Raw genomic sequence first — 57671 nt, forward strand, 5'->3', positions numbered from 1 at the left:
TGTTCAACATCGAGGTCCAAGGTGAAGTTGCCCAGGTTCGTGCGCTCGAACGCAGTCCGGTCGCCATCTGCCGAGATCGTGACCTCGTTCGCGGCATCTTCGGCCAGGTGGACCATTTGCGTGTCGTAGCCTTCGCCCCCGTCCACGGTGTCCGATCCATCGCCATTGCGCCAGACCGCGCGGTCATTGCCTGCGCCGAGGTCGATGACATCGTCGCCGGTGTTGCCCGCAACGACATCGTTGCCCTCACCACCGAGAATTGTGTCGTCTCCCTCGCCGCCAGTGATGGTGTCGCGACCGGCGCCGCCTTCCAAGGTGTCGTTCCCAGCACGGCCATTCAGCCGGTCATTGCCGTCGCGGCCGCGCAGGCGGTTGTCCTGCGCATCACCGACGATGTCGTCGTCGAAGTTGGAGCCGGACACGTTTTCAATGTTGAGCAGCACGTCGCCTTGCGCGTCACCGCCTTCCTGAACCGCGCGTTCCATATCTACATCGACCGCAGCCGACCCCGAAAAGTCCACCGCTTCGATGCCTGCTCCACCGTCAATAGTGTCGGCACCTGTGCCTCCTCGAAAGACAATATCCCCGCTGTCGCCAATGAAATTATCGTCGAAGTTCGAACCGTCGATCAACTCGATGCCAGCAAAGCTGTCACTATCGGCATCACCCGCACCGGCGCCCGGTGCATTCATGTTCAATGTAATGGCTGCTAAGGAAGTGCCGTATGTGACGATGTCAAAGCCTTCGCCGCCGATGTGGACATCGGCGCCGTCGCCGCCCAGGAAGCGGTCATCGCCGATGCCGCCAAACATAACGTCGTTGTTTGCGCCGCCCACGAGCACATCGTCTCCGCTCCCGCCATCGAGTGTGTCGTTGCCGTTTTGGCCGAAAAAAGTGTCAATGCCATCGCCACCCGTTAGGAAGTCCTGATCGTTGCCGGCTCTCACGCTGTCGTTGCCCTCACCGCCACGGATTGTCTAGCCCCATGTTGCTGGGCCACGGTCACCCCGAAGTTATGGAGGCCGTGCTGGAACAACTCCCCAAGGGCATGACGTTTTTTGCAAACAATGCAAAAGGTGTCGAACTGGCTGAAGCGATCGTCGAAGCCGTGCCCTGTTGCGAAAAGGTGCGGTTCGTCGCGTCGGGCGGCGATGCTGACATGTACGTCATTCGCCTCGCGCGCGCATATACGGGCAAAGACAAAATCCTGAAATTTGAGGGCGGTTATCACGGCATGAGTGCCGAGGCACAGATGAGCCTTGCGCCTGACAAGCGCGTCAATTTCCCCCAAGCCGTGCCAGACAGCGCAGGTATCCCACAAGGCGTTGCCGATCAGATGCTGATCGCGCCTTTCAACGATCTTGCGGCGGTTGAGGTTTTGTTGAGCGAACATGACGACATTGCGGCCATCATTGCAGAACCGCTGCAACGGATTATCACCGCAGCACACGGGTTCCTGCAGGGTCTGCGCGATCTGTGTGACAAGCATAGCATTTTGCTGATCTTTGACGAGATCGTCACGGGCTTCAGGCTGGCCTATGGCGGGGCGCAGGAACAGTACGGGATTACACCAGACATATGTACACTGGGCAAGATCATTGGTGGTGGGTTCCCGCTGGCTGCTCTCGGGGCCAGTGCCGAGATCATGCAGCACTTCGATGAATCCATCGTTGGGCGCGACAAATGGCTGATGCAACTTGGCACGCTATCGGGCAATCCGATTGCGGCAGCGGCCGGTCTCAAGACGATAGAGGTATTGAAACGTGAAGGCAGTTACGACCGTCTCCGCGATATCGGCCGCCGGTTACAGCACGTGCAAAGCAGTGCCCTCGACGCAGCAGGGGTTCCGCATCAAATCTGCGGGGACGAGACCCTGTTTGACATCTTCTTCACGGCCGGCCAATGCCGTGACTACCGCACCGCCAAACATGATGATCCGGCGCAAAATGTGATCTACAATGCAACGCTGCGCCGGCACGGGATTTTCAAGTCACCGGGCAAGCTTTACCCGTCACTTGCGATTACTGCGGAGGATCTGGAAAAGACGAAATTCGCAGTTGAACAGGCGGTCTCGTTTATTTCTCTGACCTAAGAACTATGTACTTCCCAAAGATCAAAACATCTGTCGACTTGCTCAGCTGTGCCGAGGCACGGGTTCGGCATAGGCTACTGCCGCCTAAAGCACCAACAACTGACCAAAATGGCGAGCGACAGCGCAGCTCGCTAGGTGTCGATATGGTCTGTAATACTCAGTTCGTGAGCATAGACAGAGGTGTTCGTCCAAGAACGGGCTTCCAATGTGCATCAACCGCGTTAACCAACGCCGTGATTTGACCGGCATCCTGTTCTGACGCGTGCCGTAGTTTGAAAGTCGATTTTCTGATGCTGCCATGAGTGGTTTGATGCCGACCCCTACAAACCCTTGATCTGCATCGAGACCACTTTGCCCGTGTCATATGTCCGCGTCCCAAGGGGGACAAAACCTGATTTCTCATGAAATGCCAGGGATTTCTCATTCGGCGGATCCACGTCCATCTCTGCGCACATGACCAGACACCCTTGGGCGCGGGCAGCCTCAGCAACGGCTTCATAGAGTTTCACGCCGAGGCCCTGTCGTTGACCTGCGGCTCCGATTACGATGCGGTCGATGTAGACGAAATTGTTCAGACGTGCGGCAAACCAGTTGAAATTATCATTCTCGTATCCCGCGCCTATCTGCATGGCGAGGACAAAGCCGATCACCTCGGCGTCTTTCTCTGCGACGATGCAGGGGTTGCTGAGGCCAAGAAGATGCTTGAACCGGCTGGTATCCATGGGCGAGGTCACATCGACAACCGCATCATTCAGCGCGCAGATCGCTTCTGCATCGTGTTCAGTTGCATCTTGGAACGTGATCATTGCACCTGGACCCCTTCATTGATCATTATGTCTGGCTCTTAAACCGCATTTTGAAAGTGCGATAAAATGTATATTTTGACTTCGCAGCGTCAGAAAATGTAAAAGCGGTTATGAGGCTAACTTACAAACAAGTTCAGTATCTTAGGGAGGTTGCACGCCAAGACAGTATCGCGGCTGCGTGCAAGGTTTTGGCGATTTCGCAGTCTTCTGTTCTAGCCGCGATTGACGTCGCAGAAGAAGTAACCGGCACACAGTTATTCACAAGGCGCAAGGGTCACGGGATTGCCCTCACACCCGCAGGCCGGGTGTTTTTGATCTCTGCCAACCGCTTTCTGGCTTCAGGCGAAGAGCTCACGCGATCCTTGGAGCAATTCTCGGGTACGGCTGGCACCTCGCTCCGGATCGGGTGTTTTCTGCCGTTTGGTGCATTGCTGATCCCACCAGTATTGCGCCGCTTCCGCGACAGCTATGGCGACTGCGAGATCACCCTTTTGGAGGGGGACTAAACCCAGCTTCGCGCATGGTTGTCCGCAGGCGAAGTGGATCTGGTCGTTACTTATGACATCGGTCAGGAGTTCGGGAGCAACACGATCCCGATCTGCAAGTTTCCGACCCACGCCTTGGTCCATCGCGACAGCGCGCTTGCCAAGCTAAACGTGGTGTCTTTGAAGTCTCTGGTTGACCATCCGCTGATCCTGCTCGACCTGCCGGAAACGCGGGTCTACCTTTTGGGCCTATTCGATAACGTTTCCCGCCGTCCCAGGATTGGGTTGCGGACCCATTTCTATGAGACGGTCCGATCGGCAGTCTCAAATGGGCTTGGCGTATCGATCCTAAATATCCGGCCAACGCCTGAGACCATTCCTGACAACCCCAACCTTCTGCGTCTGCCGCTGAAGGAGAAGTTGCGCCAGCCGACCTTGTTCGCGGCTGACCCTTACGGTGCTCAAAAGCCTGCAGCGGTGACCGCCTTTATTAAAGAGTTGCACAGCTATTTCGTTGAGCTTGGACCGAGCGTGTTTGCCGTGACGCAAGACACGGATACGGATGACCTCCTGTACCCTGTGCCCAAGCTATAGAACTCCGTTCGCACGCAACTCCTCGCCGAGCCGCGTGACAACAGAGGCATGGAAGGCGTCGGCGTATTCATCCGGTTGCTGGCCTGTGATACGCGCTTTCAAGGGGTCTTCGGCGGGGATGTCTGAGCCGGACATTTCTTCCAGCATCGCGTGACCGCAGAACGGAACATAAAGCTCGGAATACCCGCCCTCATGCGCGGCGACCAAACGACCGTCAGTGATGTCCATCACCATCCGTGTCATCAGGCGATAGGTTTCGGGTGAGCACATCATGCGTGACAGCGGGTCAAAGCCCGAGGCGTCAAAACCGCAAGCGATGACAACCAGATCAGCATCGAAGTCGCGCAGTTTCGGGAGTACAAGCCGCTCCATCACGTCGAGGTAGGCTTTGTGCCCGCAGCCTGGCGGCAATGGGATGTTCATATTGAAGCCCGCACCTCTACCTGTCCCAACGACGTCCGTGGTGCCGGTGTCATGGGGGTAGCAGCGGTCTTGATGGATCGAGATGGTCAGCACGTCATCGCGGTCGAGGAAGATCGCCTCGGTCCCGTTCCCGTGATGCACGTCCCAGTCTAAAACAGCAAACCTTTTGCCCAAGCCGTTGGCGCGGGCCGCCTCAATCGCAATGGCGATATTTGCCAGCAAGCAAAACCCGTTTGGCCATTCCGGCAGGCAATGATGCCCCGGTGGACGTGACAGGGCATAGGCATTCCGCGCTTTGCCCGTTTGCACGAACTCAATTGCTTTGGTCACCAGACCAGCCGAGAGCGCAGCAATTTCAAAAGCACCCGGGCCAAACGGCGTGCGCAGCCCAAGTTCACCGCCATCATTGTCTGACATCTCTTTGAATCGTGTCAGATAGCTTTCAGGATGAACGCGCTTTAGGTCCTCCAGCGTGGCCGCCTTAGCACCCATCAACGCAAGTTCCGCAGACAGGCCGCTCACATCCATCAGATTTTTCAAGCGGCGCTTGGTTTCCGGGGCCTCGGGCAACCCGCCGGACACGAGCGGCTGGACCAGCCCTCCAACGGGCGAAAGCAACGCGTAGTTGCCGCCAAAGTGCCAAAAGCACTTTTCATCCCAAACAAACGCGGTCTTCTCGCTCATCCTGTGTCCTTTGAGTTATGGGGCGGCATGCGCGGCGAGAACCTGCGCAGCAGCTGAAAGGGCGCCAGGTCCGTGCGGAATGCTCTGCGCATGAAGTGCCGTCTCAATGGTTCCCAAGACACCCATCACCATGTGAACATTAAAGTGCCCCATATGGCCGATGCGAAAATGATCATGGATTTCACTGTCTGGGAACCCAAGTGAGTTCCCGAGTGTGACGCCCGCCTCAGCCTCGCACCAGGTTCGGATCTTGTGCGCGACACCGGGCGCGGTTTTGACCGTCGTCACACCGTTCGAGCGATACGCCGGGTCCGCGATGTTCAGTTGCATGTGCCCCTCAGCCCCCCAAACTTCGACAGCCGCCGCGACCGCCTTCGCAATGGTCGCATGGCGCGCCCAAACCGCAGGCAAGTCTTCTTCAAACAGCATGTCGAGAGACGCGCGGAGTGCAAACATATGACGCGCGGGCGGGCTGCCGGCCCAACGGGGGTAAAAGGATTTCGACTTTGCCCGCTCAGACCAGTCCATGTAGTGGCCCGGTTGTGTGTGCGCCCGTGCAGCGTCCGCCTTTTCATTGAAGAAAACAAAGGAAAGACCCACGGGACACATCATGCCCTTTTGGCTCGCCGACACCATCACATCCACGCCAAGCGAGTCCATCTCGAACGGGTCGCAGCCGAGCGACGCAATGCAATCGACCATGAACAATGCGTCATGCCCCGCAGCGGTTCGCAGCGCGCCGATGTCATTGCGTACAGATGACGATGTTTCCGTCTGAATTGCCAGGACAGCTTTGATGAGGCCAGTTTTGTCGGCCGATAGTTTTTTTGCAGCTTCTGCGCTTCCGCGTGATCTGCCATGCCATAGTTGAGATACTCGACCTCCAAACCGATACTTTCTGCCACCATGCCCCACCGGCTTGAGAAAAAGCCGTTTGACAGCACCAACATGCGCCCGCCGAGTTTGACGGTATTGCGAAGTGTCGCTTCCCAAGCGCCATGTCCGTTTGCCTGATAGATCGCGACGTATCCGTTCGTACCGGCGACTTTCTTGAGGTCACTTAGAAGCCCATCGGTCATCTCAAACAATTCACCATCACAGATGCTTCCGGATTGCCGATGCATTGCCGAAAGCACACGATCCGGCAGGACCGTTGGCCCGGGGATAGCCAAGATGGAGCGACCTTGGTTGAGTGACATCTGTTGAAGGCTCCTGCTTTTTCTTCGAGCGACAGCTCGATTTGGCAGGAGATTAATCACGGAAAGAGAAGCATATAAAATAAAAGTTATACGTCGACACATACATCAGATGTCGCACCTCAATCACATTCAGTGTATTTATCTAACAAATGAAACCATTTTATAGTCTGTGCGGAATGTGTTTTGCTTTCGTCAAATAAGGCGGAGGACACCATGCGCGAAGCACATAAACTGTATATCAGCGGTGCCTGAGCCAATCCTCTGACAGTCGTTGACCAAAATGTCATTTGCCCTTGGACAAACGAACCTTGTGCAGACTCTTTGCGGCGACCAAGGGGCTGACTCATAGCTTTGACGGACAACCAGATCAACGAACTTGCCGCCGCCTATGACGAGGCGTAACAAACGCGCGTACTGACACGCGCCCCGTGTTGCATCTATCCGGAGTTTTTGATGGAGGATGCCTATCGCGTCCAGTCGGCTTGGGGCGATCTCCACCGCGCGAAAGGTGAGAAGGTCGTTAGCCATAAGACCGGACTGACCAGTCGTGCAATGCAGATGGCGGTTGGCATTGCTACGCCCGACTACGGTGTGCTGACGGACGCGATGCTCATCGATGATGGCGGCATGATCGCATCTGACCGCTTCATCACGCCCCGTTTCGAAGTTGAACTAGGCTTCAAGCTGAACGCCCCACTTGCCAGGCCGGATGTCACCATCTTCGATGCGCTCAATGCGACAGACTAGATGATCCCAGCAATTGAAGTGATCGATTGCCGATAATGCCGCGATTGCGGGCATCATCTGGGGTGGCAAGCCTGTGCGGCCCGACACCATCGATCTGAGAATGGTACCGGGGATCATTTACCGAATGGCAAGATCGAAGAGACCGGCGTATCGGCCGGTGTTCTTGGCCACCCCGCAAACGGTTTAGTCTGGCTCACCCGGCAACAGGCCGAGTCGAGCGAAGGCTTGAAAGCAGGTGAATTCGTTCTGGGCGGCAGCTCTACGCGACCTGTTGCGGGGGCTCCGGGCAACACGATCCAATGCGACTTTGGTGCGCTTGGGTCAGTAACCTGCTCGATCGCCTCTGAAACTTGAGAGAACCCAAACATGCCCGCGCCAAAGAACGCCTTCAAACAAGCTCTAAAACAGAAGAAGCCGCAGATCGGCTGTTGGCTGGGCTTGGCGAATGCTTACACCGCAGAGATCGCAGGAACCGCCGGATTTGACTAGCTGCTGATCGACGGGGAACATGCGCCCAATGACCTACGCTCCATCTCAGAGCAGATCGCGGTTCTGCAAGCCAGCGATAATCACGCGGTCGTACGCCTTTCCAATGGGGATCCCTGCCTGATCAAGCAGATGCTGGATGTAGGCGCGCAAAACTTGTTGATCCCGATGGTTGAAAGCGCAGGCGAAGCCCGCGCGCTGGTCCGCGCCGTGCGCTATCCGCCAAAAGGCATACGCGGCGTTGGCTACGCACTTGGGCACGCGTCGCAATTCGCAGCAATACCCGACTATCTGACGAGCGAAGATCAGGAAATCTGCCTGCTGATCTAAGTCGAAAGCCAGGCAGGTCTTGAGGCCCTTAATGAGATTTTGGAGATCGAAGGGATAGACGGCATATTCATTGGCCCTGCGGATTTGTCAGTCGATCTTGGCTATCCGCCGACTGCTGATGTGCCAGAGATCCAAAAGATCGTGCTGGACGCCATCGACCGGATTGTGGCCCGCGGAAAAGCGGCAGGCATCCTCACACTGGATAGGGGCTTCATCACTGTGTGCCTCAAACACCGTGCGACGTTTGTTGCGACCGGAATTGATGTCCTGACCTTGGCGTTCGGGCTGCGGCAACTGGCCAATACCGGAAGGGACGCCGCCAATGCCGTTTGATGCCAATCAAGTTTATCTGCGCGTAGAGGGCCGTGGGTCCAGAAGGCGCAGATCGAAAACCTCAAACTGCTGACGAGTTGACTATGACGCTCTTCAAACCGGCCCAACCAACGCCCGCGGATTAGGCAAACTTGGACGGCACAATGCCGCCGTCGGCGCGCGTTTGGCGATACTGGGCCGCAACCCGTTGAGGCTGTCATTCGCCATGACCCGGACGTCACCGCAATAGTCGCCTCTCGAATGTCTCTTGGTTTGTCACCAGGCTTTGGGCGCGGCCGAAGCGTCTCTCACCGCTATGAGCAATTTCCGCCTAGAACGCCGAACATCCTGGCGATCCGTATGCATTGCTCGGAAGGAATGATAAGTGGTCGATTAGTCATCAAAATTTTGTCTGATCAAAGGGAGGCAGCGAATGCCCCAGCCAGCCATTTGCCACAAACATGCTCCGAGGCGCTTGGTACGACCGCAATGCAGGACAGAGCGGTCGTTGGCACATTGCTTTCCAAAATCAGCTTTGGTCAGGCAAACCCGTTGGGGGTAGCGGAAGCGGTGCCGGGACCAGTGTCATGCTCCCAATCCAAAGCGCCAAGGTCGAATTCAGGCTTTTGTTGAATATGCTAATCTCGGAACTCGCGTTGCCAATCAAAATCGGCAGAGGCCTCCACCGATGCTGGCCAGTGTTTGAAATGGGCAGGCACACCTGCGTCTATCACAAGATCTGACGCCGGGAAGTAGGGTTTCAGGTCTAGAATTGGCGTGCTGGGCAGCATGTCGAAGTAGTGCGACACGGCCATTCCTTCTTCTAGATCGACAGACTCCAAGGAAAACACAGATAACCCGATGGGATTGGGCCGCGCCTCGGAGCGCGTTGCAAAGACCCCGAAATCGGCTGACGTGGCGGTATAGGGCGATGGGATTATCCGACGCGCGCGCAGATCTGGAATGTCTGCCTCGTGGGCCCACCATAGCGCAATCGCGTGGCTGAACTCTGCCAGACCGGTCAGCGCTTCGCGATAGGCGGGGAGAACCCGCACCATAAAGCGGCCGTTTGTCGTTTCTGTGTGCCCAATTTGGGAGAGGGTGAAAGTGTCAGTCATGGTGAGGCTCCGTATGTGCATCTTTCAAGGGAAGGCAGAGCGTGATGTCGAACCCAGACATGTCAGTGTTCGTCCGGTAAACTTCGTAAGCGGGGCGGTCCGCCGGTTCGATGCTGAGCTGGGGGAGCCAATGGCCAAGGAACACATCCCATAGCTCTGAAATCCGATGCGTTTCAGAAGCGGCGAGCGAAGCACACAGGCAAGCTGTGCGTCCGCCCTCAAGGTAGCGCATGACAACCCGGTCCGACCCTTTGGTGCCAGCAGGAACCGCATAGCACGCATCCAGGCGCAAGGTGTCCTCGACCGCCAAACTCGGATCCGACCACGTGATGCTGACGGTCTCGTCCGGCAATGGTCGGCGCAGACTGGATTGATACCATTGGCCAAGCTCAGCGTAGAGGTCGGTAATGCCCTCATGGGTATAGGGACCAAGAAGGCGGAGGCTGGCCAAGGTCCGCTCCGGCATCGTCTGGATATCGACATTTACGTTCATGTCGTCTGGATAGTCCGGCGCTTTGGTTATGGCTTTGCCAATCCTGCGGATTCTGAACCCGTTTGGATGATCCTTGCGAAACTGTGTGGGCGAACAGCCATGTGCTTTGCGAAATGCCTTCGATAGATGCGCACTGTCAGAGAACCCGCACTCCAGCGCGATCTGCGTCAAAGGCGTCTTCTGCTGATAGACTAGAGCGCTTGCGGCGGCCTCCAGTCGAAGTCGAATGATGCATTGCGCGACACTCTCGCCTGCGATGGCCTTGAAGACACGATGAAAGTGAAATTCTGAGAAACCCGCATGCGCTGCTAGGTCTTTGACTGTGAATGGTTGCGCTGGGTTCACAAGAATAACATCTACCACACGCTCGACACGTCGGTGGTAGTCAATGAAAGTCCGGGGCTTCGCCGGATATGCGCTGGCGTGCTGCTTCAACGGGTCGTGCCTATTATCTCATTGATGCCAAAGTCCTCCACGTAAGTATTGTCGAGACGGGTTACAGGAGAAACGGCTGGATCGTCAGGGAGACAAATGTTCAGCCAGGATCGAGCAAATCAGATCCACAAGAGGTTGGCCTGCGGTCTGATCCTGCAGCGACCTGTTTTGCGCGTGAATGCCCATGACCGCTGGGACCAATGATGCGGCCAGAGTAGGCGGCGTGAATGTCACCTGACCGCCTTGCCCCCTTTTTTCATTCTCTAGGGCATTTAGGAAGTGATCTTCTAGTGCAGCCCAATAGGCGTTCACGACAGCTTCCAAGCGAGGGCTTTGAATGCGCGCATTTTCAATTCCGGTATTGACGATCAAGCACCCCCAATCACTGGAAGTCGCAGACCCTGGCGTGACCAATCCCTGAAAGAAATCGATGATTTCGGGGATCCCACCTGTCTTCATCGGCGCCATCTCCGATGTGATCGCCGCGTCGCAGTAGAAGGTCAATGTCTCAAGGTAGAGACCTTCCTTGCCGCCAAACTCCGAACGTATGGCAAACTGGTTGATGCCGGTCAGTTGTTCAAGCTCGCGTACGCCGAGGTTCTGAAAACCATGCTCCCAGAACGCTTCGCCCGCCTTTGCGATAGCATCCTGGCGATCGTAAGACTTCGGGCGTGGCATCTTTTGTTCCAATTGACTGTTTCTTTACACTCGCATAGAAATAGATTCTATACAACTGTATAGAATTGGAGTTGATGATGCGGGATGTAATTTTTCCAAGCGACAAGCAGGCGACCTACGAAGCCTACGGATACTCAGCCGCCGTGCGCAGCGGCGGCTTTCTGTTCGTGTCAGGGCAGGTGGGGGTCGATGCGGCGGGCGGCGCAATCAAGGATCCCGCATCGCAATTCCAGATGGCCTTTGCCAACCTGCATGATGTGTTAGGGGCAGCGGGGTGCGGATTTGATGACATCGTCGATATCACCAGTTTTCACGTAAACATGCACGAACACTTCGACACGTTTGCAGTTTCGAAACAGAGTGTCTTTCCCAACCCACCCTTTCCAAACTGGACCGCCATTGGGGTCGTCAGTTTGGCTGACCCTGATCTTTTGGTAGAGATCAAGGCAGTTGCGAAAGTGGAATAAGCACCCCGGCGGTGCAGTTTGCAGTCGTTCAGCACATCCGCAGCATTGGTCATCATGAGACTCTTGTCACCTTCGCTGCGGTCTTCATAGCGGCCACTCCGCCTGCATGTTCAAATCTCAATCGACGCTGAGTCCCGCGTAAAGACAGCGGACAGCGAGCCCATAGTTGACAGCCGATCCGCTTCTTTGATGCTGCAACTGAAGCCAGCAATCCGGATATTCGCTGCCTTTGCGAAACTGACCAAGTATGCATTAAGTGATTGCGGACAGGGCAACCCCGTGCAGACGCGCAACTTAAAGACACTGCATCCATTTACTCTGGCGACACGTTTACCGCTGCGTTGCGACCAAATCGTCAAAGGGGTCGTTGATGACCGTTCATTGGAGCGAAGCTCGAAACCTATGGATCGCCTTAGTTCGCTTTACGGATGCAGCAATCAACCTCATTCCAGAACATCGCCTGCCGTGTTTGTAGGAAATGTGACTGGCGGTTGTGTCCTAGCGGCTTCGCCTGCGGCGCCAGCAATCCGGGCTTTATCGTTTTCACTGATTTCGTCTGACCCATGAAGACTTGGAATTGCGACACGCACTTCGCGGCGGGCAAACTCGATGCCATGCTCCTCAAAAGCGGCCTTCACCCGGTTATAGACTTCTTTCCTGATCATAAATTGCCCGCCCGGCTTGGCCATGAATTTGCCGCGAATGACGATCCCCACGTCATCAAACGCGAAGACGCCCTGAGACTTGAACGGCTGGATAAAGTCTTTTCCTAATTCGGGATGTTCCAGAAGTTCCTGACCGATCTGCTTGAATAATTTGCGCACTTTTTCCGTGTCTGTGCCGTGAGGGACGGTGAACTTCAGTTTCATGATCACCCAATCCCGCGAATAGTTCGTAATTTTAGGCACTTCGCTATAGGGGATCGTGTGCAAAAGCCCGCGATGGTGACGAAGGCGCAAGGACCGGATTGATATTTTCTCGACCGTTCCCATGGTCCCGCCAATGTCCAAGTATTCTCCGACCCGGAAGGCGTCGTCGAGCAAGAAGAAAACGCCCGAGACGACGTCGGTCACCAATTTCTGCGAACCGAAGCCGATCGCAAGACCCAGGATGCTGGCACCAGCCAAGAGTGGCGTGATGTTAACCCCCAGTTCGCTCAGGATCAGCAAGCCAAAGAGAATCAGGATCGTGGCGCGGGCGCATTTGAGCAGCAGTGGCAAGATTGTGGTCAGGCGTGTACCGCCGGTGCCGCCACCGTCGCCCAAGTCGTCCTCCTCTGAGTTCCAGCCGGAAAGGGTCATCTCCTCTGCCAGTTTGCGGTAGATCAGCAAAGACACGACCTCCCACGTCAGATAGCCCAGAACCAGGGTAAAGCTGACTGTAAAGAAACCTTGGAGCAGCAGGCCGATAGCCCCAGAGCTGGTAAAAGTCTCGGGGCTGATGTCCCAGATATCGGCGAGTTGCAGCAGAATTGCCCCGAAGACGAGGATTCGCCCGATCCGTTTATAGGCACGGCCCGTTTCGTGATAGGCGTTCTCGGCGATTGGTCCCTCGCCGGTCATGGGTGGCATCAAGTGGCTGACCAAGGCTCGGATCAATGTGTCGAAGGCCGGCGCAGCCACGAGCAGGCCCACGGTCGTGATGTCCGGCCGCTCTGCAAGAAGGGCGAGCGCGTCGTAGCTCGCGATGATGTTGATCAGCCACCAGGTACTGAAGACGCTGACAATCGCGAATACCGGAAAGATGCGGGAGATGCGGTCTTCCCAAGCGCCAACCTCTTCATTGGTGCCCCGCAACATCAGAACCAAGCCGGTCCAGCAGCGAATTACAATCCAGACGAAATATGCGCGCAGCGCAAGATCGAACCAGAACACGGTAAGGGCCGCTTGCTCTGGCGCCGAGTTCAGAGCGTTGAACTGGGACAAGAGTTGCATCGCCCCGATCAGGACGGCCATGCCCACGGAATGCCGGGTGAGAAATTTCGCGGTGGTATTGTCGGCAAAGATCAGGCGATGCTGGGGTACGTTTGGCGTCAGCATAAAACGCAGGACCGTGTAAGCGACGCGCGGCGCAAGCAGTAGGGTCAGAAGCGCTGCAAACCCGTATTCTTCGAGCCCATTTGGCATCAGCGCGTCAACAATAACCGCCGATACCGCGACAAAGATGGCAACCCCGCCGGTTTCTCGGGCCAAGCGTTGGGTCAGAAACACCAACGACGCTTTGATGCTGGTCGATTTCTGCGCGGTTGGCTGAGGAAACCAGCTTAGAACCAGAAAATAAAAGAGCTTTTCAAGCCCGTAGCCGATTGCAGCCGCTAGGCTGAGAATAGACAGCAAGAGCATCCAGCCGTCATCACCGAAACGCGTTGTGAAGCTCGCAACTGATTGCGTCTGAGCCGTGATCATCGCGCCAAACTCATGCGCGGGGCGGACTGCGGCACGGGCTGCGCCGAGCGTCATGTGATAAGTGAGGGTTTCCGTTTGCGCGCCCGGATCTAATGCACCCGGTGGCGAGGATACCTTGGCGTTCAACTCGTCACGCAGCAGCAAGCGCACTTGCGTGTCGCTCATCTGAGACATGAACTGCGCGATGGCCTCTTCGGTCAACGGGATAGGCAGCTGCAAAACGTCGGTCACCGACGTTGCGCTGGCTGGCTCCGGGATCATTCCGACATGTTCCTGAGCACCTGCCTGCGCCAGCGTCAGGCACAGAAGAAAAGCGGCCAGGACAAAGCGAAGCATGACGCATCCCGACTTTCTGGTGAAGCATCGCATAACGTTCGCTCAGGCGACGCCGTACGGTCGGGTCGGGCCGCCTGAAAACGACGTACGATCAGTTCAAGAGTTTCGAGATTGCGGCGATGCCCGCTTCGCCGCAAATGTCATCATACTCTTTGCCGGTCTCATCCTCACCCGGTGATCCAGCGATCCCGATGCCGCCAATCACCTCACCTTCGTACAGAATGGGGATGCCGCCCGACAATGTGATCAAACCAATCTCGTTGAAAACGGCACCAAGCGTCGGCTCGTGTGCGTTTTCAGCCTCTATCACGGATGTTGCTTCGCGGCGCGACGCGGCCGTGATGGCCTTGCGACTGCTGGTTTCAATCGTATGCGGGAACGCGCCTTCTTTCATGAGCGTCACACGGGGTTGCGCGCGTTGATCAACGACGGTGACTGTTACAGCAAAACCCAGTTCGGTGCACTTCGCCTCAGCTGCGGTGGCTGCGGCAAGGGCCCAGTCCAGCGGAATGCTCCGTTCCACATGGGGGGCCTTGTGTGCGGTACCGGTCCCAGCGCCGGCTTCGAGTGCGCCCTCCGCATCTTCATCCGTGCCGGTCGGATCGTCACTTGGGTCATCATCCGTCCATTGGTCCAGTATTTCGCCTGTTGCGATATCGATCTTGAATTCGACATCTTCCCCGACATCATTCACAATCTCGATGTCGACTACGGGCCGTCCATCAAACTGGTCAAGCTCAGCCTCCGACACCGTTCCAGGTTGCGCTTCAAGCGCTATCGCGACGGCTTCATCAATCGTCAGTGTCGTGCCGTCGCTAGACTGCGCATGGGCAGAGGAGGCAAGAAGGCCAATGGCAATCGCTGAGACTGTATTGCGGTTATGCAGCATGGGGTCCATCCTAGGCTAAGAGCTTTGGGGACTTTGTATCGGCGCTCTATGTCACACGAGGATCTCTGCTGACTTACAAATCTGTCAGCAAACGGCTGCGCGAGCAGTCAGGCAGACACTGGTGCTTTGCCCGTAAATCCGAGCCGTTGCCGTAACGCGCTTGGACGCGTCGCGAAAATGCGGCGCAGCCGGAAACAAGGCCGGGTGAACAAATCTGCGACGAGAATGCCGATAATGGCTCCGGCAATTGTGGCTGAGATGGTGTGCGCATCCAGCATGTATCTCGCGTACATCGTCAGAAAGAGGATTGGCCAGACGATCATGCCAAAAAGCTTGAGGTATCGCTGCACCGCAATCCAAGCGCCCGCACTGGCAAGCGCAGAATGCCCGGACGGCATGTTATGCTGCCCACCATTCGGCCGTTGCCCAAGCCGGGTTCCGCCGATCTCAATATCGTTCAGGAGCCGCTTTGGAACATGCGTGGCTGCTGTTCCTGCGACCATCACAGCTGCAATTTGCCCCAAGCCTCTGATGTCACGAAGAACAAGCGCCGTGCCGACGGGGATAAGCGTATTGACGTGCCTGCCATAAGCCTCAACGCTCGTCACAACCCGGCTGTCCTGTCCGTTCCGAGACTGCGCATAGTGGCCGTCCATATCGCTGGGATAGAGCGTCGCGCCAACAAGTAGGACAAGCGCGGCTGCCCATAGGCTCTGGCGCAACGAGAGTTTTTTGAAAGACCGCATTTCGACTGCTCCTGCCTGACTGGGCGGGAGTGTCAGAGGGCAACTTCACAAGCGCCTTACGCAGGGTTTACATCTTGGCGGTTTGTCTGGAATCGGACGGTCGCGGTGAGACCTTGACCATTGGTACCATCCGCAAGCGACAAGTCGGCCCCGTGAAGTTCCGCAATCGCGCGCACGAGGGACAGGCCCAACCCGAACCCATCACCTTGCCGGTGCGTCTCCCGTTGGTAGAGAGGTTGCAGAACGCGCTCACGCTCTTGGAAGGGGATGCCCGGGCCTTCATCAGACACAGACAATAGCGTTTTGTGGCATCTCAAGGTGATCGTTTGACCAGTCGCTCCGTAACGCAATGCATTCTGAACCAGATTAGCCACAAGCTGCATCAGCAAGTCAGGATCACCATTTACGGATGCAGGCTCGGCTACATCAATGCTGAGGTGTTGTCCCGTCTTTTCAATAACAGGACCAAAAGTGTCCTTTACCCGGTTAATCAAATCTGCCAACGGTACCTGCATAAACCCGGACCGCCCAGCCCCGCTTTCGATCTGGCTCAGCCGCAGCAACGCATCAAAGGTCTCGTTGATCCGGTCAATCTGTTCCAACGCAGCACCGAGATCATCCTCGGTCACCGCGCGGTCTTTGTTGATCAGCGCGTTCAGGGATGTCTCGATTTCAGCGCGAAGGCGGGCCAAAGGCGTTCGAAGGTCATGGGCAATGTTGGAGGACTGCACGCGCATGTCAGCCATTGCTTGTTCCAACCGTGCGGTCGTCAGATTGATGCGGCCCGCGACCATGCTCAAGTCGTCTTTGCCTTCGAGTGAAATGCGTTTACTCAGTTGACCTTGGGCGACATCCGCGAGGCCACCGGTGATGACATTCAACCTGCGTTGCGCCTGCCCGGCCATCAAGACCGCCGCGATCCCTGCGGCCAAGAGGCTTCCTACGAGGCTGAGTTGCATACCGGTCGACACGATGTGCCGCATTTCCTCATAGCGTTCGGTATTTTCGCCGACCAGAACAATGCCTTGGGGTGTCTGCTGCTGAAGATAACGGGTTTCTGCACCTTGCGTCGGGTCGGTCCAGAAGCCTAGCCTAGGAGAATCGTCCGTCAGTTGAATGCTCTCTCCGTCCTCCGGCTCCGGTAAGGGTTGACCGGCTGCCAAGGCGCTAACGGCAAGTTCCATACGTTCAGCCAGACGCGCATCGACCACCCGGCCCATTTCGCTCCAAATCAACCAGTACGTGCCACCCCAGGCGATCACAGAAATCATCGAGAACAGCGCGAGCAGGACCATGGCTTGCCGGAAGGCCGACAGCCTGTGAAGGGCGCTAAGCCTCTTCAAAAACATAGCCAGAGCCGCGGATGTTGCGGATTACTGTATCCCCAAACGGCTTTTCTATTTTGCCCCGAAGCCGGCTGATATGCGTTTCGACCACACTGGTTGTCGGATCAAAACTCATGTCCCAAACCCGTTCGAGCAGCATGGTCCGAGTCTGCACGCGCCCTTTTGAGCGCAGGAATACCTCTAGCAGCTGAAACTCCTTGGGGTTCAGGTCCACAGGCTCTCCTTGCCGGATGCAGGTGCGTTTGTGCAAGTCCATGGTGATATCGCCGGCGGTGAGTTCAGACGCCTGCTCTTCTGGAGTGCCGGGCCTGCGCGCCAAGCCCTCAACCCGTGCTAATAACTCGGCAAAGGCAAAGGGTTTGACCAGGTAGTCTTCTCCGCCTGCGCGCAGGCCAGTCACGCGATCGTCGACCTCGTTGAGCGCGGTGAGGAACATTGCCGGTACCGTTACCTTGGCCTGCCGCAACGCTTTGAGCACGGAAAGCCCATCGAGCCCTGGCACCATGCGATCCAGCACCAAGACGTCATAGCTTTGGTCCATGGCGGCAAAGAGCGCATCTTTGCCATCGGTAAAAAGGTCCACGACATGGCCTTCCTCGCGCAGACCTTGCGTCACCCAAGGCCCAAGCTTTGGGTCATCCTCAAGGACCAGAAGCCGCATGCGGCAATTCCTTTTCACCGACCCACAGACTCCTGGCGATCTCCAAGGCGGGCTTACCGATGTAAATGAGGTCCGTCATTCCGTAGGCCCCTCTGAAGTCAAAGCGTTCACTGTGAACCTTGCCCGTCTTTCCAAGGGTTTGCCATGCGGTTGTCACCAGAGACTTCAGACCTTCTGGGCCGCACAGGTACACCTGCCCATCCGCCGCCATGGACTGCATGATCTCTGTCATGCGCTTGGATGTTAGCCGATCGCCGCTTGCGTCGCTCAGAACAAACAGGTCAATCTGAGGCAGCCGCGCGGCGTGGCGTTCCACGTCCGCAATCGCGCCCGAGGATTCTCGGGACCTTATACAATAGATCAGGATTACACGGGCATTGTTGTCGGGCTCCATCCGCTCTAACGCCGCTAGGAACGGCGTGATCCCCACGCCACCTGCTACCCAAAGCTGTTCGGTCCTGCTTGCGTTCACCTGCGGCAGAAATCGCCCGACGCCCCGACCGACCCGGAATGTGTCGCCTTCAGAGACCGTACTGACAAAATCATCCGTCCAATCGCCAGCGGCGCGGATCACGAAGCGGCGGGTAGCCTCCGTCCCCCCGGCGATCGTGAAAGGATGTGTCTCAGCCCGCGCGACATTCTGGGCGATTGTCGCGAACTGTCCGGGTCGGAACGAGGGCAGGGGCTCGTCCGAACGAAAAGTCACATCGACCCCTCCGACAAAGGGCGTCGCTTTTTCAACCTTCACTAGACGTGTGATCTCTCGCTTGCGCAGCAAAGTTTGGACCCATGCCAGCAGACCGACGGCGGAAACCAACGCCATTAAGGTCCAAGGCGCCAAGCCCACCGCAAGTGGGCTGGCCACAAAGAACGTATGATAAGCTGCCAGCAAGAAAATGGGGCCCATCAGCATATGGCTCGCCTTCCAAACGTGATATGGGATCACACGCACCATGGCCGCACACGTCAAGACCACCAGCCCCATCGCCGCAAACCATCCAACGCTCTCGCCGCTTTCAGCCAGCACGGGAACAGCGCCAGCCCCATAGGTTTCGGCGGTCGCCCAATGCCCCAGCGCACCAGTAACGGCGAAAAAGCCGAGCCAGCGATGAGCGCCGTAGGATTTGTCCGGCCCTCCCATAAGGCGATCAACGATCCGCCAGCGAGCGGCAAGGATCAGTGTAAGCGCCATTGAGGTCATAGACAGCGCGCCGAGGCTCGCAGGAACCATGTTGGCCCAAGGCACAAATGGGGCGACGAGGGCGACATGCGCCAGAATAAACACGGTGGCGTAAATCAAAGTGGTTTTAGACATTTGGCAGCTCGGTTTGCGCAGTCTTCTTCCGTGACCGCAGGTTTTTACATTGGTTTTCTGGCGGTTGCGCCCGCGGGCTGTAGCAACTGTCGGCATTGCTTCTCAGAACACTCCACGATGCGTGGGATACTGCAGCATAAGGCTCACATTACCCTTACCCAGGGCTTACAAAATTGTAAGAATTGCGAAGTCAGCACCCATGCGCCTTCCGAATATAATCTAAATTCATAGCTTAGAGCTCGCAGTATGCGTCTGTGACGGAGGCGAAGCTGTGAAAGGGTGTCACGCTGAGTCTAAGACGTACTTGTTGACGCCGGCAGCTCGCTTCTGCGCCTCAAGTCGATGGAAGCCGAGTGCTCTGTCGTAGACAAGTGCAGACTTGAAACACGATTTCCCTCCTATTCATAGGAGAGCCCGTCAGTGCTCGTCTCCCCTTGAAGTTGTCCGCTGTTTTGTTTGGTAAAAACGGAGGATCAGAATGGTTATGAAGCGGCACAAGCCGGAAGCGACAGTCACTAAACTGGGGCAGGTTTAGGTACTTATTGGCCAACGGGCTGTGCTGACTACGAACGTCTGGTTGCGGACATGATTGAACCCGCGCGGCGGTTTGGCTGCTACGATTATTGCCGGATCGCAGCTCTGCTTCGGGACGCAGGCTAACGACAAGCGCGTGGAACGACTATGGCTGCGGGAGGGGCTGACAGTTCCAAGGACGCAACCAAAGAAGCGAGGCTTTTGGCTGAACGACGGATCATGTGAGCAGCTGAGGTCAGAGCACCGTGACCAAGTTTTGAGCTGCAACTTCGTGTTTCTGAGGCATGAATCCACGGGGTAAAATCCGCCATAGTCAACAATCGCGGAAACTGTCGCCTAGGCGCGATGCAGCCCCGCCCAATCCGCGCTGCAATAGCAACTTGCCGTTCACATGCTGGCCGCACGGGGCGTTCCACAGAGCACACCCCGATGGTCCCGACACCGCGCGATTTTAATTCAAGCGCGTCAGCAAACCTGCCATCAACCGGGCGCGTTCCGGCAGGCTGTCAACGTAGATATGCTCGTTGAGTGTGTGCAGGTCTGCCCCCCTGACGCCGAGCGAGTCGAGTGTGGGTATGCCCATAGCGCCGGTGAAATTGCCGTCTGAACCACCGCCCTGACTGCGGCCCTTCATCTCAAAGCCAAGCTCTGACGCGAGGTCTTTGGCGATCTCGAACATCTTGGCCGTGCCTGGCATATCGGGCCGCCATACGGGCCGCGTGACGCCACGCTCCACATGAAACTCGACGTCATTCGTGGTGCCCTGCAGCGCCAGCATCCGTTCGACACCGGCGTCGAGATCCTCTTGCTTTTTCGCCATACTCAGCGCTTCGGCCGCACAGGACGAGGACACGCAGTTCACCCAACGCCCGGCATGGATGACGCCGACGCTAAACGTACAATCGGGGCCGGTCATGTCTTCGATCTCGATAATCTTGCGGGCCATTGCGGCAATCGCGGACTTTCCGTCCTTTAGATTGGCCCCGGCATGGCTGGGCTTGCCCTTGGTCGTCAAATTGAAGCGCGCGATGGCATAGCGGCCAATCGTGACGCCGCCGTCCCCATGCCCGGGTTCGGGAACAAGGACATAGGCGCTGCGCGCGGCTTCGGCCTCGATCAGATCGCGGGTGCTGGGCGTGCCGACCTCTTCGTCCGGGGTGAATAGAACAGTGACTGGCAGCGGCGTTTGCAGCCCTGCGCGGATCATCTGTTTGATCGCCTCAAGGCTGATGTAATTGCCACCCTTCATATCCATCAGACCGGGACCGTAGCAGATATTGCCCTCACGTTTGAAAGGAAGAACCTCAAGCGTTCCAATAGGGTGAACCGTATCCATATGCCCCGCAATCAGGATGCCCGGCGTGCGCCCCATATCGGGATGCGGAAACCGTGCGCGTACGGATCCACCGAAACCCATACGTCCCGGTATTCGCTCGACCGTGGCACCAAGGGCGGCCATGTCGTAAGCGGCCAAATCCATCATACGGTTCACCGCGTCCGCGTCATAGGTCGGGCTTTCGCATTCGATCCAAGGCCGCAGGCCATTGATCATCGCATCGGCATCAAAGGGCAATTCCAGCGGGTTCACGATGCTTCTCTTTCAGCTTGCAAGACGGCGTTCGACGATACGCGCCATCACGGATGCCCCGACAGGCAGCACGTCTGGGTCCAGAAAAAAGCTGGGATTGTGCAGTCCGGTGGTGCCGGTATGGCCAATCCGGCAATACGCGCCCGGGACGACCTTGAGCATATCGGCGAAGTCTTCCGAGCCGGTGGCTGGGTCATCCGTGCCCGAGATATTCTCGGCCCCGACAATATCCTGCGCCGCTTCGAGATAGGCATCCGACAGGCTGTCATCGTTCATCAGCACATCGAAGACATTGCGCAGATCAATCCTGATCTCCACGTCAAAGGCCTTGGCAATCCCCTCACAGAGTGCGCGCATGCGTGCCTCTGCAAGCGTGCAGACCTCGTCCTTGAAGTAGCGGATCGTACCGGCGAGCGTGGCAGCATCCGGCACGACGTTATAGGCGGACCCGGCATGCAGCTGCGTCACCGACAGAACGCAGGTGTCCAGTGGCGACACGTTGCGCGACGGGATAGTCTGAAGACTGCTCACCAGCGTCGAGGCGATCACCAAAGGGTCTCGGGACTGATGTGGCATGGCGGCGTGACTGCCTTTGCCCTGCACCGTGATGTCAAAGAACGACGCGCCAGCCATGGCCGCACCCTTGCAGATGCCGACCTTACCAGGGCTGCCACTCGGAGAGTTGTGCATGCCGTAGATTTCATCGCAGGGGAAGCGATCGAACAGGCCGTCTGCGATCATGCCGCGCGCGCCGCCAAGGCCCTCCTCTGCGGGCTGGAAAATGACCGCGGCGGTCCCGGCGAACTCGCGGGTCTTGGCCAGATGCTTGGCCGCGCCCAGCAGCATTGTGGTGTGGCCATCATGCCCGCACGCATGCATCACGCCCGGCGTTGTGGAGGCATAGGGCAGGTTCGTTTCCTCAGCGATCGGAAGCGCGTCCATGTCTGCGCGCAGTCCGATGCGACGGGCACCTTCGTATTTGCCCTTGATCAGCCCAACGACACCGGTACCCGCGATCCCGGTGTGGACCTCATCGACGCCGTATTCCTTCAGCTTTCCGGCAACCACGGCGCTTGTGCGATGTTCCTCAAAACCGATCTCGGGATGTGCGTGCAGATCCTTGAAGACAGCCGTCAGCTCATCCACGCTTTCGCCGATCACGGGCAAAATGTTCATTCCGTCGTCTCCTTCGTTTACTCAGCGGCTTCGGCAAAGGGCCGGAAATTGGCGAAATCCCAGTGGCGTCCAGGCGCCGCTTTGATCAGTGTCTTAGTGTAGTCTTGCCGCGGCGAGCCGAGCACTTGTCCCGCTGGCCCGTACTCCACCACCCGTCCATTCTGCATCACCAGCACGTCGTCGCAGATCTGCGATGCGACGCCCAGATCATGCGTGATAAAGAGTATGCCGAGGCCAAAGCGCTCTTGCAGCTCGGCCAGCAGATCCAGCACCTGCGCCTGTACACTGACATCAAGGGCCGAGACTGCCTCGTCCGCGACCAGCACGTCAGGATCCATCGCGAGCGCACGCGCGATGGCGATGCGCTGGCGCTGACCGCCAGAGAACTGGTGCGGGAAACGGTCCACCGCGCTTGCGGGCAGTCCGACCAGTTCCAGCAGTTCGCGTGCGCGGGCCATTGCGGCATCGCGCGCTGTGCCATAGTTCAGCGGACCCTCAATAATGGATTGGCCAATCTCGATACGCGGGTTCAGCGACCGCATAGGGTCCTGAAAGACGATCTGGATCTTTTTGCGCTGCGGTTTGAGATCCTTTTGAGACAGCATCGCGATGTCGGTGCCGCCCACGTTGATTGTACCGGATGTCGGATCAATCAGACGCATGATGCACCGGGCCACCGTTGTCTTGCCCGACCCGCTTTCGCCGACAATGCCCAGGGTGCGGCCCTTGGGCAGGCTGAAGCTGACGTCCTGCGCGGCGCGCACTTCGCGCGTTTTGGTAAACCAGCCGCCGCCACTATAGGTTTTTGATAGCGCGTTGGTGGACAGGACGACCTCGTCTGACTGTTCGTCGCGGGGAGGCCTGGGCACCTGGCTTGGCACTGCGCGGAGCAAAGCGCGTGTATAGTCTGTTTGTGGACGGCGCAGCAGGTCATCCACGCCCTGTGTCTCCATGACCTCGCCCAGTTTCAGCACCGTGACGTCATCGGCGATTTCAGACACGACCCCCATATCGTGGGTGATGAACAGAACGGCCGCGCCCTGATCTTCGCGCAACTCACGGATGAGGCTGAGGATCTGGGCCTGTGTTGTCACGTCGAGCGCTGTCGTCGGTTCATCCGCGATCAGCAATTGCGGACGCATCACCAGCGCCATGGCGATCATGATGCGCTGCCGCTGCCCGCCAGACAGCTGGTGCGGGAAACTCGCATACATCTTGTCCACATCCGGAAGGTGTACGGCCTCCATCATTTCCTTCACGCGGCTGCGACGGGCCGAGAGCGACAGGTCGGAGTGGAACTCGAGCACCTCCTCGATCTGCTGACCCACGCGCGCGACGGGGTTCAGTGCTGTCATCGGCTCCTGAAAGATCATCGACATAGAAGTGGCCCGCAGATCGCGCAGACGGGCGGCGCTGGCCTCCAGCAGGTTCTCTCCTTTGAGTGTGATCGAGCCCGCAATAGCTTTGAGAACGGGGGGCAGCAGGCCCATTGTTGCAAGTGCTGTGAGCGATTTCCCCGAGCCTGATTCACCAACCAGGCATAGTGTCTGTCCAGACTCGATACTTAGATCGAGACCCTTGACCACGTCTGCATCTCGCACACCGTCCAATGCGATGCGCAGGTTGCGGATGTCGAGCAGGCTCATCGTTCCAGCCCCCTTTTCGCCATCCGGGGGTCAAGTGCGTCGCGCACGGCATCCCCCAAAAGGTTGATCGACAGGATCACGACGGACACCACCAGACCGGGCCACAGGACGATACCGGGATTGATCTGGAAGTAGATCCGCCCCTCGGCCATGATATTGCCCCAACTGGGGGTTTCGGGGTTTATCCCGGCCCCGAGGAAGGACAGGATCGCCTCGGTCAGGATGGCGCTGGCGCAGATGTATGTGCCCTGGATGATCAGCGGCGCCACGGTGTTGGGCACCAGATGACGCCGCATGATCAGAAAGGTCGGTGAACCGGCGGCAATTGCCGCCTCGACGTACGGCTCTTCACGGGCGGACAGGACCAGCGAGCGGACCAGGCGGACAACCCGCGGCACTTCGGGTATGGTAATGGCGACCAGAACGGTCCACAGGCTTGCACCCCACAAAGACACAATCGCGATGGCCAGAAGGATGCTCGGGATCGCCATCAGACCGTCAACCATGCGCATCAGCACAGCGTCGATCCAACGAATGTAACCGGCGAGAAGACCCAGCATGAGGCCGGCGACGACAGCGACAATGGCTGCCGCAACGCCAACCACCAAAGAGATCTGGCCACCGTACACAATGCGGGAAAACAGATCCCGGCCAAAGGCGTCGGTGCCGAGCCAATAGGTCTCGCTCGGCGGTTTCAGCCGTTGTGATGGCGTCAGGCGCACTGGATCATGCGGAACGATCCACGCCGCGAAGATGGCGGACAAGACGACCAGAACAAGGATGATGGTGCCCACCGTGACCAGCGGACTGGACAAGACGATCTCGCGTGTCCGCACCAGCGGGGACATGCGGGCCGGAGGGGCAATGGTGGCGGTTTGATCACTCATGCGTAACGTATCCTTGGATCAAGCAGCACGTACGCGATGTCGATCAGCAGGTTGATCACCACATAGATCAGCGACGCCAGCAGGATGACGGCCTGGATCACGGGGTAGTCGCGGCTGAGCACGGCGTCGACGGTCAGTCGGCCCAAGCCGGGCAAGTTGAACACCGATTCCGTCACGACAACGCCCGAAATGATCAGCGCAAAACCGATGCCGATCACGGTGATGATGGGCACCGAACAGTTGCGCAGCGCGTGGCGCATCAGCACCCGGCTTTCCGGCAGGCCCTTAGCCCGCGCGGTGCGGACATAATCATCGCCCAGAATTTCCAGCATGGAGGTGCGGGTGATCCGCGCAATGAGCGCAATGTATAGCAGCGTAAGCGTAAAAGTGGGCAGCGCGATGCGGTGCAGGAAGTCGCCAACGCCGTCACCGATAGGACGAAAGCCCTGAACGGGGAACCACTTCAGTTCCATCGAGAACAGCGAGATCATCAGGTAGCCGATGACAAAAACGGGCACGGAAAATCCAAGGACCGACAGCAGCATCACGAACCGGTCGATCAGCGTGCCCTGTTTCCAAGCGGCAATCACGCCTAGGGGAACTGCAATGGTGACCGACAGGATGATCGTGGTGAGGGCGAGGCTGATAGTGGGCTCCATCCGGTCCCCGATGAGTTCGATCACCGGCTTGCCCGACAGGATGGACGTGCCAAAGTCACCCTGGAGCAGCTGCCCCACCCACCGGAAGAACTGTGTGAAGATCGGATCATTCAACCCGAGCGACTCGCGGATCGCCTCGAGCTGTTCGGGCGTCGCCGTATCACCAGCGAGGATCGCCGCTGGATCGCCGGGCGTAAGGCGCAAAAGGAGGAACACAAACAGCGCGACAAAGCCCATCACGGGGATCGCGGCAAGAATGCGCTGTACGATATAGCCAACCATCTGCCAGACCTCCTTCGTCTTCGAAAAGGGAAAAGCGGTCAGCCCCACCGCGGGTGGCGGGGGGCTGACATGTGTCAGTTTTTACTTGCTGATGTTCCAGAACAACGGCGCGGGCGAGTCCAGCACGCCTTCGATGCTGGTCGACCAGGCGGTCGGCACGAAGTACTGGCCAATCGGCGCATAGACCGCTTCCTCGAATGCGATTTTCTGGATTTCTGCTGCCAGCTCTTGCTGCTGCTCAAGTGTTGGTGCGGTGGCATATGAGGTGCGCAGTTCTTCCAGCTTGGGCACATCCGGCCAGCCGAACCAGCCACCGTCAGGGCCCTTGCCGTTGACCATGTTGTTGACCAAGGGGTTGAAGACGTCAGCACCCACCCAGTTGGTCATGAACATGTGCCAACCGCCATCTTCGATTGAGGCTTGGCTTGCACGCTTGCCCACCAGGGTTTGCCAATCCATCGCCTGCAGATCGACGACAAAGCCCGCGTCACGCATCGCTTGCGCCACAACAACCGGCTGCGTGCGCAGCGTGCCCACGTCCGTCGGGTGCATGATCACGATAGGCGTGCCGTCATACCCGGCTTCTTCCAGAAGGGCTTTGGCCTTGTCCATGCCGTTGCCCTTGATCAGCGTCTCAGAACCGACGTCTGTGGCCAATGGCGTATTGCAGACGAACATCGCACCACAGAGCGAGTAAAGCTCCGGGTTGCCGACTAGCGCGTCGAGCACATCCTTCTGGTTCACGGATGCGATGGCGGCCTGACGGATGCGCACGTCATCCATGGGCGCATTCAGCGTGTTGGGCCGCATGATCGTCTGCATGCCCAGCGCGTTGAGATTTTTGACCGTCACTTCCGGGTTTGCATCGAGGATCGGCAGCAGATCCGATGGCGGGCTTTCCCAATAGTCGATCTCGCCAGCCTGCAAAGCGTTCAGCGCTGTCTGATCGTCGGGCATTACGACCCATTCCACTCGGTCGACATTTACGACCTTGCCGCCCGCTGCCCAGCTTGCTGGTTCGGACCGTGGAACGTAGTCCTCGTTCTTCTCATAAACCGCGATGACACCCGGCTGGTACTCGTCCGCGACCCATTTGAACGGTCCGGATCCGATCTGTTCGGGGATCGGCTCGGTCGATGGGGTTTCGGCCAGCCGTTGCGGCATGATGAACGGCACGTTGGACGATGGCTTGGCGAGACTGTCGATCACCAGACCGTAAGGCTCCTTGAGGTTGATCACAAACTCATTGGCCGACGCACCCTGGCTCATGCTGTCGACGAAAGACATCAACACCTGGCCCATGCCGTCCCGCTCGCCCCAGCGCGCGATGGACGCCGCAACGTCCGCGCCTGTCACAGTTGCCCCGTCGTGAAAGGCCAGACCATCGCGCAGGGTAAATGTGTAGACAAGGCCGTCATCCGACACTGTATGGCTGTCAACCATCTGCGGCTGCGGCACCAGATCACTGTCGAGCGCATAGAGCGTGTCAAATATCATGTAGCCGTGGTTCCGGCTCATGTAGGCGGTCGTCAGGATCGGATCCAACACGCGCAAGTCCGAGTGTTTGACCGCGCGCAGGGTTTGCGCATCGACGGCACCTGCCACCACTGCAAACCCGGCCAACGCGGCACTGAACAGCGACGCGCGCAGCATGCCTGCGGGCTTTCGTTCGAATTGTATTGTATCGTTCATCGTATACTCCCGTTGGTTGCTTAAGATACGCCGAACTTCGCAGGTTCTTTTGGGCGCGGATTAATCTGTCGTCAGGCGGCATCCTTCGGTTGGAACGCAGCGCCCAGAGGTTCCATGCGGATCCCGGGCGTCAGGTTGGTGAAGGGCAGGCTGGCGGGGCTGACCGGCATCGGACCGGGGGCCAGGCAGGTCAGGATTGTCTCTGCGATAGGGTCGAAATCAGCCCGAAAATGCACGGAGCTTTTGTTGACAAGGATCGCCTGCTGCTCGGGCTTGATCCCGACAAAGCGGTACATCTCGCGATCAGCCATCTGTGCCTTGTTGCTTGTCACGACGATGCGCACGTCATCGATGCGCAGACAGGCAGATGGCCCAAGATCAAGTTGTGCGCCGCCGTAAAATGGCCCGCTGGCCACCAGCTTTCCATCCGAAAGGGTTTCGACGGTAAAGGTCGCCTGAAAGGGCGCGTCGCCTTGGACGTTGGAAAAACCACCCAGCGCGATGTCAATCTGCGCACCGACGCCCGCGCGATGCGCTGCGGCTGCCGCATTGGGATCGACCATATTGCCGAGTGCGGCACGCTTGGCGCCCTGCGTCACCAGGGCACGCAACATGCCGGTGGTGTTGGAATCACCGCCTGCACCGGGGTTGTCCTGTGTGTCGGCAATCACGACCGGGCGTGTCGCGTTTTGGGCGATGCGCATCGCTTCGATGACACCCGCATCCGGTTCATAACTTGTTCCAACAAGCGCGCTTTCCGCGTCCAGTACAGCGCGTTCGATCCGGTCGGCTGCCGCAGCCGCATCGGCCTGGGTTTCGCCATAGCAGATCACGGTCGGCCCGCAGCCTGGAAAATCCGCTGCCGGAAAGCCAAAAAAGAACGAGGTGCTGGCAACTGCGCCGTCTTCCAGATCAGCAACAAACTCATAGATGTCCTTGCCCGGAGCAGAGCGCGTGGTCTGCCATGCAATCGGCACCAGAAATGGCAGTCGACGAAACGCCTTGGCGTAGGGCTTGCCGCGCGCCATGACCGCCTGCAGCTGGGCGGCGGCGCGATACCCTGTCGCGTCCATGTCCACATGCGGGTAGGTCCGAAACCCAACCAGCACATCGGCTGCATCCACCATCTCTTGGGTGATGTTGCCATGAAGATCGAGCGCTGCGGCAATAGGCACATCCGGTCCCACCACCGCGCGCAAGCGCATCAACAGCGCGCCTTCGCCATCGTCGAGGTGCTCGGCGACCATCGCGCCATGCAGGTCGATGAACACGCCGTCGAGTGGACCAGCCGCTGCGATGCCGGAAATTATTTCGCGGGTGATGCTTTTGTAGGCGTTTTGGCACACATGGGCGGACGGAATTGCGCCCGCCCACAGAATCGGAACGATATCCCACCCCGCTGCTTGCGCATATGTGACTGCGCCACTGATGCCGAGATTGATGCCGCGGGACTGCTCAATCAGCGCCGAACCGCGCGCCAGCGGCATGTATCCACCACCCTGCACGAAATCGGCCATGACCGCCTTGGTCGGGGCAAATGTATTGGTTTCATGAAGAAATCCGGCAAAAGCCACGCGTTTCGACATTTTCGTCCCCGGTCAATCTGCTTGATGCGCAGCTGAGTTAAGGAAGGTGAGTTATATCGCTATGCAATACTGCACCATTGCTTTAAAATAATATGGCCTGACCTTACGTACAGTCAACTGCGCCGCGAGAAGACAGATCGACACCTTCAGGAACACCACACGGGCCGAACACGGGCTGCGGGCATTGACTGCAGAAGACCGTGCCGACCCTCTTTTTGTGCGATCTGTCGAAAAAGCGATGGGGATCCTTTCGGCATTTCACCACGCCAGCGGACCCCTGACCCTGTCCGATCTTGCAACCCGCGCAGGCATCGACCGCAGCGCAGCACAGCGCATGGTCCACACGCTGCGCGCGCTTGGCTATGTCCGTCGCGATGCGGACGGGCACGGTTACTTGCCAGGGCTGCGTGTTCTGGATCATACGCTGGATTACCTTCGTCTCGACCCGCTCGTGCGTCATGCCACACCAGTGCTGCAAGAGCTACGGACTGCGGTGCGTGAACGGGTGGACTTATCGCTCTTCGATGGACCGCGCGTTGTATACGCGGTTCGGCTGCAAACCACGCGGCAAACGCTGAATGCCTCTTTGGTCGGACACAGTGTCCCGAGCTTTTGCAGTTCGGGTGGCTGGGCGATGTTGTCGCGTCTGCCGCCGGAGCGCGCGCGTGACATTGTCGAGCGGTCCGACCGCCGTCCCTTTACCTCGGGCACGATCACATCCGTTGACGAAGTGATGGAGAAGATCGCCAAGACCCGAGCCGATGGGTATGCGCTCACAACCAACCAGATCCTGTCAGGCGAGATCGCAGCCGCTTTCCCAATCATGAACGCCAAGGGCGAACCGCTTGCCGCGATCCATATCGCAGGTTCGCTCGCCGATTGGTCACCCGAAGAGTACATCCGCCGCGTTGTCCCGCCGGGACAGGCAGCCGCGCGCACCATCAGCCAATACTAGATCACAGCGAGGGGTTTTTTGATCGATCAAGAGCTATCAGTGCCGGGCCTGAAAGATGTCGCAACCATATCGGTCGACACATGGGGCCTTGCACATATTCGCGCGCAAACCACGCGAGATGCCTTTTTCGTTCAGGGATTGAACGCAGTCCGCGATCGGCTGTGGCAGATTGATCTGTGGCGCAAGCGTGGGCTGGGTCTTTTGTCTGCTGATTTCGGACCCGGCTATCTGATGCAGGATCGCGCGGCCCGGCTGTTTCTCTATCGCGGAGATATGGAGGCAGAATGGGCCGCTTATGGAGATGATGCAGAAGAGATCTGTATCGCCTTCACCCAAGGGATCAATGCAGGCATTGACTTGATGCTTGATGGGGCATGGACGCTGCCGCCCGAATTCGAGGAACTGCAAATGCGTCCGGGGCATTGGCAACCCGAGGATGTCGTACGGATTCGCACGCATTGTCTGTCACGCAACGCGACCTCCGAACTGGCGCGCGCGCAGGTGCTGACGCTGGCTGATCCCGAGACAGATTTGCTAAGGGTGCCATTGTCGCCTCCTGTTCCGCCGGAGGAATGGGCGTCCAGAAGCGAAAAGCGCCTGCCGCCTGATGTTTTGGCTGTCTATGAACTCGCGACAGCGCCCGTGACCTTTCAGCCGGATCGGTTGAACGCCACACTGGCCGACGCAAGCAAGTGGTGTGTGGTTGACGCGAACAAAACTGTGCAGGCCAGTATGGAAGGCTCAAACAACTGGGCCATCGCCCCCGCACTGACGTCAACAGGGCGGGCGATCATGGCCTGCGATCCGCATCGCGCGCATGCAGCACCATCCCTGCGGTACATGGTTCACCTTAGCGCACCCGGCATGGATCTGATCGGCGCAGGAGAGCCGTCCTCTCCGGGAATAATGGCCGGACATAACGGCACCGCTGCGTTCAGCCTGACGATCTTTTGTGCCGATCAGGAAGACGTGATGGTCTACGATCTAACCCCTGATGCCGCGGCCTACCACTACGGCAGTGGCACCGAAGCGTTCCGCCAGATTGAAGAGGTATTCCAAGTCAAAGGCGCACCGGACCAAACGCTGCCGCTGCAGTTCACGCGTCACGGACCGGTCGTATACACTGACACAGATCGCAGTATCGCGCTGGCTGTGCGCACCGTTTTTACTGATCCGGGCACGTCGCCTTACATGACCAGTCTCAAGTCCATGCGTGCCACCACCCTCAACCAGTTCAAGTCGGATTTGGCCACCTGGGGGGCTCCGACGGTCAACATGGTCTACGCGGACACGACCGGCGGCATTGGTTGGCAAGCCGCCGGCTACGTTCCGCAGCGTGACGGCTGGCGTGGCCTGGTTCCGGTCAGCGGTGCCGGAGACTACGAATGGAATGGCTACATGACTGCGGCGGACCTGCCATGTCTCGATACCCCGGAGCAGGGCTACGTGTTCTCGGCCAACGAGATGAACGTGCCTAATGACTGGAACCACACCGCACGCCCGATCGGCTTTGAGTGGTTCGAAGATGGACGCGCCGCCCGTATTTCCGATGTGATTGCCTCGGGCGGCGCAAAGGACATCGCTGGCAACTGCGCGTTGCAAACGGACACCTATTCCGCCTGCGCGCGCATGCTGGTCAGCCTCCTGCCCGACACAAGCCCTATGCCTGCGCGCGATTTGTTACGTAGCTGGGATGGCTTTGCGCGGGGCGACAGCGCGGGCGCGTTGCTCTTTGAACGCTGGCTGACCGAACACCTGTGCCCCACTCTTTTGGAGCGTGTGGTCCCCGATGCCGCAGTGCGTCAGTTGTTGCAGCCAGGAAACATACCGACCGTGGTCCGGGTCTTGCAGGGCCACCACATTGAACTTGCCGAACGGGCCGGTTTGGACAGGGCAGCAGCGCGCGACACTTTTCTTTCGGGCACGCTAGATGCGGCATGGACCAGCACTTGCGCATCGTTTGGCAGCGACCCCACGGCCTGGCGCTGGGACGCGCTGCACCAAGGCTACTTCCACCACGCCATCGCCTCTTACGATGTCGGACCTTTTCCCACAGGCGGCAGCAGCACCACGACAATGATGGCCCATTACGATGCAGCAGAGTACAGGGTTCGTATTGGTGCCTCGGTTCGGATGGTCGTCGATGTCGGGGCCTGGGACAACAGCGTCTGGATCAACGCGCCGGGCCAGTCCGGGGTGCCAGGGACGGTCCACTACGACGATCTCACACCGCTTTGGGCAGCTGGCAGTTATGTGCCGATGCTATATTCACTGCAGGCCATCGAAGCGGCCACGCGAACCCGTATCACCTTGATCCCCACGCGGCTTTAAGGAAACGAAAGACTGGGTCGCTTTGGGCTTCCTTCCCAGTTTTCGTGAAACTAACCATCGGTGCACCTTTTTTAGGCTAACAACGCGTGGTTTTCCAACGGAAGGGGAAAACCAGAACGCACTGCAAATGTAGTGTTAAAAACCTGCTATCGCCGAAACTGACATTGGCCGTATTGAATGCGGGTTGGCCTGCTTCTACAATCAGCCTATAGCTTCTAAGTAGCCCTCCCCCAGATCTTTGCCGCATGGCTTACATGCCGCTCTGCGGCCCTTCGAACCGACCGTTCGCGCCGATTTTAAACTTATGAACGAATGCGCCCTTTCGATGTGGTCGCTCGAACTGTGGCATCGACTGATGCAAGCCGCTCACAAGCTTATAGTGCGCGTCCGATGCGAGTGTTGCTCCAGAGCAATCCCAAACGCTTTGCGGGTCCAGGCTTCCGGCGCAGATCTCAAAAGCCGACGGCTTGTCCGTCCTTGCGCGGGTCGGAACCTGCTGCGTAAGCCCCGTTGTCGAGGCGCGCAATCAATTGGGCACCACCGAAACCAAAGGCGTTGTCGGGTGCCTCGACGCTCAAAGCGTGGCCAATGTCTTTCAGCGCTTGCAACGTATTCTTCGGGAACGTGGTTTCGCAAGCAAGGCTAAGACCACCTGTGACCCGCCAGCGCGGTGCGTCCACAGCCATCTGCACGTCCTGATCCCAAAGCTGCGTGCGGAGTGTCATTTGTAGATGCCCTTGCGCCTGCATCGGACCGCCCATAACGCCGAAGCTCATCACAGGCGCATCGCCCTTCGTCAAAAACGCGGGAATTATTGTGTGGAAAGGCCGCTTGCCTGGACCTATAGCGTTCTGGCTAGAAGGGTCTAGTGAGAAGCCTGCCCCCCGGTTTTGCAGGTGTATGCCCGTCCCAGGAATGCAGATGCCCGAGCCAAATCCCGCATAGTTCGACTGGATAAACGAGACCATCATCCCGCTTTCATCTGCGGCTGTCAGGTATACGGTACCTCGGGCGGGGGGAGTTCCAGTCTGAAAATCCTGCGCCTGCGTGATGTCGATCAGAGCGGCGCGTTCGGCAAGGTAACCCGGATCGAGCATCGAGGCGGGTGTAACGCGGGTCATATGCGCAAGATCGCCGACATATTCTTCGGTGTCTTTCAAGGCCAGTTTCATCGCTTCGATCTGAAGATGCAGCGCGCGTGGGTCGTCCGCATCAAGATCGCGCAACGGCGTATGATCGAGCATTCCAAGGGCCATCAGACCAGCGATACCCTGCCCGTTAGGTGGAATCTCGTGCAGCGTCACATCGTCAAAGCTTTGCTGAATCGTACCGCACCAATCGGCCTTATTTGCCGCAAGGTCGGACACGCGCATCGCAGCGTCATGCTCTTTCGCAAATGCCTCGATCTTTTCGGCGATCTCGCCCTCGTAGAAGGCTTTGCCTTTGGTTTCCGCAATTAGGCGGAGGGTGGTTGCGAAGTCAGGATTTCGGTAGATTTCGCCGGCCGCGGGCGCGCGACCTTCCGGCATAAACTGGTTTGCAAAGCCTGGGAGATGGGCCAAGTTTCGCTCACCGCGCTTCCAAAGCGTTGCGACAATTGGAGAGACTGGAAAGCCGCGCTCCGCATAGTCGATCGCCCGTTCGAACAACGCTTCGAATGGAAGTTTTCCGAATTTCTCCGAGAGCGCGACCCAGCCTGATACCGCGCCCGGAACCGTGACACTGTCCCAGCCAAGGAACGGCATTTTGTCATGCCCCTTGAAATACTCCTGCGTCCACGCAGCAGGCGCGCGGCCTGACGCGTTAAGACCGTGAAGTTCGGTTCCATCCCATAAAATGCAAAAGGCGTCTGATCCAAGGCCATTGCCCGTCGGCTCGACCAACGGGAGAGTGATCGCGGCGGCGAGCGCAGCATCTACAGCGTTTCCACCTTTCGCCAGCATCGACAGACCTGCCTGCGCGGCAAGCGGCTGCGAGGTGCTGACCATATTACCTGCCACGACCGGCGAGCGGCGGGATGGGTAGTGGTGATGGGCACGCAAGGTCATGTTCAGGCTCGTTCTTTCTTAGGAAGATGGTTGGGTGGCGTAGGACTGGGACGATACGCCGTTGCGTTCCATCTCGCGTTCTTTGTCCGCAATCGCGAGATCAAGAGGCTTTCGGTCGAGCAATCCTGACGGGTTCTCACGCGTCGGCATCGCAGGTCGGAAAAGCGCGAAGCGTTCCTCGGATACGGTGAGCAGGCGGCGCAGTTCGGGTAGGGGGGTTGCGTGGTCGTCCACGCGCAGATCGAGTGCCGGGTAGGGCTGGCCGTCATGCACAAGGAGAGCTGCGGCCTGCCGCCCGCGTTTGTCTCCTCCTGCGGCTTCGCCCGCTTCCATGGCGGTGAGTAGACGTTCGGCAAAAGTCGATGCTTTTGCTGCCTCCCATGCCGAGAGCATCTCGGCGATCACGTCAGGGCCGGTCAGCATATTCCCGGCGATCGAAACACTTCCGCTATGGCAATGCCCGGCCCAAGGCACGCAGGCCGCGCCTGTATGCTGTGCGATCTGACCATTGGTTCCGATCATATGCGCTTGGCGAATGGCTTGCCCTGCATCCGCCGCGACAAGATCGGCTAGGACGATATCAGGCGCCTCGCCGCCGGAAAGACGTGCCAGACCGTCTATGCCCCAAAGCGGATTGACGAATGCTTGACTGGCAAATGCAGCGTTATTCGACACGTAGGGAACCATCGCACCGCAAGCAAAAAAGCGGCTCGCGACCGCGATGCCAAAGGCCCCACTGTCAGGGTCTCGAGCGACAATCGAAAAGGTCATGCACGTCTCCTTCCGGACAAGTGTTCCGACCTTTTCCATTCTCAAGATGCACAAATTTCATGCACATGTCTGGATCGGGCTGGACCAAATTCTAATTGGTTCATTTAACAGTTTCGACAAGCAGAAAGTTACGCAAAATCCTCCCTTGGCAGCGTTCACGGCATAGCTCGCGTTGCCAGCACGCAACAACTGCAAAGGTTATCAAAGTGCCCCTGCTCGAGATCGACAATTTGAGCGTTTCCGTCGTCCATGATGCCATCGAAACGCCGCTCGTGCGCGGTATTTCGTATGAGGTGTCCACTGGAGAGATCCTCGCGCTTGTCGGTGAAAGCGGGTCCGGCAAGTCTGTATCCTCACTTGCGATCATGGGTTTGCTGGCCAGCGCGCTGAGGGTCAAACACGGTTCTATCAAGTTCGAGGGTCACGACCTGCTTGTGCAAAGCGATGAGCAGATGCGCCAGATCCGAGGTCGCGATATCTCGATGGTGTTTCAGGAGCCGATGACCTCGCTTAACCCGGTTCGGAACATTGGTTCCCAGATTATGGAGAGCATTGAGGAGAACCTGGGCCTGACGCGGAAGCAGGCGAAGACGCGCGCAATTGATCTGCTCAAGGAGGTTGGCGTCGCGGATGCTGAGCGCCGGCTCAAACAGTATCCGCACCATTTCTCAGGGGGCATGCGCCAACGCGTGATGATTGCAATTGCGCTCGCTGCCGATCCTAAGTTGATAATTGCAGACGAACCGACCACGGCGCTCGATGTGACAATCCAAGCTCAGATCCTTGATCTGATGTCCCGGATTTGCCGCGAGCATGGCACGGCGATGATCCTCATTACCCACAATCTCGGAATTGTGGCCCGCTATGCACAGCGCGTGAACGTGATGTATGGTGGTCGCATCGTGGAAGCGGGCCGGGCCCGTGATCTCTATGCTGCACCGCGCCATCCTTATACGGAAGGTTTGCTCCAATCCGTGCCAAGGCTCGATCAGGATCGCTCAATTCCGCTTCGACCGATCCAAGGCAGCCCCGCGGACCCATTTGCCGAGATTTCCGGCTGCCGCTTCCATCCGCGATGCCCCTACGCAGAGCCCATCTGTAGATCAAAGGCACCGGAGTTCGAGGGCGGTTTAGCCTGCCATTTCCCACTTTCGCAAAGCGCCAAGGAGGCGGTGTGATGGGAGACTACTTGAGGATCGAGGGTTTGTCCGTTCATTTCCCGGTACGTAAAGGGCTTCTGCAACGGCAGGTCGGCGCGGTCAAAGCGTTGGAAAGCGTGACGCTCACGCTCAAGAAGGGCGAAGCGTTCGGGCTTGTGGGCGAGAGTGGATGCGGTAAGACAACGCTCGCGCGAACCGTCTTGCGTCTAGTCGATCCCACCTCCGGTTCAATCTGGTTTGATGGTAAGAACATAAGCGATCTCACCGGAACAGCGCTTGCGCCCTACCGCAAGCGCATAGCCGCAATATTTCAAGATCCGTTCTCCTCGCTCAACCCGCGCATGACGTCTGGGCAGATCATCTCCGAGGTGCTCCAAGTCCACCGTTACTCCGGCAACATCAAGGATCGCGTGACCGAACTCTTGTCAATCTGCGGTCTCGCCCCGCGCTTCGCCGACCTCTACCCGCACGAAATGTCAGGTGGGCAACGTCAACGTGTCGGGATCGCGCGCGCGCTCGCACTCGATCCCGAGCTTATCGTTTGTGACGAGGCGGTAAGCGCCCTTGACGTGTCCATCCAGGCGCAAATCATCAACCTGCTCGAAGAACTTCGTGAGAAGTTCGACCTAACTTACCTTTTCATTGGCCACGACCTCTCGGTTGTCCGGCATCTCTGCGACCGCCTCGCTGTCATGTATCTGGGCCGGATCATGGAGATGGGCACCTCTGAAGAGATGTTCTCGAACCCACGCCACCCTTACACCAAAGCTCTGATCGACGCTGTGCCCGAGCCTGATCCGTTGGGCCAAGAGGGCAAAGAACATGTCGCGCTTGCGGGTGAAATTCCAAGCCCGCTCAGCCCACCTTCCGGCTGCGTGTTCCACACGCGTTGCCCTATTGCCATGGACCAGTGCCGCAGCACCGTGCCGTCGCTTTCTCGGCTGGCCGGGCATCATTCTGCCGCCTGTCTTGCACTGGAAACCACCCCCGAACCTAGAACCACAGTCGCGCACACCAATTGATCTTCAACAATCCTCACAGGGAGAGATGACATGAAAGAAGACGACCTGATCAAAAAGGCCCGAACAGAGCTGAAGGACGCGTATGATTTTGATCCGCGCGATCCGCTTTTTGGTCTTAAGCGCGCAGAGATGAGCGGCCCAAAGATTTCGCGGCGTGCCACGTTGCGCCTTCTGGCCGCTGGCGGCGCACTGAGCATAGCGCAGGTCCTGCCAGGCCTGCGCTCGGCACCCGCCTACGCGGCGGGCCATGCCGGTGGAACGCTCAATTGTGCATGGGCTGGCGTGTCCGAGATTACCACGCTCGACCCTGCACAAATCGGTCAGGTTCTGCAGTTCCAGATCACCTCGAATGTGCTTTCCGGCCTCATGCACATCAACAATAACCTCGTCTCCGAAGGGGACCTCGCTGAGACGTGGGAAGTGTCTGAGGACGGCCTGATCTACACGATCAAGCTGCGTGAAGGTGTGACGTTCCACAACGGCGATGCGTTCACATCGGAGGACGTGTTGTTCACGTTCAACCGCTCTTCTGATCCTGAGAAGTCGCGCCATTCTCGCGTGATCGGCAATGTGGCCGAACTCGAAGCGATGAACGATTTCGAAGTGAAGTTCACGCTCAAGCAGCCGCAGGCCTCGTTCCTGACGAAGGCGCTGGAGCGCGCCTCGGGTCGCGCCATGACCATTGTTTCCCGCGGTGCGCTTGAAGAGATGGGCCTTGCGCAATACGGCCTCACACCCGTTGGAACCGGTCCGTTCAAGATTACCGAGCATGAGCTTGGTGGTCGCGTGGTGCTTGAGAAAAACGAGAACTACTGGGATCCAGAGCGTCCCGCGCTGGATCGCGTGATCATCACGCCCGTTGACGGCACCGAGCCGCTCGCGGCGGCCATTGAAGCAGGTGATATCGACTATATCGGCGGCAACCCGATCCCGGGCGAGCTGGTGGATCGGTTCACGTCTAACGACGATCTGTCTGTGGACATCGCGCCTGGCCCGGGCTTTCAGTCGGTTTGGATGAACCCGTGGCGTGAGCCGATGAAGGTGAACGACTTCAACAAGCCGCTCGACGAGTTGAAGCAAGAGAATGGCTTCAAGGTCCGCCTCGCGTTGGCCAAAGCGCTCAACCGCGATCTTTTCATCCAGCAAGGTCTCTTCGGCAACGGCATCCCGGCCTATGGTTCGATCAACGCCGCGATGGGCTTCTACTATGATGAGGGTCTCGCCGAGACTTCTGAGCAGGCATTTGATCCCGAAGGTGCGGCGACATTGCTGGCCGAAGCGGGCTTCCCGGGCGGCGAAGGTTTCCCGACCTTGAAGCTGCAGACAACGCCTAACACGCGCCGTGCAGGCCTTGTACTGGCCAACATCTACAAGCAGGTTCTGGGCATCACAGTCGAAGTCGATCCCAAGGAGTTCTCTGTCGGCATCGACGAGTTCCAGAAGATGGAGTTTGACCTGCGCCTTGGAGGCTCGGGTGGCGACTATGACCCCGATGATGGCCTTGTCGACTGGATGCAAACCGCGTCCAAGTTCAACGGCCCAACCCGGAACATGGATGATATGCCCTTTGGCTTTTTCTCTGAGAGCGAAGCTGACGCGCTCTCCGACCAGCAGGCGGTCACCGCCAAACCGGACGAGCGCCGCGCGCTGGTCCAACAGGCCAACAAGATCACCTCGGACAAGGTGGCCTGCGGGTTCCTCTATCACCCGGTCGATATCCTCGTGCACTCCAACAAGGTGAATGTGCCGCCGGAAAGCCGTATCCCTGGCTTGCACGACTTCGACGGCATGACGTTGAACACGTAATCTTTTGAAAAGGGGGCGGGCCTCATATGAGGGGCCCGTCTATCTCCCATGATCGCATACATCATAAGACGGCTGATCGGAGCAGTTCTGGTGATGCTCGCTGTCGCCACGCTGGTCTTCTTTATGATCCGGCTGGTGCCCGGCGACCCGATCGCCGCGATGCTTGCCGATAGCGGCAGCCCGGAGGCCCGCGAGGCACTCATTCGTCGCCTCGGATTGGATCAGCCCTTGCTTGTCCAGTTCTGGAGATGGTTCACCGGCGTGCTGCAAGGCGATTTCGGCGCTTCGCTTTACGGGTCCAACCAACCGGTTGCCGATATCCTGATGACCGCACTGCCAAAGACCTTGTCGCTTGCGCTTTTATCTTTCATCATCGCCATTGCTATCGCGGTCCCGGCAGGTATCGTTTCGGCGACCCGAAAGAACTCCGCCGCCGATGTGGGCGTTTCACTTTTCGCTTTTCTTGGCTTGTCGATGCCCGACTTCTGGCTCGCTATCCTGCTCATCATCATCTTTGCCGCAAACCTGCAATGGCTCCCGGCGATCGGTTATGCGCCCATGTCCGAAGGGTTTTGGGAATGGCTTCAGCACCTGATCCTGCCAGCCATCGCCATCGGCACCGGTTTCTCGGCGATCATCGCCCGGATGATCCGCTCGTCGATGCTCGAAGTGCTGCAAGCTGATTACATGCGCACCGCCGCCTCCAAGGGCCTAACACACCGTGTCATGCTGCTGCGCCACGCTCTGCCGAACGCCATGATTCCCGTGATCACGGTGGTTGGCATCGCCTTCGCGCTTCTGATCTCCGGTGCGGTCGTCGTCGAGAATGTGTTCTCGATCAAAGGTCTCGGCAGGGTATTGATCCAGGGTATCCAGAACCGAGATTACCCGGTCGTCCAAGGTGCCGTTCTGCTTGTTTCGGCCTTCTTCGTGCTCTCCAACCTCATCGTCGATTTGCTCTATGTGGTGATCGACCCTCGCATTCGGTATAGCTGATGAGCGATGTCACTCTTGATCCCGCTGGCCACGACACGCCCGCTCCGCAAAAGCGCAAATCGCGTTTCCGGCAGGTCTTTGCGCGCGATCAAAAGGCGCAGTTTGGCCTCACCGTCCTTGGTCTTTTCATCTTCGGTGCGATCTTTGCTCCAATCATCGCACCTTATGATCCAAACGAGATGACGCTGAACATGATGGCAGGTCCATCCGGTGAGAATGTGCTCGGCACTGACGATCTTGGCCGCGATCTTTTCTCACGCATCCTCCACGGCACGCAGATCTCGCTTTTCGTGGGCGTTGCAACAGTCTCGCTTGCCCTGTTTTTCGGTGTCCTCCTCGGCGTTGTTGCGGGCTACTTTGGCGGTTGGATCGACAGCGTCATCATGCGCTACATCGATCTGCAATGGGCGTTTCCAAACTTCATTATCGCGGTTTATCTCGTGGCCGTATTCGGAACCGGACTGCTCAATGTGATTGTTGCGATAGCGCTGGCGTTCCTTGATGACTTTGCCCGAGTTGCCCGCTCGATGGTTTTGTCGCTCAAGCAGGAGCAGTTCATTGATGCGGCGCGCGTGCAGGGCTTTTCCCATCTGCGGATTATGGTCCGCCATATCCTGCCCAACGCCATGGCTCCGATTATCGTTCTGGCGACGGTCTCTGTCTCCTATGCGATCCTTGGTGAGGCCACGCTGTCGTTTCTCGGTCTTGGTGTCAGCACCGACACCCCGACATGGGGCCTGATCCTCGCGGACGGGCGCAGCTTTATCTCACGTGCGTGGTGGCTGGGCGTGTTCCCCGGTCTTGCGATCATGCTGGTGGTGCTCTCGATCAACTTCATCGGGGACGCTCTGCGAGATGCACTCGACGTGCGCGATACGGATGTGTAAGGCCGTCTTGCCAATCCCTTAAGTGAGTTTTTCAGTGACCGAACCGACTGTTTTCGACCTGCGAGCCTATTTGCTGAACCTCCTCAAAGAGGGGCATGGACCAGATGGCAGGTTGCCCACGGAACGGGAGTTGAGTGAGAAAACCGGCGCATCGCGCCGCACGATCCGCCGGGTGCTGAGCACGTTAGAGGCAGAAGGGCTGGTGTGGAGGCGTCAGGGCAAGGGCACGTTTGCAGGTCCGCCGATTGAACCAGTAGAAGCGCTTGCGGCGGAGATCGGAGAAGGTGCGGACCTGATTGAAGTCATGGAAGCCCGTCTTTGCCTCGAGCCCGAGATCGCCGCCCTCTGCGCCACACGTGCAAGCCCTGAAGATGTTGCCCGGATGTGGACGCTGGCGCGTCATGTCTACGAGGTGGAGGACGACGAGATGACAGAGCTTTGGGACTCAGCTTTGCATCGTCATATCGCTCATTGCGCCGCAAACCGTCCCCTTCAGATTGCCTTTTCCCTGCTTGATGACACACGCTCGAGTTCGGATTGGCACACAGCACGACGACGGGCCCGCTCGAAACAGTCGTTGAAAGAAAGCCATGACCAGCATGTGGCAATCGTATCGGCCATCGAAGCGGGCGATGCGAATGCCGCTCGGGAGGCGATGCGCATGCATTTGCTCTCACGGATAACGGCTATGTCGGATGCGCTCGGCAGTCTTGGCTTGCCCGAGGCTGCTGAGGCTGCTCTGATCGAAGCGCGCCCACTGGGATAGATCCTGACGAGGTCCAATACGTAGTAGGAAAAAGGGATTTCGCTGCTGCTAGACGTTTTTTGAGCTTGACCTACACCGCTGCCGAAAGAGTGCAGATTGTGGATAGTCTGGAAGTCTACATTATGCAGGCTTAAACCAAGCGTCGCCACACGATACCAAACTCTGTGCCGACCGTATCCCGTTACGATCTGCATTTACCGGGTTTAGAAATGCCAATCCAATCCAGCGTACCCGTCCCTTAGCCTTATGTGCTCTCGCTGGTAGAGGACGAAGGCACCGCTTGCGCTGGCTTGCCTCAACTCTCGGCTTCGATCGCGTCCGGCTCCGACGCAGGCTCGGCCATTCGCAACGGGCAATGAAAATCTGGGATCAATTGCCTTGCCAAGCCAACGCTTCGGCATCGCCAGATCCGGGTCCGCTTTCAGATGTGAGCCAGGCTCGGCCATCCCGCCAAACCGGTTCTACAAGAAGAAGCATTTTGCACGCTAATCCCGACAACACGGCCTTCCGACATCAAATCACTGCCATCTTCAACTCGGTATCACGCAACAGCTTCACTGTAATCCCCTTTCCTTGCATCCCAACTCCCCCGCTCTCGGCCACGTGTAGCGGGACAACAAAGGGGGGAAATGACTTCATGTCGGCCATACTTCGAACGCTGCTCGGGAAATCTCAAACGTCGCTGGCCAACAGCGCGCGGCGGCTTGTTGGTTTGAGGCTTCGCCACCCGATCATGCGGAGAGGATGGCATGTAATTTCGGTGTGGGTTCACTTGTCGGTGGACCCATAGTCCAGCGCACCTAGTTTTGCGGAAAGCAGTCGCTGTTTGCGGCGGCTGGCGACATGCGAAACGGTCGCAGCAATGCGACCATCAAATCAAGTATCGTCAGCGACAGTATCATTTTGGAGGAACAATGACGCCCGCCTCAGCCATCGCCCCGCAGCTTTTCCAGCAATGCGGCGGTCATGTCCACGGTGTCCCGTTCTTGACGGTCCGGTCCGGGCGCGGCATCCGCGACGCGGTACCGGTCTAAACACCTTGCCCTTTCGATTGTCCCGTGACGCCACCGGCATTGCTTTTGGCCTGACTGCAGCACTGATGTGGTCGTCGTTCCTGATTGCGTCGCGCGTTGGCGCTGTGGACGGCTTGCGCCCTATCGACATGATGGTTCTTCGTTTCTGCATCGCGGGCGTCTTGCTGGCTCCGGTGCTTTGGTGGACCTTGCGGAGAGGGGCATCCCACCCGCTCACCATCCGCCGTTCTGTGCTGCTGGCTCTTGCGGCCGGTCCCGTCTTTGTCTGGTTCAATGTGGGTGGCTTTCAATTCGCGCCCCTCGCGCATGGCGCTGTGATCCAGCCCGCGACCGTTGCGCTTGGCGGCATGGGGCTGGCGGCTCTCTGGCTGGGCGAAAGGCTCACGCGATCCCACATTGTCGGTGCGGTTCTGTTGCTTGCCGGGATCGCGGCCATTGCCGGGCCCGGCCTGCAGGGTGTGAATGGCCGCGTGCTGATCGGCGATGCGATGTTCGTCATGGCCGGGCTTTTCTGGGTCGCCTACACCTTGCTTCTCAAGCGGTGGGCGGTGTCCGGTCTTCTTGCTGCGGCGGTTGTGTCGGTGCTGTCTGCCCTGGTCGTTGTGCCGTTCGCGGTCTTCGGGGATGTCTTGTCGCGCTTGAGCGTGCTGTCCCCGGCGGAGCTGCTGTTCCAGGCGATGGCCCACGGGGTGTTCAACGGGGTCGGCGCCATCGTCGCATTCGGGCTGGCCGTCGAACGCCTGGGGGCAGCACGTGCGGCCCTGATCCCTGCGCTGATCCCTGCTACGACACTAATCGCCGGGTTGCCGATCACTGGAGAGCGCCCAACCACGTTGGAGTTCGTGGGCGCGGCAGTCGCCTGCATCGGTCTGGTCATCGCGTTGATGCGGCGGTGATGTCGCGGGGTTTTAATTATGCCGTAATGCGCTAGTCAATTAGACAAGTAATGCCACTGGGGAATGGATCATGGAGCTTCGCCACCTGCGCTATTTCGTGGCTGTCGCGGACTACGGCGGCATCAGCCACGCAGCAGAACGTCTGCATATCGCGCAACCCGCGGTGTCGCGCCAAATCAGAGATCTTGAAGGCGAGCTGGGCTTCGACCTTCTGTCGCGCGAGGGGCGGCGCGTTGTCCTCACCGATGCCGGGCGTGCATTCGCGGATCGGGCCCGTTCCATTCTGCACGAGGTGGATGAAGCTGCGGACGCCGCGCGCCGCATTGCTCAGGGGGAGGCTGGCACACTTCGTATCGGCCTGTTGGAAAGCGCATCATGGGCCGGCCACACACCCCGCGCGCTGAACAGGTTCAAGCGGCAAAATCCCAATATCCGCCTCGACATCCGTCCAATGAGTTCGGTTGACCAGATCGACGCACTGCTTGCGGGCGAACTGGACGCTGCATTTGTGTACCGACAGGACAATATCGTCGAGGATGCTCTGGCCGTGCACAGGCTGCGGCAGGATGATATTGTTCTGGCCGCATCTACAGACCTTGTGTTCGAGCGTGACGGGCCGCTGTCGCTCGAGGATATCGATGGGCTGCCTATCGTCGCCTTTCCGCGGGCGGCCGCCCCTGCCTACCACGACCGCTTGTTCGGAGCCCTGCGGGACATCGGGTTCGACACGCAAGTCGTGCAGGAAGCGATGGATGAGACGACCATACTCAGCCTCGTGTCGGCCGGTGTTGGCTGCGCCTTTGTCAATTCCGCGAACATGCAACGCCCGCCCAGACGGGTCCAATTCCGCCAGGTCGACGGGCTGTCGGTTCCCATCGAATTCCTGTTCCTGACGCGGCGCGCGCCGAGTGGTTTGACGCAACGCCTGTGCGATGCTGTCCTTGTTTTAGATGCCTGAGGGGCATACTCATCATACCCAATCAGACTTTTTAACTATTCAACAGCAGCACCATATCCATCCTATCACACCGATGGAGATGCAAGATGCCGCACACAATCACTGCGCCACTCGCCGCAACCATTTTCGCGACTGTGGCCAGCGCTTCGGTCGAGGCTGATTCCGCTGGCGGAACGCCGATCACGGTCGAAACGCTTGTGGCCTATGCCGAGATGACCCGCATTGCCGATGCCGCTGACGCGGCGGTCGATGCCAAGAACTGGACGCTGGCCCGTAGCTTTTTCACCGATGAGACCCGTGTTGATTTTACGTCCCTGACCGGTGGCGCACCGGCAACGATCGCCGCTGACGACTTGATCGCAGGGTGGGCTGGCAACCTCACAGACGAGAAGACCTCTTTTCATCTGAGAGGCAACCACCACATCACGTTTCAAGGTGATGCCGAAGCCCTGATGGTCAGCCACGGCTACGCCCGGAACCAAATGGAGCGGGGCGCCCTGCCTGAAAACGGTGGCGACCCGCTGTGGGAGGTTTGGGGCACGTATGAACACGGCTTCACCCTCACCGAAGACGGGTGGCGCCTGGACGCCATGCGCTTTGTAGCCACCGCCCAACGCGGCAACGCCTTTGTGCGGGACACCCCCGGACGCTGATCCGTGCCACCGCCTAACGAAAAACCAAAACCCAACGCCCAAGGAGAGAGACCATGTCTGACACAGATCGTGACATCAACACCCGGCGCCGCGCGTTTCTGGCCGGTATCCCCGCAACGGCCGCTGCCATCGCCATGGGAGGAGCGCCTGCCGTCGCGCAGACAACACCGCAGCCCGCACCGGGCCGTCGCATGCTGGGCAGTCTCGAGGTGTCCGAACTTGGCCTCGGGGTTCAGAACATGGACCGCACCTTTCATACTGTTGTCCCGGACCGCGACGACATGATCGCCCTTATTCGGGATGCGCATGATCGAGGCGTGACGTTCTTTGACTGCGCTGAGATCTATGGACCCTTTGAATGCGAACGCATCCTGGGCGAGGCGATGAAGCCTTTCCGCGATGACGCGCAGATCACAACAAAGTTCGGGTTCAACGTCGATCCGGATACGGGCGTCTGGGACTTTCGTGTCAACAGCCGACCTGCTTCCATTCGGCGGGCGGTCGAAGGATCGCTTCAGCGTCTGGGGACGGATCGCATTGATCTGCTGTACCAGCATCGTGTCGATCCCAATGTGCCGATGGAAGATGTTGCCGGCACGGTGAAGGACCTGATGGACGAGGGCAAAGTCCTGCACTGGGGCCTGTCCGAGATGGGTCCAAACACCCTGCGCCGGGCCCATGCGCTGCTGCCGGTGGCCGCGGTTCAAAGTGAGTATTCGATGCTGTGGCGTGGTCGCGAGGCGGACATCCTGCCGCTCACCCGCGAGCTTGGCATCGGCTTTGTCCCATTTGCGCCGCTGGGTTACGGGTTTCTGACTGGGGCCGTTGATATGCAGACAAGCTTTGCGCCCGGCGACTTTCGGGCAAACACGTCGCGGATGGCACCGGAGAACCGGGAGACCAACATGGCGCTGGTCGAGTTGGCCCGCGACTGGGCTGCGCGCAAGGGCGCCAAGCCCGGTCAGATCGCGTTGGCCTGGCTGCTGGCTCAAGGCGATACCATCGTGCCGATCCCAGGGACAACGCAGATGCCGCATCTGCGCGACAACGTGGCTGCAGCGCAGATCAGTTTCACGGATGCCGAACTGGCCGAACTGACGACCGCGTTGGATGGGATCGCCGTGCAGGGCGGTCGTGCTCCGGACCTTGTGGCCGCGTGGTCCGATGTCGAGGCGCCGGACGCGTGAACCTGGCGATGCGTAGCACGGGGACCGTCAGGCAAGCGTCGGGCGGTCAACTGCTGTGTTCACCGCGCGCTCTGCCGGTGACGCATCGCAACGGGGCTACTCTGCGGGCATACTAGCCTCAGCCAGCGCGTCCTGTAACAACAGGCATGCGGCCTGATGTTGTCCCTGACCGATCATCGGCGGTCGGGCGTCCCGGCATTTTGGCATCGCCTTTGGACAGCGGGATTCAAACAGACAGCCGGGTGGCAGGTCCATTGGGCTGGGCAGGTCGCCCTCCAACATCTGCGGTGTTATGCGGACACTCGGGTCTGGCACCGGTACCGCCGACAGCAGGGCCTGCGCATAAGGGTGTCGGGGCGCGCGTACCAACTCGGGGGCGGGCGCTCGCTCCATCGGTGCCCCCATATACATGACCAAAACGTCGTCCGAGATGTGTCGCACCACGCCGAGGTCATGCGCAACGAAAACGATGGCGAGCCCCATCTCGCGTTGCAATTCCTTGAGCAGATTGACCACCTGCGCCTGGATCGACACGTCAAGGGCCGACACCGGTTCGTCGCACAAGAGCACCTTCGGCCCGGCCACCAGCGCACGTGCGATCCCGATGCGCTGGCACTGTCCCCCCGAAAACTCGTGCGGAAAGCGGTTGGCCTGCGCCTGTGGGATCCCCACGCGGTCAAGCATGGCCAGCGCGGCATCCTGCCGGCCCGCCGGCGTCATCTCGGGTTTGAAGAATGTCAGCGGCTCGGTCACGATTTCGCGGATCGTCATGCGCGGATTGAGTGATGCAATGGGATCCTGAAAAATCATCTGCATCGTGGCGCGCAACCGCTGCATGGACGCACGATCATGGTAGTCCACCGGCTGACCATCAAGAGTCACATTGCCTGCCTCAAGCGGCGTCAGACCGGCAACCGCGCGGATCAAGGTGGACTTGCCGCACCCTGACTCGCCAACGACGCCAAGCGTCTTTCCGGCCGCCAGTTCAAAGGAAATGCCATTCACCGCGCGCACGATACCCGGCGGCGACCACGGCCATTTCTTGGTTTGCGCTACTGGAAAGGTGACATGGGCGTTTTCCACGGCAAGCATCACGTCAACTCCTCAACCGGGCGCAAGCAGGCACGACCCTTTTGCAATGCGGGCAGCGTATCGTGGCAGGTGTCCACCGCGTCCACGCAACGCGGTGCAAAGGGACAGGCCTGCGGAAACCGGTGCTGGCTGGGTGGGCTGCCGGGGATGGCGGTCAACGCGTCGGATGGATCTTCGATATTCGGGACAGCACGCAACAGGCCACGGGTGTAGGGATGGGCCGGTTTGTCGAACAATTTGGTTGTCACCGCTTCTTCCATTATGCGCCCGCCGTAGAGAACAAGAACCTCTTCGCAGAACCCGGCCACAACACCTAGATCATGCGTGATCAGAACAACCGACGTCCCGAAATCCTGCTGCACATCGGCCAGCAATTGCATGATCTGGGCTTGCACCGTCACATCAAGTGCGGTCGTCGGCTCGTCCGCCAGGATCAGCTCGGGCCGACACATCAGGGCCATCGCGATGACAATGCGCTGTCGCATACCGCCCGAGAATTCATGCGGATATGCCCGCAATCGTGCCTTGGCATCCGGGATGCGCACCGCATCCATCACCTCAAGTGCGCGGGCGCGCGCATCGCGGCGCGACATCCCCTGGTGGTGTTCGACGATCTCCGTCAGCTGCCGCTCGATGGTCATGTAGGGGTTGAGCGAAGACATGGGATCCTGAAAGATGATCCCGATCTCTCGGGCGCGGACGCGGTTCATGTCGCGTTGCGACGCTGCAAGTAGGTCTTGTCCGTTCCACAGGATCTCGCCGTCAACCTCGGCATTCTTTGCCAGCAAGCCCATGATCGCCAATGCAATCTGAGACTTGCCTGACCCACTTTCGCCGACAAGTGCGATGTGCTGGCTGGCGCCCACGTCAAAGGATACGTCATTGACCGCGTGCACCATACCGTCGCCGGTGCGAAAGCGGATGTGCAGGTTGCGGACGCTCAGCATCTGGTAGCGCCCTGTGTTTTCGGATGGTTCAACTCATCTATCCTTGGGGTCCAGGGCGTCGCGCAGCCCGTCCCCGATATAGAACAGGGATACCTGCGCGATGACGAAGATGGCCGCGGGAAAGCCCAACTGCCAGAGGGTGCCAAACGTCATGGTCGACGCCCCCTGGGACAGAAGCGCGCCGATGGACGTGTTGGGTTCCTGAATGCCGACGCCCAGGAAGGACACAAGGCTTTCCATCATGATCACTTCAGGGATGACGATGGAAGTGTAGATCACAACGACCCACAACACGTTCGGAGCAAGATGCCGGAAGATGATCTTGAAATCCGACATACCCAGCATCCGCGCTGCGTCCACGAATTCGCGGTTCTTGAGCATCATAACTTGCCCCCGAACGATCAGCAGGCCCGCGGTCCAGTTCACGAGGATGATGACGAGGATCATCTGGCTCATCGAGCGACCGAAGAACGCCTGCCAGACGACAAAGAAGATAATGTAGGGGATTGCCAGCCAGATCGTGTAAGCGGCGAGCACCGTGCGGTCGAGCCGTCCGCCATAGTATCCAGCGAGGGCTCCGAGCGTGGCGCCCAACAGCACCGACACCGGCCCGGCGATAAAGCCCACCAGCAGCGAGGTGCGCGTGCCCTGCACAACACGGGCATATAGGTCACGGCCCAGTTCATCGACGCCGAACCAGTGGCCGTTCTCCAATGACGGGCCGCCGTCTTCCTTGATGCGGCCCAGCATGTTCCAGTCAATCTCTTCGTAGGACCAGCGGGCAAACAGGTTGCCAAAGATCGAAAACAGGATCAGCAGGCTCAGCATTCCCACGGAAAAGACCGCCATGCGGTTGTTCAAAAAGCGCCGCCCGGCATCTGCCCAGAATGAGCGGGAGGCGATCATCTCCGGCGCGCGTTCCTCGGCAAAGGCGCGCGATTGCAGACGGCGGCGGGCCGCTGACAGGATCATGCCAGACCCGCCCGTACCTTGGGATCGATCCAAGCGTACAGCAGATCAACCATCAGCGTCAGCGCAAAGGTCAGGACGGCGTAGAGGATCGCAAGGCCCAGAAGGACTGAATAGTCACGGCTGTAGGCGCCATTGATGAAATCCTGCCCGATCCCGCCGGTGGAAAAGAAGACGTCCACGAACACCGACCCGGTGATCATGTAGACAAAGACGGGGCCCATATAGGTGAGCGTCGGCAAGAGCGCAGGCTTCAACGCATGGCGCAGGATGATCGTCCGCTCTGGCAGACCCTTGGCGCGCGCGGTGCGTATGTAAGGCGAGTTCAGCACTTCCAGCATGGACCCGCGGGTTAGACGCGCGACCGACGCCATGTAGGATGTGCCAAGTGCGATGGCCGGCATGACAACGTATTGCCACTGACCGCCATTCCACCCGCCTCCCGGCAACAGGCCCCATGACAGCGTGAACAGCAGAACAAGCAATGGCGCCAGAACGAAGTTGGGAAAGATTTGGGAAAAGATGGCGAGGCCCGTCATCGTGTAGTCCCAGAACCCGTTGTGCCGGAGCGCCGCGATGATCCCGAGCGGGATGCCCAGCACCAGCACGAACACCGCTGACCAGAAGCCGTAGGTCAGCGTCACGGGAAAGCCCTGTGCGATGACGTCGTTCACCGTCCGGTCCTTCTGTGAAAAGCTGGGCCCGAAGTCGAAACAGCAGACGATATTGCGCACGTAGGTCCAGAGCTGGACGTGCAGCGGTTCGTCCATCCCGTAGCGTTCCAGCACGTTTGCCATCACCGCGGGCGGCAGCGGACGTTCAGAGGTGAATGGCCCGCCGGGGGCCAGGCGCATCAGGTAGAAGGCAAAGATCACGAGGATCAGAAGCGTTGGCAGCACCATCAGAAGACGGCGAAGCGTGTAATTGAGCATAAAGCGTTCCTATCAGTGGACGCGGTTGGGGACCATCTTCCGGTCTTAGAAGCACATTATCCAAAAAAGCACTCGCATGCGCCGCCGATGCGGCAGCACATGGTCAAGTCGTCGCCCCGGCGCATTGGCCGGGGGCCATCCACGTCAATCAGCGACGCGGTATAGGTCTTTGGAATACCAGTTCTGCTCGACATTGTTCATGGGCCAGCCCTGGATGGCGTCGGACAGCATGACATTGGTCGAGTAGTGATAGATCGGGATCACCGGCATTTCGGCGGCCACGATCTGCTCCACCTCGGTGTAGAGCGGTTGGGGGTCGCTGGACGACTTGGCTTCGGTCATCAGCTCGTCCACGCGCGCGTTCGAGAATTTGGCGTCGTTGTAACCGGACTCGGTGGTCAGCAGGTCAAGGAAGGTCGACGCCTCGTTGTAGTCACCACACCACGCGCCGCGTGCCATGTCGTAGTTCTGAGCGCCGCGGGTCTCGAGGAAGACCTTCCATTCCTGGTTTTCCAGCGTCACGTCGATGCCCAGCTTCTGCTTCCACATCTGGGTCGCGACAATGGCCACCTGCTGGTGCGCTTCGTTGGTGTTGTAGAGGTAGTTGAAGCTCAGCGGCTCACCGCCTTCGCCATACCCCGCCTCGGCCAGCAGTTCCCTTGCCTTGGCGTCACGCTCGGCCTGCGTCATTGACGCCATCTCGACCTCGGGCACCTCGAAATCGGCGGTTGCCGCCGGGGTAAAGGTAAAGGCCGGGAACTGACCGCCCTGCAAAACGCGGTCCACGATCACTTCGCGGTCAATGGCAAGCGCAAGGGCCTGACGCACTCGCACGTCCTGGAACGCTTCGGGGCCGGAGGCGAGGTTGAAGTTGAAATAGTAGTTGCACAGCCGAGGCAGGGCGAACGCCTCGTCCGGGAATTCCTCGGCCAGGGCAGGGTATTGGCCGGCGGGAATGTCGGTCATGTCGACCTCGCCCGCACGCCAGCGTGTTAGGCCCTGAGCGTCATCGCCGATGACCAGCGTTGTTACCGTTTCCAGAACGGTGTTTTCATTGTCCCAGTAATTCTCGTTGCGCACCCGGACCGAACGTTCCTTGGGCACATGCGCTTCCAGAACAAAGGCGCCGTTGCTCACCATGTTTTCGGGCCTTGTCCACTCGGCGCCATGCTCTTCGATCACCCAGCGAGGGGCAGGGAAGGTCGTGGCGTGCGTAACCATCTTGGTGAAATAGGGCAGCGGCTTTGACAGGTTGACGACCAATGTCCGGTCATCCGGGGCAGACACGCCCAGCTCCGACGGCTCCATCTCTCCGGCGACGATGGCGGCCCCGTTCTCGATGGACATCAACTCCATGTACCAGGCATAGGGCGAGGCCAGCTCGGGATCGACGGCGCGCTGCCACGCATAGACGAAATCACCTGCCGTTACAGGCGCGCCATCGGACCAGACCGCATTATCGCGCAATGTGAACGTATAGATCAGGTTGTCCGCAGACGCCTCATGGCTCAGTGCAACACCGGGCACCAGGTTCCCGTCCGCATCCTGATTATACAGCCCCTCGAACAGATCGCGCACGATGTTTGAGCCGTCCACATCCTCGACAACCTGCGGGTCAAGTGACGAAAACTCGTCAAGCGTCCGGTAGGTGAATGTCTGCTCTTCGGCCAACGTCACGCCTGCGGGCACATCGGCGGCTAAGGCGGGCATCGTCAGGAACGTCGTGGCAAGGGCTGCGGCGATAAACGAGCGGCTGTGCAATGGGGATCTCCTCTGTTTGTGATCATTCGTTTTCTGGTTGTATTGTGACGGATACACGACCAAGGCCAAGCCGCGTTTGATCAAACTGGCGTCAGGGAAGGCGCTGGTCGGCGAACTTCTGCGCAAGAGCGGGTTTTTTGCTGAAAACAAACTCCGGTGCTGACCGCTTCATCGGTGCGGATGCCATGTTGGGCAAGTGAGGTCACGTATAGTCAATTTGATCTTCGATGTCCCGAGAAAATGGGAAATCGGCGGTGGCGTATATAGGCATCTACCCTGCATGTTCAATGGTTTGCGAAAGGCTCGCGTGGCGGACCCTGTCCGTCATTTCAAAGTCAGCTTGATCAGCAGAACCTTCATGTCTCGTCCAACACCTTGCGTGCGACGCGAAAGCACTCAAGCGCCTGCGGCACACCGCAGTAGATCCCGATGACGTGAATGATGGCGCGTATCTCTTCGCGGCTGACCCCGTTGGTGATGGCGCCCCGGCAGTGAATTTCCCACTCCTGCATCTTTCCCAGGGCACCGATCATCGACAGGTTCATCATGGACCGGGTCTTGGCGTCTATCACGTCGTCACCCCAGCCAAAGCCCCAGCACCATGCGGTCATCGCCTCTTGAAACGGGCGAGTAAAGTCATCTGCTGCTGCCAGATTCCGCTCCACATAGTCGGCCCCTAGCGTTGCCTTGCGCTGCGCCAGGCCCTTGAGGAAAAGGTCTTCGTCGAATGTGTCCATGTCTGTTCGCCATTGTTATGGTTGCCGTGTTTCCAATCTGAATAGATCGGTCGGCGAAAGGCAACTACGGTTGGTGGGGCACATTCCGCTTTCGTCACCCGGATCGTGACAGGCCAGCGTGACATCGGAACGGACGCTGCCACGGATCCCGGTGCCTAATGGCGACTACGATTTCCTCCGATCCGGCTTGGGCAGCGACAGACATCCGGCCAAAGCGATCATCGCAATACCCGCCATCCCAACGACCGTCGGCCACTCATCGAAGAACAGCGCACCCCACATCAGGCTGAACGCCAGGTAAGAATAGTCGAATGCGGCGATGGTAGTGGGTGGTCCGGTCTGATACGCGACCGCGGCCCCAACGCTGCCGATCAGGATCGCCATGGATAGTGCCGCAACAACGCCGAGCAAACCGGCGTCCACGCTTTGCCATGGGCCAAAGACAAATGACCCTTCAACGTCGGAAAACATTGCCAAACCGACTCCCGTGACAATGAACGCGATGTTGAGCGCGAGGGCCAGGGTGAAAGGATCGTCATCGCGGCATGTCCGCGCCGTCAAAACCATGGCGCATGCGTATAAGAATGCGGCAACGACCGGCAGCAGTGTTGCAAACTCAAATCCAGATGTGTCAGGTCGCAAAATCAGGATCACGCCCGCAAAACCGAGGCAGATGGCACACAGCAAACGCCGTGTCGGCCATTGACGGGACATGCCCGCCGCCAACACCGTGATCAGGATCGGCGCTGTGTAATAGGCAGCAGCCGCAAGTGACAATGGCATGAGGGGCAGGGCCGAATAGTAGCTTAGCCACATCGCGACAAGCAAAACGCTGCGCAGTGTAACCCATGCGAATGATTTGGGCCGTCCCGCGCCGCGAAACCGGACAATACCCCACAAAACAGGCACAACCAGGGCCGACCGTAGGATGTAGATCTGCCAGAGCGGGAGCGACAGGCTCGTGCCCTTGATTAATGCGTCGCCGAGCGACAGCGCCGCAACCGAGATGATGATGGCGAAAACTGCTTTCGGTATGTGTCCTGTTTCTGACGCCAAGCTGTCACCTCCGATGTTCATTTGGTGACAAAAATCATGTAAGGCTTCTTTTGAAAAAAGAGTTTTGGTGAAATTTGCATGAGCATTCGTCATGGATTACTGCCACTCCCGCTGCCGCCTCTTTCGCGTCTGCGCCCGTTCGAGGCGGCCGCGCGGCTCGAAAGCTTTTCGCTGGCTGCCGACGAGTTGGGCATGACCCAGACGGCAGTGAGTAAACAGATCGGTCAGCTTGAAGGCGAATTGGGAACGCGCCTATTTGAGCGCCGCAACCGGGCCGTTTTCCTGACGGATGCGGGCCGCAGGCTTGGCCATGTGGTCGGCACAGCGCTTGCAGATATTGCAACGGAAGTCGCGCATATCCGGGGGCAACGCAGGTCGCAGGAACTGGTGCTGCATTGCCAGCTGTGCGAGGCGTTTTACTGGCTCATGCCTCGCCTGTCGCGGTTTCACGAACAGTTTCCCGGGGTCGAATTGCGTGTCCTGAGCGCGTTGAACCCGTTGACCCAAAGCGCCGAAGCGTTCGATGTCGCAATTCAGACATCTGGCCGCGCATCGGGTGTGGCGCGTTTGGCATTTACAGCGGCAGATGAGATTTTCCCGGTCTGCGCCCCCGCGCTGGTCGAGGACAGGCAGATGCCCCTCAGCATTAAGGAACTGCTTTCCTTTCCGCTCTTGTCCCATTCCGTGATCCCGCAGGATTGGATGGAATGGCACGACTGGTTGCAAACCGTCGGGCTGTCGGCCCCGGCACGCCCGCGTATCGTCCCGTTTGACAGCTATCCCGTGGCTTTGCAGGCCGCAGTGACAGGGCAGGGCATTGCCCTCGGATGGCGACGCACGACCGAAGCGATGATTGCCGAGGGCAAGCTGATCAGACCCTGCCGGGAAAGTGTCGCGCGCTCCAATGAGCTGTCCGTGTTCCGCAGTGCGGGCCGGGATCAGCACCCCGACACGGATCGGCTGCTCAAATGGTTAGAATGTGAGTTGGCCGGGTAGCATAGCTGTGCGGCGGGCCACCCTGTTACGGCGCCCCTAACTCAAACTCTGCCACGATCCAGTCAACCACTCGCCCGAGGTGCCGCTGTCCCATATGCTCCCTTGACCACGACACATAGAGGTGCGTGGCGGGAGGTTCAGGATGCGCCCATATCTCGACCAGCCGCCCGGCAGAAACGTCAACCTCAACCATATAGCTCGGCACCAATGCGACCCCGTGCCCACCGATCGCCGCATCTATGGCAAGGGCGGCGCGGTCGAAATTCAGGACCTTGCGCTGTGTCGCATGTCCCGCATTCTCCATCAATTGCTCCCACCGGCGATGCGCGTCCTGGAGCAGCGGCATGCGCAGCAGCGTGTCCAGATCAACCGGCGCATCCGCGTGCAGCAGGTCGGAGCTGCACACTGCAACCAGCCGGATTGAAGTGAGGTGGCGCGTGTGATGCGCCGGGTTCGGGTCAGGCGCCGCACCCGGCCAAATCGCGATTTCGTTGCGCCCAAGGCTGCGGCACAGGACCTGATCATGCACTTCGGTCCTTAGGCCAACCTTGGGAAACCGTGCATCAAATGCCCCGATCCGCGGCATCAACCATTTCGTGGCCGTCGATGCGCCCAGGTGGAGCGTGACCTGATCTGTGCCCGCTGCGTCCTTGATGTCGACAAGCGCGGTCTCCAACGTCCCCAGCGCCGCATCAACTGCCGCCTTGCACCTCGCGCCCGCCGCCGTCACCGATACGCCACCCGCACCCCGTTCCAACAACACGACGCCAAGGTCCAGCTCCAGCCGTTTGATCCGCTGCGATACAGCCCCGCGTGAGATACAAAGCTCGTCCGCCGCGCGCTGCAAATTCCCATGCCGCGCCACGACCGCAAACACCCGCAATGCATTCAGGTTCAGCCGGTTCATACTGCGGGCCTCCTGCCGATAGATTTTCTGAACGCTCCGGCAATTGTCCTGTTTTGTCAAATCACCTCAAACGCACGATATAGGACACAAAGCTGCGGGCCGCGCGGCACAGCCAAGGACAAGCATATGCCGCTGATCACACGACCGGCCACACTACAGGACATTCCGCATCTTGTGCCCCTGCTGATGGCGGACGCCGCCGAGCGCGCGGTCAAGGACGCGACCCTGTGGACCCTCGCCTCAGACGCTTCGATCCAGATCCGCCAAGCACTGACAGCCGCATTGACCCCTCCGGACCAGCCGGTTCGCCAGTTCTGGCAGGTCGCCGAAGACGGTGGAAAGATCACGGGCGTCATCCACGCGATGCTGCTGCCCGTTCCGCCCATCTACGCCGGGCCCAAGGGGCCACCGGGGCTTATCCTGCCCGACTCTTGTGTGTCCGAGGATGCGCGGGACGGCACTGTCGACGCCCTTGTGCGGGCCGCCGAAGCAGTCCTTCAGGGCGCAGGCGCAGAAATCCTGCTGACGTCCTTTGTTACAGGTGAGGGCTGGCAACAGGCCTTTGACAGACAGAAGTACGAACCTCTCACACTCTACCTCTCGCGCAGCGATCTGCAGGGGCAAGAGATACCCGCACCAGTGCGTCCCGCAACCGAAGGCGATGTGCCCGGCATCGTCGCGCGCAGCGCGGAACACCGTCAACGGCTCTTTGAAATTGACCCGTTCTGGGCCATCCACCCGGAGGCTGACAGCCGCTTTGCCGCATGGATGGCGCGCAGCCTGACCTTGGCGGATCGCGATATGATGGTGCTTGGCCCGTCCTATCAGGTCGCAGGCTATGTGATTGCACAGCCAGCCTCGCGCCTGCACTTTCCGCCGGCGCATGACATCAGCCGCATCGGGGTCATTGATGACTACTTTCATACCTCGCTCAACGATGCCGAAAAGCTGACATCGGCATGGGCAGAGGCGACCACTCTGCTGAAGGCTGCAGAAGCCGCTTTCGTTGCACGGGGTATTCAGGCGGCCTTTGTCGTGTGCCCGGCAGGGTGGCCGTCAAAGGTACAGCTGTTGCGCGATGCGGGCTACGACACGGCTATGGTCTGGTCGCTTAAACGCGCCTGACGGATCAGACCGCCACCAGCTGGGGGACAGGATCCGACAGGTCGGCGGTGGCCGCGTCGCGATGCGACAGGAACAAAATGGCCGGGCTTTCGATCCCCGCGCGATCCAGTTCCCCAACCATGTCAGAGGCCGCACAGCGCAACACCTTCTGGTCCGCGTGTTGCGCCTTGCTGACCGCCGTCAGTTCGATCTGATCCAGCAGGCCCGCGCGCGACAAACAATCGGCGATCTTTGGCGCCGCCGCCACACCCATGTAGACAGCGACGTTGCTGCGCCCGGTCAGATGCGTCACCCAGTCCGGCACACCGTTTCCATCGGCACAGCGACCGGTCGTCAGCACAAGCGTGTCGCTCTTGCCCCGCTCCGTCAGAAAGCCGCCAACCGCCGCCGCTGCTCCGCTCGCCGCCGTCACACCGGGAACGATCTCGTACTCAAGATCGGCCGCGCGCAGGGCATCCGCCTCTTCCGCACCACGGGCAAATACGCCCGGATCGCCGCATTTCAGGCGCACGACGCGCTGCCCGCGTTTCGCAGCAGCCACGATGATGTCGTTGATCTTTTCCTGGGGCCAGGCATGGCAGC

Annotated in this window: 49 protein-coding genes and 5 pseudogenes (1 of these 54 running past the window's edge); 22 read left to right on the forward strand and 32 right to left on the reverse strand. The window is 58.9% G+C overall.

Annotated elements, in window-relative coordinates:
• The coding region (locus tag FD715_RS17135; protein WP_147112636.1) for a calcium-binding protein at positions 1-947 on the reverse strand (947 nt) is incomplete at its 3' end.
• 29 nt (positions 948-976) lie between these two features.
• Between FD715_RS17135 and FD715_RS17140 the strand changes: the two are divergent.
• Positions 977-2092 (forward strand): annotated as a pseudogene (locus FD715_RS17140) (aspartate aminotransferase family protein); the annotation flags it as partial.
• A 320-nt stretch (positions 2093-2412) separates the two neighbouring features.
• On the opposite strand, the gene FD715_RS17145 reads toward FD715_RS17140, so the two are convergent.
• Positions 2413-2898 (reverse strand): GNAT family N-acetyltransferase, encoded by a 486-nt coding sequence (locus tag FD715_RS17145; RefSeq protein WP_147112641.1) that lies wholly within the window; start codon positions 2896-2898, stop codon positions 2413-2415.
• 110 nt (positions 2899-3008) lie between these two features.
• Between FD715_RS17145 and FD715_RS23085 the strand changes: the two are divergent.
• The 3 genes and pseudogenes from FD715_RS23085 to FD715_RS17155 all read left to right on the forward strand — a co-directional run.
• A pseudogene (locus FD715_RS23085) lies at positions 3009-3191 on the forward strand (LysR family transcriptional regulator); the annotation flags it as partial.
• Between the two features lie 12 nt (positions 3192-3203).
• Positions 3204-3404 (forward strand): hypothetical protein, encoded by a 201-nt coding sequence (locus FD715_RS22825; protein ID WP_223274961.1) that lies wholly within the window; start codon positions 3204-3206, stop codon positions 3402-3404.
• Positions 3405-3419: 15 nt separating this feature from the next.
• Positions 3420-3977, forward strand: a pseudogene (locus tag FD715_RS17155) (LysR substrate-binding domain-containing protein); the annotation flags it as partial.
• On the opposite strand, the gene FD715_RS17160 reads toward FD715_RS17155, so the two are convergent.
• Genes FD715_RS17160 through FD715_RS23095 form a run of 3 tightly spaced genes read right to left on the reverse strand, consistent with a single transcriptional unit; the run spans position 3972 to position 6283 of the window.
• Positions 3972-5084, reverse strand: a complete 1113-nt coding sequence (locus FD715_RS17160) for a class II histone deacetylase (RefSeq protein WP_147112649.1) — start codon at positions 5082-5084, stop codon at positions 3972-3974. The pseudogene FD715_RS17155 and the gene FD715_RS17160 sit on opposite strands and share 6 nt — an antisense overlap.
• A gap of 15 nt (positions 5085-5099) precedes the next feature.
• Positions 5100-5828 (reverse strand): aminotransferase class V-fold PLP-dependent enzyme, encoded by a 729-nt coding sequence (locus tag FD715_RS23090; RefSeq protein ID WP_370455419.1) that lies wholly within the window; start codon positions 5826-5828, stop codon positions 5100-5102.
• Positions 5720-6283, reverse strand: a complete 564-nt coding sequence (locus FD715_RS23095; protein WP_370455420.1) for a hypothetical protein — start codon at positions 6281-6283, stop codon at positions 5720-5722. Before FD715_RS23095 ends, FD715_RS23090 begins: the two co-directional genes overlap by 109 nt.
• A gap of 453 nt (positions 6284-6736) precedes the next feature.
• On the opposite strand from FD715_RS23095, the gene FD715_RS22830 reads away from it, so the two are divergent.
• Positions 6737-7030, forward strand: a complete 294-nt coding sequence (locus FD715_RS22830; RefSeq protein ID WP_223274952.1) for a hypothetical protein — start codon at positions 6737-6739, stop codon at positions 7028-7030.
• Positions 7031-7525: 495 nt separating this feature from the next.
• Positions 7526-8179 (forward strand): annotated as a pseudogene (locus FD715_RS17175) (aldolase/citrate lyase family protein).
• Positions 8180-8796: 617 nt separating this feature from the next.
• Here the strand turns inward: FD715_RS17175 and FD715_RS17180 are convergent.
• From FD715_RS17180 to FD715_RS17190, 3 genes are all read right to left on the reverse strand, one after another.
• The gene (locus FD715_RS17180) at positions 8797-9276 is read right to left on the reverse strand and encodes a TrmO family methyltransferase (RefSeq protein ID WP_147112652.1); all 480 of its coding nucleotides are present in this window, start codon (positions 9274-9276) and stop codon (positions 8797-8799) included.
• Positions 9269-10204: a GyrI-like domain-containing protein gene (locus FD715_RS17185; protein WP_147112655.1), complete on the reverse strand. Its 936-nt coding sequence runs from the start codon at positions 10202-10204 to the stop codon at positions 9269-9271. Before FD715_RS17185 ends, FD715_RS17180 begins: the two co-directional genes overlap by 8 nt.
• Before the next feature lie 84 nt (positions 10205-10288).
• Positions 10289-10882: a TetR/AcrR family transcriptional regulator gene (locus tag FD715_RS17190; protein ID WP_147112658.1), complete on the reverse strand. Its 594-nt coding sequence runs from the start codon at positions 10880-10882 to the stop codon at positions 10289-10291.
• 77 nt (positions 10883-10959) lie between these two features.
• Between FD715_RS17190 and FD715_RS17195 the strand changes: the two genes are divergently transcribed.
• A complete protein-coding gene (locus tag FD715_RS17195) occupies positions 10960-11349 on the forward strand; it encodes a RidA family protein (protein WP_223274953.1) in 390 nt (129 codons plus the stop codon).
• A gap of 443 nt (positions 11350-11792) precedes the next feature.
• Here FD715_RS17195 and FD715_RS17200 read toward each other — a convergent pair whose 3' ends face one another.
• From FD715_RS17200 to FD715_RS17225, 6 genes are all read right to left on the reverse strand, one after another.
• Entirely contained in the window at positions 11793-14090 is a 2298-nt protein-coding gene (locus tag FD715_RS17200; RefSeq protein ID WP_189799529.1) for a mechanosensitive ion channel family protein, read from the reverse strand.
• Between the two features lie 91 nt (positions 14091-14181).
• The gene (locus FD715_RS17205) at positions 14182-14979 is read right to left on the reverse strand and encodes a heme-binding protein (protein WP_189799530.1); all 798 of its coding nucleotides are present in this window, start codon (positions 14977-14979) and stop codon (positions 14182-14184) included.
• Between the two features lie 107 nt (positions 14980-15086).
• Positions 15087-15725, reverse strand: a complete 639-nt coding sequence (locus FD715_RS17210; RefSeq protein ID WP_147112666.1) for a phosphatase PAP2 family protein — start codon at positions 15723-15725, stop codon at positions 15087-15089.
• 56 nt (positions 15726-15781) lie between these two features.
• Entirely contained in the window at positions 15782-17068 is a 1287-nt protein-coding gene (locus FD715_RS17215) for a HAMP domain-containing sensor histidine kinase (RefSeq protein WP_223274954.1), read from the reverse strand.
• A complete protein-coding gene (locus FD715_RS17220; RefSeq protein ID WP_147112672.1) occupies positions 17055-17732 on the reverse strand; it encodes a response regulator transcription factor in 678 nt (225 codons plus the stop codon). Before FD715_RS17220 ends, FD715_RS17215 begins: the two co-directional genes overlap by 14 nt.
• Complete coding sequence (locus FD715_RS17225; protein ID WP_189799531.1) at positions 17713-19047, reverse strand: ferric reductase-like transmembrane domain-containing protein; 1335 nt, start codon at positions 19045-19047, stop codon at positions 17713-17715. Before FD715_RS17225 ends, FD715_RS17220 begins: the two co-directional genes overlap by 20 nt.
• Before the next feature lie 546 nt (positions 19048-19593).
• On the opposite strand from FD715_RS17225, the pseudogene FD715_RS22835 reads away from it, so the two are divergent.
• A pseudogene (locus FD715_RS22835) lies at positions 19594-19864 on the forward strand (IS3 family transposase); the annotation flags it as partial.
• Positions 19865-20032: 168 nt separating this feature from the next.
• Here FD715_RS22835 and FD715_RS17230 read toward each other — a convergent pair.
• From FD715_RS17230 to FD715_RS17260, 7 genes are all read right to left on the reverse strand, one after another.
• Positions 20033-21169 carry a M20/M25/M40 family metallo-hydrolase gene (locus FD715_RS17230; RefSeq protein ID WP_147112678.1) on the reverse strand — a complete coding sequence of 379 codons (1137 nt, stop codon included), beginning with the start codon at positions 21167-21169 and terminating at the stop codon, positions 20033-20035.
• Positions 21170-21181: 12 nt separating this feature from the next.
• The gene (locus tag FD715_RS17235; RefSeq protein WP_147112681.1) at positions 21182-22345 is read right to left on the reverse strand and encodes a M20 aminoacylase family protein; all 1164 of its coding nucleotides are present in this window, start codon (positions 22343-22345) and stop codon (positions 21182-21184) included.
• A 17-nt stretch (positions 22346-22362) separates the two neighbouring features.
• Positions 22363-23991, reverse strand: a complete 1629-nt coding sequence (locus FD715_RS17240; protein WP_147112686.1) for an ABC transporter ATP-binding protein — start codon at positions 23989-23991, stop codon at positions 22363-22365.
• Positions 23988-24839, reverse strand: a complete 852-nt coding sequence (locus FD715_RS17245; protein ID WP_147112951.1) for an ABC transporter permease — start codon at positions 24837-24839, stop codon at positions 23988-23990. The genes FD715_RS17240 and FD715_RS17245 overlap by 4 nt, the downstream gene beginning before the upstream one ends.
• A 35-nt stretch (positions 24840-24874) precedes the next feature.
• Positions 24875-25819 (reverse strand): ABC transporter permease, encoded by a 945-nt coding sequence (locus FD715_RS17250; protein WP_147112689.1) that lies wholly within the window; start codon positions 25817-25819, stop codon positions 24875-24877.
• 81 nt (positions 25820-25900) lie between these two features.
• Entirely contained in the window at positions 25901-27511 is a 1611-nt protein-coding gene (locus FD715_RS17255) for an ABC transporter substrate-binding protein (protein ID WP_147112692.1), read from the reverse strand.
• 71 nt (positions 27512-27582) lie between these two features.
• Positions 27583-29097 (reverse strand): M81 family metallopeptidase, encoded by a 1515-nt coding sequence (locus tag FD715_RS17260; RefSeq protein WP_147112694.1) that lies wholly within the window; start codon positions 29095-29097, stop codon positions 27583-27585.
• Between the two features lie 217 nt (positions 29098-29314).
• On the opposite strand from FD715_RS17260, the gene FD715_RS17265 reads away from it, so the two are divergent.
• Both FD715_RS17265 and FD715_RS17270 read left to right on the forward strand, forming a co-directional pair.
• Entirely contained in the window at positions 29315-30052 is a 738-nt protein-coding gene (locus FD715_RS17265; RefSeq protein WP_255450665.1) for an IclR family transcriptional regulator, read from the forward strand.
• Positions 30053-30091: 39 nt separating this feature from the next.
• Positions 30092-32383 (forward strand): penicillin acylase family protein, encoded by a 2292-nt coding sequence (locus FD715_RS17270; protein WP_147112700.1) that lies wholly within the window; start codon positions 30092-30094, stop codon positions 32381-32383.
• A gap of 452 nt (positions 32384-32835) precedes the next feature.
• On the opposite strand, the gene FD715_RS17275 is transcribed toward FD715_RS17270, so the two are convergent.
• A complete protein-coding gene (locus FD715_RS17275) occupies positions 32836-34431 on the reverse strand; it encodes a gamma-glutamyltransferase family protein (RefSeq protein WP_147112702.1) in 1596 nt (531 codons plus the stop codon).
• An 18-nt stretch (positions 34432-34449) separates the two neighbouring features.
• Positions 34450-35202: a DUF1028 domain-containing protein gene (locus tag FD715_RS17280; protein ID WP_147112705.1), complete on the reverse strand. Its 753-nt coding sequence runs from the start codon at positions 35200-35202 to the stop codon at positions 34450-34452.
• Between the two features lie 206 nt (positions 35203-35408).
• On the opposite strand from FD715_RS17280, the gene FD715_RS17285 reads away from it, so the two are divergent.
• From FD715_RS17285 to FD715_RS17330, 10 genes are all read left to right on the forward strand, one after another.
• Positions 35409-36380, forward strand: a complete 972-nt coding sequence (locus tag FD715_RS17285; RefSeq protein WP_223274956.1) for an ABC transporter ATP-binding protein — start codon at positions 35409-35411, stop codon at positions 36378-36380.
• Complete coding sequence (locus tag FD715_RS17290; protein WP_147112708.1) at positions 36380-37384, forward strand: ABC transporter ATP-binding protein; 1005 nt, start codon at positions 36380-36382, stop codon at positions 37382-37384. Before FD715_RS17285 ends, FD715_RS17290 begins: the two co-directional genes overlap by 1 nt.
• Positions 37385-37414: 30 nt before the next feature.
• Positions 37415-39190, forward strand: coding sequence for an ABC transporter substrate-binding protein (locus FD715_RS17295; RefSeq protein ID WP_147112711.1), 1776 nt, complete (start codon positions 37415-37417; stop codon positions 39188-39190).
• Between the two features lie 48 nt (positions 39191-39238).
• On the forward strand, positions 39239-40186 hold the full coding sequence (locus FD715_RS17300) for an ABC transporter permease (protein ID WP_147112714.1): 948 nt from the start codon (positions 39239-39241) through the stop codon (positions 40184-40186).
• A complete protein-coding gene (locus FD715_RS17305; RefSeq protein ID WP_147112717.1) occupies positions 40186-41073 on the forward strand; it encodes an ABC transporter permease in 888 nt (295 codons plus the stop codon). The genes FD715_RS17300 and FD715_RS17305 overlap by 1 nt, the downstream gene beginning before the upstream one ends.
• A gap of 22 nt (positions 41074-41095) precedes the next feature.
• On the forward strand, positions 41096-41839 hold the full coding sequence (locus FD715_RS17310) for a FadR/GntR family transcriptional regulator (RefSeq protein ID WP_147112719.1): 744 nt from the start codon (positions 41096-41098) through the stop codon (positions 41837-41839).
• A gap of 1051 nt (positions 41840-42890) precedes the next feature.
• Positions 42891-43769, forward strand: coding sequence for a DMT family transporter (locus tag FD715_RS17315; RefSeq protein WP_189799532.1), 879 nt, complete (start codon positions 42891-42893; stop codon positions 43767-43769).
• A 70-nt stretch (positions 43770-43839) separates the two neighbouring features.
• The gene (locus tag FD715_RS17320; protein WP_147112725.1) at positions 43840-44727 is read left to right on the forward strand and encodes a LysR family transcriptional regulator; all 888 of its coding nucleotides are present in this window, start codon (positions 43840-43842) and stop codon (positions 44725-44727) included.
• A gap of 86 nt (positions 44728-44813) precedes the next feature.
• The gene (locus tag FD715_RS17325; RefSeq protein WP_147112728.1) at positions 44814-45380 is read left to right on the forward strand and encodes a nuclear transport factor 2 family protein; all 567 of its coding nucleotides are present in this window, start codon (positions 44814-44816) and stop codon (positions 45378-45380) included.
• Between the two features lie 53 nt (positions 45381-45433).
• A complete protein-coding gene (locus FD715_RS17330; RefSeq protein ID WP_147112731.1) occupies positions 45434-46567 on the forward strand; it encodes an aldo/keto reductase in 1134 nt (377 codons plus the stop codon).
• Between the two features lie 96 nt (positions 46568-46663).
• Here FD715_RS17330 and FD715_RS17335 read toward each other — a convergent pair whose 3' ends face one another.
• From FD715_RS17335 to FD715_RS17365, 7 genes are all read right to left on the reverse strand, one after another.
• On the reverse strand, positions 46664-47659 hold the full coding sequence (locus FD715_RS17335) for an ABC transporter ATP-binding protein (RefSeq protein ID WP_147112734.1): 996 nt from the start codon (positions 47657-47659) through the stop codon (positions 46664-46666).
• Complete coding sequence (locus FD715_RS17340) at positions 47659-48606, reverse strand: ABC transporter ATP-binding protein (RefSeq protein ID WP_147112737.1); 948 nt, start codon at positions 48604-48606, stop codon at positions 47659-47661. Before FD715_RS17340 ends, FD715_RS17335 begins: the two co-directional genes overlap by 1 nt.
• Positions 48607-48639: 33 nt before the next feature.
• Positions 48640-49611 (reverse strand): ABC transporter permease, encoded by a 972-nt coding sequence (locus FD715_RS17345; protein ID WP_223274957.1) that lies wholly within the window; start codon positions 49609-49611, stop codon positions 48640-48642.
• Positions 49575-50507, reverse strand: a complete 933-nt coding sequence (gene oppB, locus FD715_RS17350) for an oligopeptide ABC transporter permease OppB (RefSeq protein ID WP_147112741.1) — start codon at positions 50505-50507, stop codon at positions 49575-49577. Before oppB ends, FD715_RS17345 begins: the two co-directional genes overlap by 37 nt.
• A 144-nt stretch (positions 50508-50651) precedes the next feature.
• Positions 50652-52217, reverse strand: coding sequence for a peptide ABC transporter substrate-binding protein (locus tag FD715_RS17355; RefSeq protein ID WP_147112958.1), 1566 nt, complete (start codon positions 52215-52217; stop codon positions 50652-50654).
• A 407-nt stretch (positions 52218-52624) separates the two neighbouring features.
• On the reverse strand, positions 52625-53005 hold the full coding sequence (locus tag FD715_RS17360) for a carboxymuconolactone decarboxylase family protein (RefSeq protein ID WP_147112744.1): 381 nt from the start codon (positions 53003-53005) through the stop codon (positions 52625-52627).
• Between the two features lie 165 nt (positions 53006-53170).
• A complete protein-coding gene (locus FD715_RS17365) occupies positions 53171-54082 on the reverse strand; it encodes a DMT family transporter (protein ID WP_189799533.1) in 912 nt (303 codons plus the stop codon).
• A gap of 57 nt (positions 54083-54139) precedes the next feature.
• Here FD715_RS17365 and FD715_RS17370 point away from each other — a divergent pair, with 57 nt between their 5' ends.
• Entirely contained in the window at positions 54140-55057 is a 918-nt protein-coding gene (locus FD715_RS17370; protein WP_147112750.1) for a LysR substrate-binding domain-containing protein, read from the forward strand.
• A 25-nt stretch (positions 55058-55082) separates the two neighbouring features.
• Here FD715_RS17370 and FD715_RS17375 read toward each other — a convergent pair whose 3' ends face one another.
• Entirely contained in the window at positions 55083-55964 is an 882-nt protein-coding gene (locus FD715_RS17375; protein WP_147112753.1) for a LysR family transcriptional regulator, read from the reverse strand.
• Positions 55965-56090: 126 nt separating this feature from the next.
• Between FD715_RS17375 and FD715_RS17380 the strand changes: the two genes are divergently transcribed.
• Positions 56091-57089: a hypothetical protein gene (locus tag FD715_RS17380; protein WP_147112756.1), complete on the forward strand. Its 999-nt coding sequence runs from the start codon at positions 56091-56093 to the stop codon at positions 57087-57089.
• Positions 57090-57093: 4 nt separating this feature from the next.
• Here FD715_RS17380 and cysG read toward each other — a convergent pair whose 3' ends face one another.
• On the reverse strand, positions 57094-57671 hold the 3' end of the coding sequence (cysG, locus tag FD715_RS17385) for a siroheme synthase CysG (protein ID WP_147112759.1). The gene runs 820 nt beyond the window's last position; 578 of the gene's 1398 nt are visible here — the last part of the coding sequence; the start codon falls outside the window, past its right edge — the gene reads right to left on this strand; the stop codon is at positions 57094-57096.

The organism is Tateyamaria sp. syn59 (genome assembly GCF_007995245.1).
In the GTDB taxonomy this organism is placed as follows: Bacteria; Pseudomonadota; Alphaproteobacteria; order Rhodobacterales; family Rhodobacteraceae; genus Tateyamaria.

What these genes read in the sequence shown, in the direction of transcription:
- FD715_RS17145 (WP_147112641.1), bottom strand. Translation starts at nt 2,898, where the DNA reads ATGATCACGTTCCAAGATGCAACTGAACACGATGCAGAAGCGATCTGC.
- FD715_RS17160 (WP_147112649.1), bottom strand. Translation starts at nt 5,084, where the DNA reads ATGAGCGAGAAGACCGCGTTTGTTTGGGATGAAAAGTGCTTTTGGCAC.
- FD715_RS23095 (WP_370455420.1), bottom strand. Translation starts at nt 6,283, where the DNA reads ATGTCACTCAACCAAGGTCGCTCCATCTTGGCTATCCCCGGGCCAACG.
- FD715_RS22830 (WP_223274952.1), top strand. Translation starts at nt 6,737, where the DNA reads ATGGAGGATGCCTATCGCGTCCAGTCGGCTTGGGGCGATCTCCACCGC.
- FD715_RS17180 (WP_147112652.1), bottom strand. Translation starts at nt 9,276, where the DNA reads ATGACTGACACTTTCACCCTCTCCCAAATTGGGCACACAGAAACGACA.
- FD715_RS17190 (WP_147112658.1), bottom strand. Translation starts at nt 10,882, where the DNA reads ATGCCACGCCCGAAGTCTTACGATCGCCAGGATGCTATCGCAAAGGCG.
- FD715_RS17195 (WP_223274953.1), top strand. Translation starts at nt 10,960, where the DNA reads ATGCGGGATGTAATTTTTCCAAGCGACAAGCAGGCGACCTACGAAGCC.
- FD715_RS17200 (WP_189799529.1), bottom strand. Translation starts at nt 14,090, where the DNA reads ATGCTTCGCTTTGTCCTGGCCGCTTTTCTTCTGTGCCTGACGCTGGCG.
- FD715_RS17205 (WP_189799530.1), bottom strand. Translation starts at nt 14,979, where the DNA reads ATGCTGCATAACCGCAATACAGTCTCAGCGATTGCCATTGGCCTTCTT.
- FD715_RS17210 (WP_147112666.1), bottom strand. Translation starts at nt 15,725, where the DNA reads ATGCGGTCTTTCAAAAAACTCTCGTTGCGCCAGAGCCTATGGGCAGCC.
- FD715_RS17220 (WP_147112672.1), bottom strand. Translation starts at nt 17,732, where the DNA reads ATGCGGCTTCTGGTCCTTGAGGATGACCCAAAGCTTGGGCCTTGGGTG.
- FD715_RS17225 (WP_189799531.1), bottom strand. Translation starts at nt 19,047, where the DNA reads ATGTCTAAAACCACTTTGATTTACGCCACCGTGTTTATTCTGGCGCAT.
- FD715_RS17235 (WP_147112681.1), bottom strand. Translation starts at nt 22,345, where the DNA reads ATGAACATTTTGCCCGTGATCGGCGAAAGCGTGGATGAGCTGACGGCT.
- FD715_RS17240 (WP_147112686.1), bottom strand. Translation starts at nt 23,991, where the DNA reads ATGAGCCTGCTCGACATCCGCAACCTGCGCATCGCATTGGACGGTGTG.
- FD715_RS17245 (WP_147112951.1), bottom strand. Translation starts at nt 24,839, where the DNA reads ATGTCCCCGCTGGTGCGGACACGCGAGATCGTCTTGTCCAGTCCGCTG.
- FD715_RS17250 (WP_147112689.1), bottom strand. Translation starts at nt 25,819, where the DNA reads ATGGTTGGCTATATCGTACAGCGCATTCTTGCCGCGATCCCCGTGATG.
- FD715_RS17255 (WP_147112692.1), bottom strand. Translation starts at nt 27,511, where the DNA reads ATGAACGATACAATACAATTCGAACGAAAGCCCGCAGGCATGCTGCGC.
- FD715_RS17260 (WP_147112694.1), bottom strand. Translation starts at nt 29,097, where the DNA reads ATGTCGAAACGCGTGGCTTTTGCCGGATTTCTTCATGAAACCAATACA.
- FD715_RS17275 (WP_147112702.1), bottom strand. Translation starts at nt 34,431, where the DNA reads ATGACCTTGCGTGCCCATCACCACTACCCATCCCGCCGCTCGCCGGTC.
- FD715_RS17280 (WP_147112705.1), bottom strand. Translation starts at nt 35,202, where the DNA reads ATGACCTTTTCGATTGTCGCTCGAGACCCTGACAGTGGGGCCTTTGGC.
- FD715_RS17290 (WP_147112708.1), top strand. Translation starts at nt 36,380, where the DNA reads ATGGGAGACTACTTGAGGATCGAGGGTTTGTCCGTTCATTTCCCGGTA.
- FD715_RS17295 (WP_147112711.1), top strand. Translation starts at nt 37,415, where the DNA reads ATGAAAGAAGACGACCTGATCAAAAAGGCCCGAACAGAGCTGAAGGAC.
- FD715_RS17300 (WP_147112714.1), top strand. Translation starts at nt 39,239, where the DNA reads ATGATCGCATACATCATAAGACGGCTGATCGGAGCAGTTCTGGTGATG.
- FD715_RS17305 (WP_147112717.1), top strand. Translation starts at nt 40,186, where the DNA reads ATGAGCGATGTCACTCTTGATCCCGCTGGCCACGACACGCCCGCTCCG.
- FD715_RS17320 (WP_147112725.1), top strand. Translation starts at nt 43,840, where the DNA reads ATGGAGCTTCGCCACCTGCGCTATTTCGTGGCTGTCGCGGACTACGGC.
- FD715_RS17325 (WP_147112728.1), top strand. Translation starts at nt 44,814, where the DNA reads ATGCCGCACACAATCACTGCGCCACTCGCCGCAACCATTTTCGCGACT.
- FD715_RS17330 (WP_147112731.1), top strand. Translation starts at nt 45,434, where the DNA reads ATGTCTGACACAGATCGTGACATCAACACCCGGCGCCGCGCGTTTCTG.
- FD715_RS17335 (WP_147112734.1), bottom strand. Translation starts at nt 47,659, where the DNA reads ATGCTTGCCGTGGAAAACGCCCATGTCACCTTTCCAGTAGCGCAAACC.
- FD715_RS17340 (WP_147112737.1), bottom strand. Translation starts at nt 48,606, where the DNA reads ATGCTGAGCGTCCGCAACCTGCACATCCGCTTTCGCACCGGCGACGGT.
- oppB (WP_147112741.1), bottom strand. Translation starts at nt 50,507, where the DNA reads ATGCTCAATTACACGCTTCGCCGTCTTCTGATGGTGCTGCCAACGCTT.
- FD715_RS17355 (WP_147112958.1), bottom strand. Translation starts at nt 52,217, where the DNA reads ATGCCCGCCTTAGCCGCCGATGTGCCCGCAGGCGTGACGTTGGCCGAA.
- FD715_RS17360 (WP_147112744.1), bottom strand. Translation starts at nt 53,005, where the DNA reads ATGGACACATTCGACGAAGACCTTTTCCTCAAGGGCCTGGCGCAGCGC.
- FD715_RS17365 (WP_189799533.1), bottom strand. Translation starts at nt 54,082, where the DNA reads ATGAACATCGGAGGTGACAGCTTGGCGTCAGAAACAGGACACATACCG.
- FD715_RS17370 (WP_147112750.1), top strand. Translation starts at nt 54,140, where the DNA reads ATGAGCATTCGTCATGGATTACTGCCACTCCCGCTGCCGCCTCTTTCG.
- FD715_RS17375 (WP_147112753.1), bottom strand. Translation starts at nt 55,964, where the DNA reads ATGAACCGGCTGAACCTGAATGCATTGCGGGTGTTTGCGGTCGTGGCG.
- FD715_RS17380 (WP_147112756.1), top strand. Translation starts at nt 56,091, where the DNA reads ATGCCGCTGATCACACGACCGGCCACACTACAGGACATTCCGCATCTT.